52 protein-coding genes and 1 tRNA gene (1 of these 53 running past the window's edge) are annotated in these 57671 nt (G+C 63.3%); 12 read left to right on the top strand and 41 right to left on the bottom strand.

The window, feature by feature from the left end; all coding sequences use genetic code 11:
* Positions 1–463: 463 nt before the first annotated feature.
* Positions 464–3550 (top strand): TonB-dependent receptor, encoded by a 3087-nt coding sequence (locus IAE41_RS01420; protein WP_200731756.1) that lies wholly within the window; start codon positions 464–466, stop codon positions 3548–3550.
* Positions 3551–3715: 165 nt separating this feature from the next.
* On the opposite strand, the gene IAE41_RS01425 is transcribed toward IAE41_RS01420, so the two are convergent.
* The 15 genes from IAE41_RS01425 to hisS form a co-directional block, all read right to left on the bottom strand.
* Entirely contained in the window at positions 3716–4453 is a 738-nt protein-coding gene (locus IAE41_RS01425; protein ID WP_200731757.1) for a copper homeostasis protein CutC, read from the bottom strand.
* Positions 4450–5448, bottom strand: a complete 999-nt coding sequence (locus IAE41_RS01430; RefSeq protein WP_200731758.1) for a N(4)-(beta-N-acetylglucosaminyl)-L-asparaginase — start codon at positions 5446–5448, stop codon at positions 4450–4452. Before IAE41_RS01430 ends, IAE41_RS01425 begins: the two co-directional genes overlap by 4 nt.
* Positions 5449–5504: 56 nt before the next feature.
* Positions 5505–6521 carry a glucokinase gene (locus tag IAE41_RS01435; protein ID WP_200731895.1) on the bottom strand — a complete coding sequence of 339 codons (1017 nt, stop codon included), beginning with the start codon at positions 6519–6521 and terminating at the stop codon, positions 5505–5507.
* Positions 6522–6656: 135 nt separating this feature from the next.
* Complete coding sequence (locus tag IAE41_RS01440; RefSeq protein ID WP_200731759.1) at positions 6657–8246, bottom strand: calcineurin-like phosphoesterase family protein; 1590 nt, start codon at positions 8244–8246, stop codon at positions 6657–6659.
* 121 nt (positions 8247–8367) lie between these two features.
* Positions 8368–8988: a bifunctional phosphoribosyl-AMP cyclohydrolase/phosphoribosyl-ATP diphosphatase HisIE gene (hisIE, locus tag IAE41_RS01445; RefSeq protein ID WP_079221709.1), complete on the bottom strand. Its 621-nt coding sequence runs from the start codon at positions 8986–8988 to the stop codon at positions 8368–8370.
* Complete coding sequence (hisF, locus tag IAE41_RS01450) at positions 8978–9754, bottom strand: imidazole glycerol phosphate synthase subunit HisF (RefSeq protein ID WP_200731760.1); 777 nt, start codon at positions 9752–9754, stop codon at positions 8978–8980. Before hisF ends, hisIE begins: the two co-directional genes overlap by 11 nt.
* A complete protein-coding gene (gene hisA, locus IAE41_RS01455) occupies positions 9748–10482 on the bottom strand; it encodes a 1-(5-phosphoribosyl)-5-[(5-phosphoribosylamino)methylideneamino]imidazole-4-carboxamide isomerase (RefSeq protein ID WP_200731761.1) in 735 nt (244 codons plus the stop codon). Before hisA ends, hisF begins: the two co-directional genes overlap by 7 nt.
* The gene (gene hisH, locus IAE41_RS01460; protein WP_200731762.1) at positions 10479–11081 is read right to left on the bottom strand and encodes an imidazole glycerol phosphate synthase subunit HisH; all 603 of its coding nucleotides are present in this window, start codon (positions 11079–11081) and stop codon (positions 10479–10481) included. The genes hisA and hisH overlap by 4 nt, the downstream gene beginning before the upstream one ends.
* Positions 11078–12151, bottom strand: coding sequence for a bifunctional histidinol-phosphatase/imidazoleglycerol-phosphate dehydratase HisB (hisB, locus tag IAE41_RS01465; RefSeq protein ID WP_200731763.1), 1074 nt, complete (start codon positions 12149–12151; stop codon positions 11078–11080). Before hisB ends, hisH begins: the two co-directional genes overlap by 4 nt.
* Positions 12148–13242, bottom strand: a complete 1095-nt coding sequence (gene hisC / locus IAE41_RS01470; protein WP_200731764.1) for a histidinol-phosphate transaminase — start codon at positions 13240–13242, stop codon at positions 12148–12150. The genes hisB and hisC overlap by 4 nt, the downstream gene beginning before the upstream one ends.
* Complete coding sequence (hisD, locus tag IAE41_RS01475; protein ID WP_200731765.1) at positions 13239–14534, bottom strand: histidinol dehydrogenase; 1296 nt, start codon at positions 14532–14534, stop codon at positions 13239–13241. Before hisD ends, hisC begins: the two co-directional genes overlap by 4 nt.
* Positions 14531–15442, bottom strand: a complete 912-nt coding sequence (hisG, locus tag IAE41_RS01480) for an ATP phosphoribosyltransferase (protein WP_200731766.1) — start codon at positions 15440–15442, stop codon at positions 14531–14533. Before hisG ends, hisD begins: the two co-directional genes overlap by 4 nt.
* 34 nt (positions 15443–15476) lie before the next feature.
* Positions 15477–15785, bottom strand: a complete 309-nt coding sequence (locus IAE41_RS01485; protein WP_079221701.1) for a YerC/YecD family TrpR-related protein — start codon at positions 15783–15785, stop codon at positions 15477–15479.
* A 260-nt stretch (positions 15786–16045) separates the two neighbouring features.
* Complete coding sequence (locus tag IAE41_RS01490; RefSeq protein ID WP_325166968.1) at positions 16046–16312, bottom strand: hypothetical protein; 267 nt, start codon at positions 16310–16312, stop codon at positions 16046–16048.
* A 26-nt stretch (positions 16313–16338) separates the two neighbouring features.
* Positions 16339–17736 carry a histidine--tRNA ligase gene (gene hisS / locus IAE41_RS01495; RefSeq protein ID WP_200731768.1) on the bottom strand — a complete coding sequence of 466 codons (1398 nt, stop codon included), beginning with the start codon at positions 17734–17736 and terminating at the stop codon, positions 16339–16341.
* Positions 17737–17875: 139 nt separating this feature from the next.
* On the opposite strand from hisS, the gene IAE41_RS01500 reads away from it, so the two are divergent.
* Positions 17876–18628: a helix-turn-helix domain-containing protein gene (locus IAE41_RS01500; protein ID WP_200731769.1), complete on the top strand. Its 753-nt coding sequence runs from the start codon at positions 17876–17878 to the stop codon at positions 18626–18628.
* Between the two features lie 64 nt (positions 18629–18692).
* On the opposite strand, the gene thrC is transcribed toward IAE41_RS01500, so the two are convergent.
* From thrC to IAE41_RS01525, 6 genes are all read right to left on the bottom strand, one after another.
* Positions 18693–19985 (bottom strand): threonine synthase, encoded by a 1293-nt coding sequence (thrC, locus tag IAE41_RS01505; RefSeq protein WP_200731770.1) that lies wholly within the window; start codon positions 19983–19985, stop codon positions 18693–18695.
* Positions 19986–20014: 29 nt separating this feature from the next.
* On the bottom strand, positions 20015–20929 hold the full coding sequence (locus tag IAE41_RS01510; RefSeq protein WP_200731771.1) for a homoserine kinase: 915 nt from the start codon (positions 20927–20929) through the stop codon (positions 20015–20017).
* Positions 20926–23430: a bifunctional aspartate kinase/homoserine dehydrogenase I gene (gene thrA, locus IAE41_RS01515; RefSeq protein ID WP_200731772.1), complete on the bottom strand. Its 2505-nt coding sequence runs from the start codon at positions 23428–23430 to the stop codon at positions 20926–20928. Before thrA ends, IAE41_RS01510 begins: the two co-directional genes overlap by 4 nt.
* A gap of 84 nt (positions 23431–23514) precedes the next feature.
* On the bottom strand, positions 23515–23649 hold the full coding sequence (locus IAE41_RS22610) for a hypothetical protein (protein WP_267911363.1): 135 nt from the start codon (positions 23647–23649) through the stop codon (positions 23515–23517).
* Between the two features lie 138 nt (positions 23650–23787).
* Positions 23788–24738, bottom strand: a complete 951-nt coding sequence (locus IAE41_RS01520) for a DMT family transporter (RefSeq protein ID WP_200731773.1) — start codon at positions 24736–24738, stop codon at positions 23788–23790.
* Between the two features lie 146 nt (positions 24739–24884).
* Positions 24885–25586 (bottom strand): AraC family transcriptional regulator, encoded by a 702-nt coding sequence (locus IAE41_RS01525; RefSeq protein ID WP_200731774.1) that lies wholly within the window; start codon positions 25584–25586, stop codon positions 24885–24887.
* Between the two features lie 81 nt (positions 25587–25667).
* Here IAE41_RS01525 and IAE41_RS01530 point away from each other — a divergent pair, with 81 nt between their 5' ends.
* The gene (locus tag IAE41_RS01530; RefSeq protein ID WP_200731775.1) at positions 25668–26447 is read left to right on the top strand and encodes a DUF6491 family protein; all 780 of its coding nucleotides are present in this window, start codon (positions 25668–25670) and stop codon (positions 26445–26447) included.
* Here the strand turns inward: IAE41_RS01530 and IAE41_RS01535 are convergent.
* The 6 genes from IAE41_RS01535 to IAE41_RS01560 form a co-directional block, all read right to left on the bottom strand.
* The gene (locus tag IAE41_RS01535; RefSeq protein WP_200731776.1) at positions 26444–27496 is read right to left on the bottom strand and encodes a linear amide C-N hydrolase; all 1053 of its coding nucleotides are present in this window, start codon (positions 27494–27496) and stop codon (positions 26444–26446) included. The two genes, IAE41_RS01530 and IAE41_RS01535, sit on opposite strands and share 4 nt — an antisense overlap.
* 68 nt (positions 27497–27564) lie before the next feature.
* Complete coding sequence (locus tag IAE41_RS01540; RefSeq protein ID WP_200731777.1) at positions 27565–27993, bottom strand: BLUF domain-containing protein; 429 nt, start codon at positions 27991–27993, stop codon at positions 27565–27567.
* Positions 27994–28080: 87 nt separating this feature from the next.
* Positions 28081–29214 (bottom strand): hybrid sensor histidine kinase/response regulator, encoded by a 1134-nt coding sequence (locus IAE41_RS01545; protein ID WP_200731778.1) that lies wholly within the window; start codon positions 29212–29214, stop codon positions 28081–28083.
* Positions 29211–29783, bottom strand: coding sequence for a chemotaxis protein CheB (locus tag IAE41_RS01550; protein WP_200731779.1), 573 nt, complete (start codon positions 29781–29783; stop codon positions 29211–29213). Before IAE41_RS01550 ends, IAE41_RS01545 begins: the two co-directional genes overlap by 4 nt.
* Complete coding sequence (locus tag IAE41_RS01555; RefSeq protein ID WP_108759365.1) at positions 29783–30607, bottom strand: CheR family methyltransferase; 825 nt, start codon at positions 30605–30607, stop codon at positions 29783–29785. The genes IAE41_RS01550 and IAE41_RS01555 overlap by 1 nt, the downstream gene beginning before the upstream one ends.
* Positions 30604–33714: a response regulator gene (locus tag IAE41_RS01560; RefSeq protein WP_200731780.1), complete on the bottom strand. Its 3111-nt coding sequence runs from the start codon at positions 33712–33714 to the stop codon at positions 30604–30606. Before IAE41_RS01560 ends, IAE41_RS01555 begins: the two co-directional genes overlap by 4 nt.
* A 178-nt stretch (positions 33715–33892) precedes the next feature.
* On the opposite strand from IAE41_RS01560, the gene IAE41_RS01565 reads away from it, so the two are divergent.
* Both IAE41_RS01565 and IAE41_RS01570 read left to right on the top strand, forming a co-directional pair.
* Positions 33893–35023: a PAS domain-containing sensor histidine kinase gene (locus IAE41_RS01565; protein ID WP_200731896.1), complete on the top strand. Its 1131-nt coding sequence runs from the start codon at positions 33893–33895 to the stop codon at positions 35021–35023.
* Complete coding sequence (locus IAE41_RS01570) at positions 35016–35375, top strand: response regulator (RefSeq protein ID WP_108746572.1); 360 nt, start codon at positions 35016–35018, stop codon at positions 35373–35375. The genes IAE41_RS01565 and IAE41_RS01570 overlap by 8 nt, the downstream gene beginning before the upstream one ends.
* Positions 35376–35453: 78 nt before the next feature.
* On the opposite strand, the gene IAE41_RS01575 is transcribed toward IAE41_RS01570, so the two are convergent.
* Both IAE41_RS01575 and IAE41_RS22615 read right to left on the bottom strand, forming a co-directional pair.
* Positions 35454–36137: a MarC family protein gene (locus IAE41_RS01575; protein ID WP_079225204.1), complete on the bottom strand. Its 684-nt coding sequence runs from the start codon at positions 36135–36137 to the stop codon at positions 35454–35456.
* Between the two features lie 268 nt (positions 36138–36405).
* Positions 36406–36528, bottom strand: coding sequence for a hypothetical protein (locus IAE41_RS22615; protein ID WP_267911364.1), 123 nt, complete (start codon positions 36526–36528; stop codon positions 36406–36408).
* 628 nt (positions 36529–37156) lie between these two features.
* On the opposite strand from IAE41_RS22615, the gene IAE41_RS01580 reads away from it, so the two are divergent.
* Positions 37157–38830: a PAS domain-containing sensor histidine kinase gene (locus IAE41_RS01580; protein WP_200731782.1), complete on the top strand. Its 1674-nt coding sequence runs from the start codon at positions 37157–37159 to the stop codon at positions 38828–38830.
* A 556-nt stretch (positions 38831–39386) separates the two neighbouring features.
* On the opposite strand, the gene IAE41_RS01585 is transcribed toward IAE41_RS01580, so the two are convergent.
* The 4 genes from IAE41_RS01585 to IAE41_RS01600 all read right to left on the bottom strand — a co-directional run bounded on the left by IAE41_RS01585 (position 39387) and on the right by IAE41_RS01600 (position 41139).
* Positions 39387–39614, bottom strand: a complete 228-nt coding sequence (locus IAE41_RS01585) for a hypothetical protein (protein ID WP_200731783.1) — start codon at positions 39612–39614, stop codon at positions 39387–39389.
* 348 nt (positions 39615–39962) lie between these two features.
* The gene (locus IAE41_RS01590) at positions 39963–40214 is read right to left on the bottom strand and encodes a hypothetical protein (RefSeq protein WP_200731785.1); all 252 of its coding nucleotides are present in this window, start codon (positions 40212–40214) and stop codon (positions 39963–39965) included.
* Between the two features lie 145 nt (positions 40215–40359).
* Positions 40360–40596, bottom strand: a complete 237-nt coding sequence (locus IAE41_RS01595; protein ID WP_200731787.1) for a hypothetical protein — start codon at positions 40594–40596, stop codon at positions 40360–40362.
* Positions 40597–41062: 466 nt separating this feature from the next.
* Positions 41063–41139: transfer RNA gene (locus tag IAE41_RS01600), tRNA-Arg, on the bottom strand.
* Positions 41140–41165: 26 nt separating this feature from the next.
* On the opposite strand from IAE41_RS01600, the gene IAE41_RS01605 reads away from it, so the two are divergent.
* Together IAE41_RS01605 and IAE41_RS01610 are read left to right on the top strand one after the other, a co-directional pair.
* Positions 41166–42590, top strand: coding sequence for a site-specific integrase (locus IAE41_RS01605; protein WP_200731789.1), 1425 nt, complete (start codon positions 41166–41168; stop codon positions 42588–42590).
* 154 nt (positions 42591–42744) lie between these two features.
* Positions 42745–44811 carry a type II secretion system protein gene (locus IAE41_RS01610; RefSeq protein ID WP_200731790.1) on the top strand — a complete coding sequence of 689 codons (2067 nt, stop codon included), beginning with the start codon at positions 42745–42747 and terminating at the stop codon, positions 44809–44811.
* On the opposite strand, the gene IAE41_RS01615 is transcribed toward IAE41_RS01610, so the two are convergent.
* Positions 44792–45565, bottom strand: coding sequence for a hypothetical protein (locus IAE41_RS01615; protein WP_200731792.1), 774 nt, complete (start codon positions 45563–45565; stop codon positions 44792–44794). The genes IAE41_RS01610 and IAE41_RS01615 overlap by 20 nt on opposite strands.
* 340 nt (positions 45566–45905) lie before the next feature.
* Here IAE41_RS01615 and IAE41_RS01620 point away from each other — a divergent pair, with 340 nt between their 5' ends.
* From IAE41_RS01620 to IAE41_RS01635, 4 genes are all read left to right on the top strand, one after another.
* Positions 45906–47552 (top strand): YadA-like family protein, encoded by a 1647-nt coding sequence (locus IAE41_RS01620; RefSeq protein ID WP_200731793.1) that lies wholly within the window; start codon positions 45906–45908, stop codon positions 47550–47552.
* Positions 47553–47639: 87 nt separating this feature from the next.
* Positions 47640–48047 carry a carboxypeptidase-like regulatory domain-containing protein gene (locus IAE41_RS01625; RefSeq protein WP_200731794.1) on the top strand — a complete coding sequence of 136 codons (408 nt, stop codon included), beginning with the start codon at positions 47640–47642 and terminating at the stop codon, positions 48045–48047.
* Positions 48044–48715 (top strand): DUF5710 domain-containing protein, encoded by a 672-nt coding sequence (locus IAE41_RS01630; protein ID WP_200731795.1) that lies wholly within the window; start codon positions 48044–48046, stop codon positions 48713–48715. The genes IAE41_RS01625 and IAE41_RS01630 overlap by 4 nt, the downstream gene beginning before the upstream one ends.
* Complete coding sequence (locus tag IAE41_RS01635; protein WP_200731796.1) at positions 48712–49158, top strand: GIY-YIG nuclease family protein; 447 nt, start codon at positions 48712–48714, stop codon at positions 49156–49158. Before IAE41_RS01630 ends, IAE41_RS01635 begins: the two co-directional genes overlap by 4 nt.
* 26 nt (positions 49159–49184) lie before the next feature.
* Here IAE41_RS01635 and IAE41_RS01640 read toward each other — a convergent pair whose 3' ends face one another.
* From IAE41_RS01640 to IAE41_RS01670, 7 genes are all read right to left on the bottom strand, one after another.
* Complete coding sequence (locus IAE41_RS01640; protein ID WP_200731797.1) at positions 49185–49337, bottom strand: hypothetical protein; 153 nt, start codon at positions 49335–49337, stop codon at positions 49185–49187.
* Complete coding sequence (mobF, locus tag IAE41_RS01645) at positions 49334–52312, bottom strand: MobF family relaxase (protein WP_200731798.1); 2979 nt, start codon at positions 52310–52312, stop codon at positions 49334–49336. Before mobF ends, IAE41_RS01640 begins: the two co-directional genes overlap by 4 nt.
* 61 nt (positions 52313–52373) lie before the next feature.
* A complete protein-coding gene (locus IAE41_RS01650) occupies positions 52374–53240 on the bottom strand; it encodes an ankyrin repeat domain-containing protein (RefSeq protein WP_200731799.1) in 867 nt (288 codons plus the stop codon).
* Positions 53241–53328: 88 nt separating this feature from the next.
* Positions 53329–54747 carry an ankyrin repeat domain-containing protein gene (locus IAE41_RS01655; protein ID WP_200731800.1) on the bottom strand — a complete coding sequence of 473 codons (1419 nt, stop codon included), beginning with the start codon at positions 54745–54747 and terminating at the stop codon, positions 53329–53331.
* A gap of 58 nt (positions 54748–54805) precedes the next feature.
* On the bottom strand, positions 54806–56728 hold the full coding sequence (locus tag IAE41_RS01660) for a type IV secretion system DNA-binding domain-containing protein (RefSeq protein ID WP_200731801.1): 1923 nt from the start codon (positions 56726–56728) through the stop codon (positions 54806–54808).
* A gap of 9 nt (positions 56729–56737) precedes the next feature.
* Positions 56738–57442 carry a M15 family metallopeptidase gene (locus IAE41_RS01665; RefSeq protein WP_200731802.1) on the bottom strand — a complete coding sequence of 235 codons (705 nt, stop codon included), beginning with the start codon at positions 57440–57442 and terminating at the stop codon, positions 56738–56740.
* 208 nt (positions 57443–57650) lie between these two features.
* A protein-coding gene (locus tag IAE41_RS01670) for a hypothetical protein (protein ID WP_200731803.1) crosses the window boundary here: on the bottom strand, positions 57651–57671 show its final stretch. 405 nt of this gene lie beyond the right edge of the window; 21 of the gene's 426 nt are visible here — the last part of the coding sequence; the start codon falls outside the window, past its right edge; it ends in the stop codon at positions 57651–57653.

Genomic DNA, 57671 nt, shown 5'->3' on the forward strand with positions numbered 1-57671 from the left:
TTTCCCACCCCGGGCCCCCCCACGGGGGGCCACCCACCAACAGCCGCGTGAACCTGTCGGAGGCGGGGCGGTGTGGGCTGGCAGCAACCCAGAGCCGCTTTTGATGTTGACGTTGTTTGAAGCTGGTGCAGGGCTTCAAGCCCTGCCGAACCACCCGCCCCTTTTGCGCATGTAAACGATTCCAGTGCATTTCAGCGAATCATCATTCGGCAGACACGTCACTGCAATATTGCGCAGCAGCATGCGCAACCCCTCCAGCCATGCTAAAAATCGCCCCGCCATCGCTTAGATCGATCCAAGCGGATTCAGGGGATGGCCCGGCGTTGGGGACCGGAACAAGTACGTACCCGAGCACCAGCGCGCCGCACCAGGCAGCCGCGCGGCTCAAGCAAAATCGGCATCACACATTAGATCGATTCAAGTTCCGTGTCAGTCACCGGATCAATCCAGGAGAGAGGGAGAGATGGCTATCAAGCATTCAAATCGTACACACGGCCGCGACACGTTGTCGCTCGCCGTCGCGCTGGCACTGGCCGCAGCCGTCGCGCCCCTCGGCGCCGCTGCCCAGCAGGCCACCGCACAGCCGACCACCGGCAGCAGTGATGCCACCACCCTGGACAGCGTCCAGGTCACCGGCTACCGCTACGCCATCGAGAAGAGCCTGCAGCAGAAGCGCGACGCCAATGCCGTGGTTGAAGTGATCACCGCCGAAGACGTTGGCAAGTTCCCTGACAAGAACGTCGCCGATTCGCTGCAGCGCGTGCCAGGCGTGGTCATCACCCGCGACGGCGGCGAAGGCAAGAGCGTCAGCGTGCGTGGCCTCGACCCGGATCTCACCCTGACCCAGTTGAACGGCAACTACATCGCCACCTCCGAAACCAATGACGAGGCCAGCCGTTCGTTCAACTACACCCTGCTGCCGTCGAACATGCTGTCCAGCGCAGAGCTGTTCAAGTCGCCGGAAGCACGCATCGACGAAGGCGGCATCGGCGGCACGGTCATCCTGCACACCCGCCGCCCGCTGGAGATGGAATCCAACTCCGGCTACGTCACCCTGGAAGGCGTCTCGTCCGATACCCACCAGGACGTCGACCCGCAGGCGTCGGCGCTGTACTCCTGGCACAGCAAGGACGAGCGCTTCGGCGTGCTGGTCGGCGTGACCCAGCAGAAGCGCACCAGCCGCACCATGGAAGTGAGCACCGAGAACTACCAGTGGTACGGCACCGACGTCGACGCGCGTGATGTCAACGGCAACGCCCTCACCCAGGGCGGCATCAACTACTGGTGGGGCAACTCCGGCTTCAACGACCAGTTCGGCCACAACTACAGCGACTTCTTCATGCCCACCTCGGTGAACTTCGCCGTGAAGGAAGAGAAGCGCGAGCGCAAGGGCGGCCAGCTGACGTTCCAGTTCAAGCCGATCGACAACCTGACCCTGACCGCCAACTACTTCCGCTTCCAGCTGGACGGCGATTATTCGCAGAACATGCTGAAGGTTCCCGAATGGAACATGGCGCGCTACAACGGTGACGGCAACTGGGCCGGCGGGCGCCTGCTCAACGGCCTGACCTTCGATCCCAGCGGCACGGTGGTCACCGGTGCGCAGTTCGAGAAGCTGCCGGGCAAGGCCTACTACTGCAGCGAAGACGAAGCCGCCGCCGCCGGCCTGGCCCCGGGTGGCTGGGGACCGGACGACTGCACCATTCCGACCCCGCAGCTGACCGGTGGCTACAGCCGCGAAAAGGCGTTGTCGCAGACGGCCGACCTGACCATCGACTGGGACATCAGCCCGCTGTGGAAGGCCTCCTTCAGCGGTGGCCGCACCTGGTCCGAGGGTGGCCCGTCGATGAACTTCCGCATGTCGGCCAAGCCGCGCCGCCGCGTCAACGGCGTATGGGAGTCCGGCAACCAGTACACCGCATGGGACCTGACCGGCACGCCGACGCTGACCGTCTCGCCGAACCTGCAGGAGGTGCTGATGAATGGCATCGCCGAGGTCGACACCGGCTCGACCGATTCGTCGTGGATGCAGACCGAAGTCAAGCAGAACCACTTCCAGGCCGACGTCACCAAAATGTTCGAAAGCGGCTGGCTGGACTCGATCCAGTTCGGCGCCAAGTACCGTGACGGCAAGGTCCACCGCAACACCGGCAACACCTACTGGGTGTGCCAGGGCGCCGACCCGACCGACTACGACAGCCGCTACCAGGCGGGCTGCGACAACACGGCCGGCATCGCCCAGCCGGGCTTCTTCCTGTCCAACCCGATCAGCGGCATCGCCGGTGGCTTCAACGCGAACGTGTTCCCGGGCATCAACTTCCCGGCCTACATCGACCACCTGAACAATACCTACGGCCAGTCGTACAACCGCGTCGAGGACGACTTCGTCTACAACGTCAACGAGAAGATCTACTCGGGCTACTTCCAGGCCAACTTCCGTACCGAACGCCTGCGCGGCAACGTCGGCGTGCGCGTGGTGCGTACCGAGCAGTTCGCCCAGTCCAGCGATTCCATCGAACGCTTCAACGACTACTTCCTGGACAACGCCTCCGGCGCACCGATGTCCTGCGATGATCCGGCGGCAGCGGCCTACCCCACCTACGGCTGCGAAAGTGGTTTCGTGCGCCTGCCCGACAACCTGGCCCGCGAGAAGAGCTTCGAGCTGATCGGCTCGGACCGCACCTATACCGACGTACTGCCCAGCTTCAACATCGCCTGGGACATCACCGACAACCTGGTCCTGCGTGGCGCAGCGTCGAAGGTCGTGGCTCGCCCGAGCTACACCAGCATCGCCGCTCCAGGCAGCCTGAGCTACTACAGCCCGGAGTACGTCAATGACCGCCGCGTTGCGGGCGGTGCACCGACCGAGGGCTGGGCAGGCAGCGGCAGCAACAAGAATCTCGAAGCCTTCAAGGCCACCCAGTACGACCTCGGCGTGGAGTGGTACTTCATGCCGGGCGCGGTCGCCGGCGTCGGCCTGTTCCGCAAGGACATCAGCAACTTCACCGTGCCGATCGTGCGTGACGTGCAGATGGAAGTCGGCGGCGAGATGGTGACGGTGCAGAACTACAGCACCCAGGCCAACGGCCGTGACGCAGTGTCGCAGGGCGTGGAAGTGTACGGCCAGTACACCTTCGATTTCGGCCTGGGCGTGCAGGCCAACTACACCTACAACGACACCAACCTGGCCTCGATCGAGCTCAATGGCGAGAACCTCGGCGCATCGCCGCTGGTGGGCAGCGCCAAGAACCAGGCCAACCTGACGGTGTTCTACGAAACCGACCGGTTCCTGGCCCGTGCGTCGTACAACCGTCGTGGTGAGGTGGTCGGCGGCCTGGTCAATGGCATGACCCAGTACACCGAGCCGTATGACCAGCTGGACCTGAACGTGGCCTACAACTTCACCGAAGCGCTGACCTTCACCGCCTCGGTGCTCAACGCCACGAAGTCCGAGCAGCGCATCTACCTGGGCAACGACACCCAGTCCCGCCTGATCTCCAACCTGTACTCGGGCCGACAGATCTACTTCGGCGCCACCTACAAGTTCTAAGGTTCCGCACAACGGTCCTCCACGGCAGCCACGCTTTTACAGGTGGCTGCCGTTTTTCGTTGTGCTCGACCGCGCGCATCCCGTGTAGAGCCGAGCCCATGCTCGGCTGCTGTTGTTCTGCGCATAAAGCAGCCGAGCATGGGCTCGGCTCTACAGAAGAGCGGGTTACCGCGCGGCGTCCAGCGCCTTGCGCAATGCCGCCACCGTCGCGGTGCTGGTCTGGCTCCAATCCGGGTCAAGCCCGCGTAGCACTGGGTTCTGGAACTGCATGTCCGAGCGACGCAGGCCCTTGGCCGAGGCGTGCAGTTCGGTGCAGCCGGTCTGCCGGGCCACGGTAGCCACGTTGGACGGGACCAGGCCCGCGCCCGCCATCACACTGATGCGGCCCGCGGCCTGGTCCACCAGCGAGGCCAGCACCTTGCTGCCCGCCTCGGCGCTGACCTGCCCGCCCGACGTCAGCAGCCGCTGGCAACCCAGGCCGACCACCTGCTCCAGCGCCGCGGACAGATCACGGGTGGCATCGAACGCGCGGTGGAAAGTGACCTGCAGCGGCCCGGCGGCCTGCACCAGCTCAAGGCACAACGGCAGGTCGATATCGCCCTGCGCATCCAGTGCGCCGACCACCACGCCATCGCAGCCGAGCGCGCGGCACTGGGCGATGTCACGCAGCATCAGCTCGGTTTCCAGTGCGTCGTAATGGAAATCGCCGGCACGCGGGCGCACCAGCACGAACAGCGGAATGGTCAGCCGCTCGCGGGCCATGGCGATGCTGGCAAACGACGGCGTGGTGCCGCCCTCGGCCAGGTTGTCGAACAGTTCAATACGGTCTGCACCGCCGGCCTGCGCGGCAAGCGCCGAGGCCACCGAGTTGCTGGCGATTTCCAGCGTGCGACGCGCGCTCACGTCTGCACGCTCGTGTAGATCGACGGCGAATCGCGCAGGTCATCCTGGCGCTGCGCATCGCACACCGCGTAGACGAAGCCGCGATGCAGCGCGTACGCGCCCACCTCGCCCTGCTTGTTCATTGCCAGGAAGCAGACCTGCAGCGTTTTGCTTGCCTCAGGGCGCTTGCGCACCACCCGGTCGATCGCCTCGCGGCAGGCCTGCGCAGGCGTGCGCCCCTGGCGCATCAGCTCGACCACCAGGAACGAGGCGGCATTGCGGATCATCTCTTCACCCACGCCCGAGGCCGTGGCTGCGCCCACCTCGTTGTCCACGTACAGGCCGGCACCGATGATCGGGCTGTCGCCGACCCGGCCGTGCAGCTTCCACGCCATGCCGCTGGTGGTGCAGGCACCGGCGAGGTTGCCCCTGGCGTCCAGCGCCAGCATGCCGATGGTGTCGTGGTTGTCGCTGTTGCCAGGGAGGCCGCGGCGTTCGGCGTTGATCTGCGGCTGGTACTTCTCGGTCTTCAGCCACTCGCGCCAGGCCGCCTCCGCCTGCGGGGTGAGCAGGTTCTGGCGCTCGAAACCCTGCTGCACCGCGAACTGCTGCGCGCCCTCGCCCACCAGCAGCACGTGCGGGCTGTTCTCCATCACTTTGCGGGCCACCGACACCGGGTGCAGGATATCCACCAACGCGGCAACCGCACCGCAGCGGCCGTCACCGTCCATGATGCTGGCATCCAGGCTCAGCACGCCGTCGCGATCCGGGTTGCCGCAATGGCCGACGGTGGGGTTGCACAGCTCGCTCTCGGCCCAGCGTGCGCCGGCTTCCACCGCATCCAGCGCGCTGCCGCCGCTGCCCAGCACTTTCCACGCCGCCTGGTTGGCGGGGACGCCGAAATCCCAGGTTGAAACGACCTTCGCTCCGCCCTGCGTGCGTGCCTGTACGCCCGGCATTGCCGCCATGCCTGCGGCCAGTGCTCCGGCCTGCAGGAACTGCCTGCGATCCACCATGTTCGCCTCCGTCGTCCGATCCGCCGCCGGCAGGCTGCCAGCCGCCTTCTTGGTTGCTATGCCGGCCTGCGCGCCGCGTGCCAGACGGCTGCGCCCAGCACGCCCAGCTGGCCGTGCTCGACGCGCCACACCGGCACCTGCCGCAGCACGTCGGTCAATACACCCTTGTTGAGGAAGCGCTCGCGGAAGCGGCCATCGGCAAGGAAATCCTGCACGTGGGCAGAGATGCCACCGGCCAGGTACACCGAGCGCGCACCCACGGCGATGGCCGCATCACCGGCCAGGCTGCCCAGCCACGCGCAGAAGACCTGCAGGGTTTCCACCGCCAGTGCATCCTCGCCGCTGCGGGCCGCACCGATCAGGGCCTCGGTGCTGGTCCACTGCGGCGTCACGCCCCGCAGCTCGCACAGGCACGGGTAAAGGTTCATCAGGCCACTGCCGGACAGCACGCGCTCGTTGTCCACATGCGGCCAGCGCTGCAGCAGCTTGCCCAGCACCTGCAGTTCCAGCGCATTGCCGGCGCCCAGTGCGGCGTGGCCGATCTCGCTGGCCAGCACCGGGCGCTCGCCATCGGCAAAGCGCAGCGCAGCGCCCAGGCCAGTGCCTGCGCCCAGCACCAGCGCGGGGAACGCCTGCGCCGGGTCGGCATCACCGTTCAACGGCACCAGCGTGTCGGCCTGCAGGTAGGGAATGGCCAGCGCCACTGCCTCGAAATCGTTGATCAGCTGCAGTTCCTGCAGGCCGGACTGCACCCGCGTGGTGGACAGCGAGACCGTCCACGGCAGGTTCGCGTTGATCAGCACATCGCCATCGAGCAGCCCGGCGATGGCCACCACGGCCGTACCGACCGGCTGCGCCAGGCTGGCGGTGAAATCGGCCAGGATCGCGGCCAGGCTCGGATGATCGGCACAGGCGTAGGTGCGGTAGCTGCCAAGCCGCGGGGTCTGCCCCGGCATGGTCTCGGCCAGCGCCAGGCGGGCAAAGGTGCCGCCGACATCGGCCACCACCAGGCTGCGCGAGTCACCACCGCGGATGGCACTGCTGCCAGCGGTGTTGCTGGCCAGATCGGGAATAAGCGGGGACGCTGCTGCAACGTTCACACTGGCCTGCTTGAATCGATTGAATCGTGTCGATTCTCAGGCATTGACCGCGCTTTGCCAACGCTGTGGGACCGGGTGCAGTCGATCCTGCACCCGGCCCGAGCCCCATCAGGGCTGCGCCGCCTGCAGGCTGTAACGGGTGGTGGCGGTGAACACCGCACCGTCAGGCTGGGTCGAGCGTACCTCCACCTTATGGCTGCCCACCTCGAGGTTGGTCGGCAGGGCACCACGCCACAGGTGCGGCGATGCGGTGGCCTCCGGCGAACGATCATAGCCCCGCAGCGCATCGGCCGTGTCATCGGCCACGTTCTCGACCAGCAGGCGCGGATCCGGCTGGCTGACCTGCTTCATCGGCTGCCATGCGCCGCCGTCGACACGGAATTCGACCACGCTGGTGTCCTCGCCCATGTAGACGTTGGCGTACACGCCCCACGCCGGGTAGGCGCCCTGGCGCAGCACTTTCGGCGCATGCAGGCCGATCTGGTCGCTGGCCGGGGCACCGGCCACGCGGTACTGCAGGCGGTAGCTGCCGTTGCCGGCCACGTCCAGCAGCGCGTAGCCCTTCGGCGTGCCATCGCTCATGGTGCTGTCCGGCACGCCCGCCGCGTTCTTCACGCCCGACCAGAACGCGCCGCAGTTGGCACCGACGTTGTACTCGTGCAGCGGCTTCTCACCCTGCCAGCCATCGGCCTTGCCGTGGTAGACGTGCTGCTGGGTGTGGCTGTGGCCGCTCAGCACCAGCACGTTGCGGAAATCCTTCAGCAGGTCGAACAGGCGCTGGCGATCGGCGTGGCGGAACGTCTCGCGACCGGGTGCGGCATCGAACAACGGGATGTGCATGCCCAGCACCAGCAGGCGGTCCTTGTGCAGGCCCTTCAGGTAGCTGGCGAGAAAGGCGAACTGGTCTTCGCGCAGGCCACCGACGTACTTCGGCTTGGCGTTGGGGTCGTACACCACGTCATCCAGGAACACGAAGCTGGCGCCGCCCTCCTCCACCGCATAGGTGTCCGGGCCGTAGATGTTGCGCCAGCTGTCCAGCGAGTGGTCGTCGTTGGCGGCGTCGAAATCCAGGTCATGGTTGCCCGGCACATGGAACCACGGCACGCCCAGCTGGGTGGTGACCTTGTTGATGGCCGGGTACAGGGCCAGATCGTCGTTGACGATGTCGCCCAGGGTGGTGCCCAGGCGCGCCTTGGTCTGGCCCACCAGCGGTGCCACGATGGACTGCTGGTAGTAACCGATGTCCTTCAGGGTGGCCGTCTGCGAATCGGTGAACACCAGCATCTGGAAGCCGCGGCGGCTGTCATGGCGGTCGGACTGCAGGGCGAAATCCCAGCCGCGGTCCGCTGCCCCGGTGGCGGCGATGCCACCGTACTTCAGCGCCGGCGATCCATCCGGACGGTAGTGGCGCCAGAACGTGGGCAGGCCATCGGCGGCCTTCGGGAACGAGTACGCATCCGGCTTGATCACGAACACGGTCTGCCCGTCGCGCACCGGCAGGCTGTAGCTGCCATCGGCGGCGGTCTTGACGATGGTTTCGCCATTGGAGACCTGCACCCCGGCCAGGCCCGGGTCGGTCGCGCCGCGGCCGGGCTTGCCGTCGCGTTCAAGATAGACCTTGCCGCTGACCACCGTGTCGGCGGCCCAGGCCGGCGAAGTCAGCAACAGGCAGCACAGCCAGGCGGCGGGCAGTTTCATGGGGGCGGTCCGGGAAAGAAAGACCGCCCATTGTAGATTCCGTTGATGACATCGCGCACGCGGTGTCGCCCGGTTGGTGGGGGCCCGGGGGGCCCCCCCCCCCCCCCCCCCACGCCCCCCCTCAACGATGGCGCATTTCCAGTACCGCCCGCGCATCATCCAGCGACAGCCCCCGCGCGCGCAGCAGCACCAGCAGGTGGTACAGCAGGTCGGCCGACTCGCCCAGCAGGGCCTCGTCATCCTGGGCGACGGCAGCCAGCGCGGTTTCCACGCCCTCCTCGCCCACCTTCTGCGCGATCCGGCGGATACCACCTTCGAACAACGACGTGGTGTAGCTGCCTTGCGGGCGCTGTGCTTCGCGCACTGCCACCAGCTGGCCCAGGCCGCCCAGGAAGTCCTTCGGCGCGCCATCGAAGCAGCTTTCGGCACCGGTGTGGCAGGTCGGGCCAGCCGGGCGGGCCAGCACCAGCACGGTGTCGGCATCGCAGTCCACGCTGATCGACTGCACCGCCAGCACGTGGCCGGACTGCTCGCCCTTGGTCCACAGGCGCTGCTTGCTGCGGCTGTAGAAGGTCATGTGCCCGGTCACCTGGGTGATGTGCAGCGACTCGGCGTTGACATAGCCCAGCATCAGCACCTGCAGGGTGTCGGCATCCTGCACCACGGCTGGCAGCAGGCCATCGCCCTTGGCCCAGTCCAGCGATTCCAGCGCCTGCGGCGATGGGCGTACTTCAATAGACATCTCGAACCTCGATCTGCTGGTCGCGCAGGTAGCGCTTCAAATCCGCAATGGCAATGGCACCGCTGTGGAACACGCTGGCGGCCAGCGCACCGTCCACGTCGGCCTGGTCGAAGGCCTGCGCGAAGTGCTCCATCGCACCGGCACCGCCGGAGGCGATGAGCGGGACGTTGCACACGGCCCGCGCTTGGCGCAGCTGTTCAACATCGTAGCCACGGCGCACGCCATCGCTGTCCATGCAGTTCAGTACGATCTCGCCGGCGCCGCGGCGCTGCGCCTCGGCAATCCAGTCCAGGGTGCGCAGCGGCACGGCCTGGGTCTTGCTCGGGTCACCGGTGAAGCGGCGCACGCGCCACTGGCCATCGGCCTCGCGCACCGAGTCGACGCCGACCACCACGCACTGCACGCCGAATTCACCGGCCAGCTCGCTGATCAGCTCGGGGCGCCCCAGTGCGGGCGAATTGATCGATACCTTGTCCGCACCGGCGAACAGCACCCGGCGCGCGGTTTCAACGCTGTCGATGCCGCCGGCCACGCAGAACGGGATGTCGATCAGGCGCGCGATGCGCTCGATCCAGGCCACGTCCACCGAGCGTGCCTCTGGGCTGGCGCCGATGTCATAGAACACCAGCTCGTCGGCCCCCTGGTCGCGGTAGCGCTGGGCCAGCTCGACGATGTCGCCCATGTCGACGTGGTCGCGGAACCGCACGCCCTTGACCACGCGGCCATCGCGCACGTCCAGGCAGGGAATGATGCGACGGCTCAACATGCCAGTGCCTCGCCCAGGTCCATGCGCTGTTCCAGCAGCGCCTTGCCGAGGATGGCACCGCCGCAGCCGGCGGCCCGTGCTTCGGCCACGTCGGCCACATCGCGGATGCCACCGGAGGCCTGCACCGCCACGCCCGGCAGCAGCGCCGAGAGGTGCGCGTAGAGGCTGATGTTGGGGCCGGCCAGCATGCCGTCGCGGGCGATGTCGGTACACAGCAGGTGGCGCATGCCAGCACGCGCGTAGCGCTGGGCCAGGTCATCGAGGGTCACCCCGGCGTTCTCGGTCCAGCCGTGTACCGGCAACTGCCACTGGCCCTGCGCGTCCTGGCGGGCATCCAGGGCAACGGTGATGCGTTCGGCGCCGAACTCGTCCAGCCAGCCCAGCACTTCATCGGGGCGACGCACGGCCAGCGAGCCGACCACCACGCGGTTGGCGCCGGCATCGAGAATGCGTGCCACGTCGTCACGGCCACGCACGCCGCCACCGGTCTGCACCTGCAGGGGCGTGTGCTGGCGGATCGCCGCCAGCAGCGGCGCCAGGGTGTAGCCACCGGCACGCGCAGCGTCCAGGTCGACCAGGTGCATCCACTGCGCGCCCTGCGCGGCAAAGGCCTGCGCACGCGGCAGCGGGTCGTCGCCGTAGGAGGTTTCCTGCGCGTAGTCGCCCTGGCGCAGCCGCACCACGCGGCTTTCGCGGATATCCAGTGCGGGGTAGACGGTGAAACTCATGCAGCAGTGCCCTCGAGGAAATTGCGCAGCATCAGCGAACCGGTATCGCCGGAACGCTCGGGGTGGAACTGGGCGCCGAAGTAGCGGCCCTGCTCGATCACGGCAGTGAACAGGCCACCATGGTCACAGGCGGCCACGGTATGGGCGTTCAGCGGCGCGGCGTAGCTGTGCACGAAATAGGCACTGGATCGGTCCGGCACGCCCCGCAGCAGCAGCGAGGGGCGCAGCGCCAGCAGCCGGTTCCAGCCCATGTGCGGCACGCGGATGCCACAGGCCGGCACCAGCTTGCGGACCACGCCGGGAATCAACCCCAGGGTGTCCACGCCGGCTTCCTCTGAACGTTCAAACAGCAGCTGCATGCCCAGGCAGATACCCATCAGCGGCACCTCCAGGCGGCGCAGCGGCTCGACCAGTCCCTGTGCATGCAGGCGCTGCATGCCCGGTGCGGCCGCACCGACGCCGGGCAGGATCACCCGCTGTGCGCCGGCCAAGCCATCGGCATCGCGCACCAGGCGCACGCTCGCGCCCAGCCGCTCGAGTGCGTAACGCACCGAACCGAGGTTGGCACCGCCGGCATCGATCAGAGCGACTTCAGTCACAGCGCCCCCTTGGTGGTCGGCAGCGCGGTGCCCTGCCGGGCCAGGGCCGGGCGCAGTGCGCGCGCCAGCGCCTTGAAGCAGGCTTCCACCTTGTGGTGATCGTTGTCCCCACGCACCTGCAGGTTGAGATTCAGCCCGCTTGCGTCGCACAGCGAACGGAAGAAGTGCGGCACCAGCTCGGTCGGCATGTCGCCCACCCGCTCGCGCTTGAACTCGCCTTCGAACACGAAGTACGGCCGGCCGCTGAAATCCAGCGCGGCGCTGGCCAGCGTCTCGTCCATCGGCAGGGTGAAGCCGTAGCGGCCGATGCCACGCTTGTCACCGAGCGCCTCGCGCAGCGCCTGGCCCAGCGCCAACCCGGTGTCTTCAATGGTGTGGTGCTCATCGATGTGCAGATCGCCTTCGGCATGGATGTCCAGGGCGAAGCCGCCGTGCTTGCCGATCTGTTCCAGCATGTGGTCGAAGAACGGCAGGCCGGTGGAGATGTGGGCATCGCCAGCACGATCCAGGTCCAGTTCGACGCGGATCTTCGTTTCCTTCGTGTTGCGCTGGACCACGGCGGTACGCGGTGCGTCGGCCAGCGCATGGGCGATGCCCGCCCAGTCCCACTCGCCGCCGAACTGCTCGGTGCGCAGCTGGAAGCCGCGGATGTTGAGGTTGTCGGCGAACTGCAGGTCGGTGATGCGGTCGCCGACCATGCCCGAACGCGCCCAGTCGATGCTGCGGTCCTGCAGGTAGGCGGTCATCAGGCCGATGCCCGGCTTGCGGGTGGGCGCGTTGTCCTGCGGCCAGCTGCAGTCCACCAGCACGTCACGGAAGCGGATGCCCTGGCTTTCGAAGATCTGCAGCATCAGGTCATTGGGGCCGTCGAAACTGGCGCGCGGATAGCTTTCGCTGCCCAGGCCGTCCTGGTTGGTGACGATCACGAACTGGTAACCGGCGTCGCGCAGCTTCAGCAGCGCCGGGATCACGTGCGGCACGAAGCGCAGCTTCTCGTAGGCGTCGATCTGGAAGTCGGCCGGCTCTTCGATGAGGGTACCGTCGCGGTCGATGAACAGGATGGGGGTCATGCAGCAGCCCTCCGGGCCGACAGGGCCGCGAGCACGCGGTCGTTCTCTTCGGGGCTGCCGATGCTGATGCGCAGCGCATCGCCCAGCTGAGGCGCGGCGCGCTGGTCACGCACCACCACTCCGGCAGCCAGCAGCGCATCGAAGGCGGCCTGCGCATCGGCGAAGCGGACCAGCAGGTAGTTGCCGGACGAGCGGTACACGCGGCGCACGCCGGGCAGACCCGGCAGGGCGGCGGACAGGCGCTCGCGCTCGGCGATGACCGTGGCCACGCGTTCGGCGGTACGCACAAGGGCAGCCGGTTGCAGCGCCTGCACGGCCACCTCGGCGCACGGCGTCGGCACCGGGTACGGCGCCTGGCAACGGCGCAGCACGGCAATCAGCTCCGGCGCGGCAATGAGGGTACCGATGCGCGCCGCTGCCAGTGCGTGCGCCTTGGACAGGGTGCGCAGCACCGCCAGGTTGGCATGCACGTCCAGCAGCGTGGTCGCCGAGGCACGCTGCGCATACTCGACATAGGCCTCGTCAACCACCACCAGGGCCTGCCCACGGAGTGCAGTCGCCACGCGTTCGATCTCGGCCAGGCTGATATCGCTGCCCGCCGGGTTGGAGGGCGCGCACAGGAAGACCAGCCTCGCACTATGCTCCCGTGCCGTGCGGATGACCGCGTCGAGATCGGCGCACAGGCCGTCCTCGCCATCGACCAGCGGCACGTCGATCAACGGCGCACCCTGCAGGCGCGCGCAGACGGCATACATGCCGAACACCGGCGAGGTCACCAGCACGCCATCGCGACCCGGCACGCACAGGGCGCGCACCAGCAGATCGATGGCCTCGTCGCTGCCACGGCCGACCAGCAACTGCTGCGGCTGCACGCCATACAGCGCCGCCAGGCCTTCGCGCAGCGCCAGCGGCTGCGGCTCGGGGTAGCGCCGGCTGCTGCCGGCAGCATCAGCCGGGTTGGCCCAGGCCGATTCATTGGCGTTCAACCAGACCTCGCCCTGCACGGCGGCGCTGCGTGCCGAACTGTAGCCGGCAAACGCCTGCAGGTCCTGGCGCACCAGCGCCAGCACGTCATCGATGCCGGCGCTCATGCCGCGGCCTCCATGCGCAGGGCCACCGCACGTTCATGTGCGTCGAGGCCTTCGGCGCTGGCGATGATGCGCGCGCAACCACCGATCGCGGCCAGGCCAGCGGCGCTGGCGCTCTGCACGCTGATCAGGTTCTGGAAGCTGGCGACGCTGACGCCGCTGTAGGCGCGTGCGGCACCGGCAGTGGGCAGCACGTGGTTGGTGCCGCTGCAGTAGTCGCCCAGTGCCTCGGGGGTGTAATCGCCAAGGAACACCGAGCCAGCGGCCTGCACCTGGCCCAGCCAGTCGCGCGGCTCGCGCAGGGCCAGGATCAGGTGCTCGGGGGCGTAGCGGTTGCTGATCGCGAAGGCATCTGCCAGCGCATCCACCTGGATCAGCCGCGAGGCCGACAAGGCTTGGCGTGCGATGTCCTGGCGCGGCAGCAGCGCGACCTGGCGCTCCACTTCGGCCTCGACCGCAGCGACCATCGCGACATCGTCGGTCAGCAGCAGCACCTGCGAATCCGGGCCGTGCTCGGCCTGTGACAGCAGGTCAGCCGCTACGAACGCCGGGTTGGCACCGGCATCGGCGATGACCAGCACCTCCGAAGGACCGGCCGGCATGTCGATGGCGGCGGCGCCGTCCTGTGCGACCTGCTGCTTGGCTTCGGTGACGAAGCTGTTGCCCGGCCCGAACAGCTTGTCGCAGGCCGGGATGCTGGCCGTACCGTAGGCCATCGCAGCGATGGCCTGGGCACCGCCCAGCTTGAACACGCGCTGCACGCCGGTCAGGCGCGCAGCCACCAGCACCGCCGGATCGGCCGTGCCATCGGTGCGCGGCGGCGTGCACAGCACCACCTGCGGGCAGCCGGCCAGTTGCGCCGGCACGCCCAGCATCAGCGCGGTGGACGGCAGCGGCGCACTGCCGGCCGGCACGTACAGACCGACGCGGCCGATCGGCCGCAGCATGCGTTCGCAGACGACGCCGGGCGCGGTTTCCACCGAGTAGCCCTTGCCCATGCCCGCTTCGTGGAAGCGCGTGATGCGCTCGGCGGCTTCGACCATGGCCTGGCGCAGCTCGGCCGGAACGGCGGCCTCGGCGGCGGCAAATTCGGCATCGCTGACTTCAAACGATGTCAGTTCGACCCGATCAAAACGGGCGGTGATGGCGCGCAGCGCCTCGTCCCCCTGCGCGCGCACCTGTGCGATCAGCGCAGCCACGGCATCGCGGGTCTGCTGTGCCACGGTCTGCACCGGGCGGGTCAGCGCCGCGCTGCGCGCGGCTTCATCAAGTTGCGACCAGATCAGACGATTCATGCCAGCGACCGCTCCACGCTCAATACCATCAGGCCCTGTGCGCCGGCGCGCTCCAGTTCTTCCATGCGCTGCCAGGTCAGCGGACCCGGGCACATGGTCTGCAGGCGCAGTGCACCGCCATCTGCAGGCAAACGCACCAACGGTTCGGCATCGGCCAGCAGCTGCGCCAACGCATCCACGCGGTCTTCGCTGGCACGGAACATCAGCAGCTTGCGGTCCTGCTTCTGCACCACGCCGTCCAGGCGCCGCAGCAGCATGCTGCGCAGCCCGGCACGTGCGTCGTCGGGCACGCGCACCGCACCGGCCAGCACGGCTTCACTGTCCAGCAGGTTGTGCACCGGGGTGAGCTGGTTGGCACGCAGGGTGGCGCCGCTGGACACGAGGTCGCAGATCAGCTCGGCGGTGCCCAGGCGCGGGGCGATTTCCACCGAACCGGAGAGCTCGACCACCTGTGCGTCCACGCCCTGATCGGCCAGCCACTGCTTGAGGATGGCCGGATAGCTGGTGGCGATGCGGGTGCCGGCCAGCTGCGCCGGGCCTTCCCACTGCCATTCCTCGGGCACGGCCAGCATCAGCCGGCACTGGCCGAAGCCGAGCCCGCGCAGGGCCTGGTAGGCGTCGGGCAGGCCGATCTGGCGGCGCGCGGCGGCCTGTTCGTCCAGTTCGTTGCGGCCGACGATGCCAAGGTCGCAGACGCCATCGGCGATCAGGCCGGGGATGTCGTCGTCGCGCACCAGCAGCAGGTCCACCGGCAGCGATTCGCCGTAGCAGAACAGCTTGTCGCGGCTTTCGCGCCAGCTCAGGCCGCAGGCGCTGAGCAGGTTGCGGGCGGGTTCGGCCAGACGGCCACTCTTCTGGATGGCGATACGCAGCCGGTCTCGCGCCGGCGCTGCCTGGGTTGCACTCATGGGGGAGGTCTCGAAGTTCGGTACGGGGCGCGGGTCAGCGCGAAGCAAGGCGGTCGATGGCAGCGGCATAGCCTCGATGGCCATGCTCAAGCGTGCGTGCGACCCGTCCGGTGGTGGTCACGCTGACGCCGGTGCGTTCGTGGATCTCGCGGTAAGGCACGCCCTGCTGCAGCAGCGGCACCACTTTCCAGCGGTCGGCCATGGCTTCCAGCTCGGCCGGGGTGCAGAGGTCACGCAGGAAGGCCTCGACCTGGGCCGGTTCGCGCAGGGCAGCGAAGGCCTGGGCCAAGGCTTCCAGGTCGGCCTGCGGGTCTTTGGCGGTGATGTCGGGGCGGGCTTTCACGGGCGGATTTCTTGCATCAATGTAATAGCGTGTTAGTACATTAGCGCATTCTTGCGCAGTGCGTCAAATCGAGGGATCCCTCTACCCACGGTAGTGCCGGCCGCTGGCCGGCAGCCTCAAAGGCAAAAGCTGGGCTACTGAGGGTTAGCGGGCCGGATCCGGCTTTTGTAGAGTCGAGCCATGCTCGACTGCCTTCCCGGAAACGAAAACGCCCACCGGGTGGTGGGCGTTCTACGTTGAAATCACGCCGCTGGCGGCACTCAGGGCTGGCAGCGGACCTCCGCCTGCAGCGCGCCGCGCCGCAGGCACTCCCCGAACAGGCTGCCCTGCCGGCTCGGCAGGGGCTGGATGTTCTCCAATGCCCCTGCGCCTGCAGGACACGCCCCCGAGGCCAGGGCCTGCAAATCCGCCTCAAGCTGCGCGCGGTCGATCACATGGCAACGATCGACCTGCAACCGGTACTGCGCCTTCCCGATCCGGGCGCTGTGCAGCGCGGGATCACTCTGGCAACCCGCCAGCAGGAGCACGCTCAGCGCCCCTGCGGCGGCCCGTATCACGCCATGACCTTCGACTGCTCCAGCTCGACCTGCAGGGTGCTGGCCAGTTCATCGCGGGAAACTTCGAACTGCTGCTCGCGCACCAGGTCCTTCACCGCCACCACCCCACGGGCGAGTTCGTCTTCGCCAGCCAGGACCACGAAGCGGATGCCGGCCTTGGCCGCGTACTGGAACTGCTTGCCGATCTTCTTCGGCTCCATCTGCACTTCGGTGTTGATGCCACCACTGCGCAGGCGGCGGGCAATGTCCAGCGACTGCGCCATGCCCTGCTCGTCCATCAATGCCACCAGTGCCTGCACGCTGCTGGCTTCGATGCCATCGATCAGGCCGGCTTCGCGCAGCTGCCAGAACAGGCGCGACAGGCCGATGGAAATGCCCACGCCCGGCAGCTTGGACTTGCTGTAGTGGCTGGCCAGGTCTTCATAACGGCCGCCCGAACAGATCGAGCCGATCTGCGGGTGGTCGGTCAGCGTGGTCTCGTAGACGGTGCCGGTGTAGTAATCCAGGCCACGGGCGATGGAGAAGTTCAGGCAGTACGCGGTTTCCGGCACGCCCAGCGCCTGCACCAGCTGCAGCACTTCGCGCAGCTCGGCAACGCCATTGCGCAGGGTTTCCGACGAGGCGCCACCGGCTTCCAGCGCAGCCAGCTGCGCCAGCGCATCCTCATGGCCCTTCGAACGCACAGCAACGAACGCCAGGATCTTCTCGACCTGCTCGGCCGGAATCTCGAAGCCCTCGCCCACCAGCGTCTCGCGCACGTAATCGGCGCCGCGCTTGTCCAGCTTGTCCACCTCGCGCAGCACGGCCAGCTGGCGCTCGCCTTCGGCCACGCCCAGGCTTTCGAAGAAACCACGCATCAGCTTGCGGTTGTTCAACTGGATGCTGAAATCACCGATGCGCAGCTCGGAGAACACGGCGTGGATGACGGCCAGCACTTCAGCGTCATAGCGCACGCTCAGGCTGTCCTTGCCGATCACGTCGATGTCGCACTGGTAGAACTCGCGGAAACGGCCGCGCTGGGCACGCTCGCCACGGTACACGCGCTGCATCTGGTAGCGGCGGAACGGGAAGGTCAGCTCGTGCTCGTGCTCGGCCACGTAACGCGCCAACGGCACGGTCAGGTCGAAGCGCAGCGCCATCTCCGGCAGCGAACGGTCGCCCGATTCGGCAGCATTGGCCAGCGCGCCGGTGGACTGCACGAAGTACACCTGGCGCTCGGTTTCGCCACCGGACTTGGTCAGCAGCACGTCGGACAGCTCGAACACCGGCGTTTCCACCGGCAGGAACCCGAAGCGCTCGTAGTTTCGGCGGATGACGTCCAGCATGCGCTGGAACGCAATCTGCTCGCGCGGCAACAGTTCAAGGGTGCCGGGCGGGGTACGGGGCTTGATCACGGGCGGAACTCCTGCAGGAACGGGGACGTGGGAGGGGGCGACATTCTACCGCCCCGCATGGCTCAGCCGCCGATCAGGGGCCATAAGGCCGCATGAAGTATCATAAAGCCCTCTCCCGCCCGTGATACGCCCCCGCACCATGTCCCGGCCTTCCGGCGCCCCGTCCGCCGCCCACGACTCCGCCGCGCCGTCCTGCTCCACGCTGGACTGCCTGCACTGCTCGGTCCGCCACCTGGCGGTCTGCTCGGCGCTGTCGCCCGATGAGGTGCAGGCGCTGGAACAGGTGACGGTGTCGCAGCAGGTGGCCATCGGCGCAACCCTGGCCCGCACCGGCGAAGAGCGCCAGCATGTCTATACATTGACGGCCGGCGCGCTGCGGCTGGTGCGCACGCTGGCCGATGGCCGCCGCCAGATCAACGGTTTCGTGCTGCCCGGCGACTACCTGGGCCTGAGCGGCAGCGACCACCACCGCCACGATATCGAGGCCATCGCCGACAGCCGCGTCTGCCGCGTGGCCCTGCCGCAGATGAAGGCGCTGCGCGGCCGCTACCCGCACCTGGAGCGCAAGCTGCTGCAGCGCGCCTGCCAGGAACTGGATGCCGCGCAGGACGCCGCGCTGGCACTGGCCCGCCTGCAGCCGGCGGAAAAGCTGGCCGACTTCCTGCTGCGCCTGGCTGCACGCGAGGCCAAGCTGGGTGGCGATGGCCTGCGCGTGTCGCTGCCGATGGGCCGCGGCGATATCGCCGACCACCTGGGCCTGACCATGGAAACGGTCAGCCGCACTTTCACCAAGCTGCGCCAGCAGGGCCTGATCGCCCTGCCCCATCTGAGCGTGGTGGAGATCCTCGACGAGGACGGGCTGCGCGAGCTGGCGGGCGAAGGCCTGGCCTGACCGTTTCGCAGTTGACGGCGTTGCCGGCCAGCGGCCGGCACTACCCGCCGGGCGTGGCCCGGCGCTACCGACGCAACAACACCTCGCGCAGGGCGTCGTAATCGGCCGCCAACGGTTCGGCATGCGCCGGCCGCTGCAGCAGCGCCGCCAGCGCCGGCGGCACCGCCACGGCTTCGCCGATCAGCGGCTCCACCACTGCCTCGAACTTGGCCGGGTGCGCGGTGGACACCACCGCCCAGTCCCCCTTGGCACCGCGCGCCCGCAGATCCTGCAGCACCTTCACCGCAGTGGCGGTGTGTGGGCAGAACAGTTCGCCGCTGCTGGCATGCGCACTGGCAATGGTCGCGCGGATGGTCACATCGTCCACCGCGAATGCCCGGAACGCGGCACGCAGTTCGGCATCGTCATCGGCATACAGCCAGCGCAGGCGCTCGAAGTTGCTCGGCGCCCCCACATCCATCGCGTTGGCGACGGTGGCGACGCTGGCCTGCGGCTGGTACGCGCCGCCATTGAAGTACGCCGGCAGCACCGCATTGGCATTGGTGGCCAGCACGATCTGCCCGATCGGCACGCCCAGCGCACGCGCCAGCACGGCCGCCATCGCATTGCCCAGGTTGCCGGTCGGCACCACCAGGTTGAGGCGACGCCGCGTGCGCGCGTGATGGGTCAGCGCAGCATGCGCGTAGTAACTCATCTGCGGCAGCAACCGGCCCAGGCTGATGCTGTTGGCCGAACTCAGCGGCACCTGTGCCTGCAGGTCCGTATCGGCCAGCGCCTGCTTGACCATCGCCTGGCAGTCGTCGAACGAACCGGCCACGCGCAGCGCCTGGATGTTGTCGCCGAAACAGCCCAGCTGGTGCGCCTGCCGCGGTGAAACACGGCCATCGGGATACAGCACCACCACGCGCACGCCCGGCTGTCGATGGAACGCCGCCGCCACGGCAGCACCGGTATCGCCCGACGTCGCCACGACGACGGTCAGGTCACGGGCCTTGCCCGCCTGCAGGCGCGACAGCGTGCCGGCCAGGAAGCGCGCCCCGATGTCCTTGAAGGCGGCGGTCGGGCCATGGAACAGCTCCAGAACATGGTCGCCGTCGCGCCCCAGCGGACGCAGCGGCACCGGAAAATCGAAGGCGTCGCGGCAGATCTCCGGCAATGCCGCCTGCAGCGGGTCGCCTTCGAAGAACGGCGCCAGCAACTCGGTCGCGGTGTCGGCCAGGCTCGCACCGGCATGCAGGTCGCGCGGCGCGGGCAGTACGTCAGGCACGTACAAGCCGCCATCCGGCGCCAGGCCGGCGGCAATGGCGGCGCTCAGCCCAACAGCGGGCGCGTGACCACGGGTCGAAACGAATTGCATGAGCTCGGTATCCAGCAAGGGGGAAGGATTCAGCACAGTCGCGCTCCAGCAGCGTCCAGCGGGGAAACCCAGGCATCGCTGTCGAAGCCGGCGGCGGCGAAGGCCGCACGAACGGGCGCCACTGCGGCATGGGCCTGGTCAGCCTCTTCAAACCACGCAAACACACTCGGGCCGGCACCGGAGATGCCCGCGCCCATCGCATTGGCTGCCAGCGCAGCATCGCGCGCGGCCTCGAAGCCAGCGATCAGCGCGGCCCTGCGCGGCTCCACCAGCACATCGCGCAGGCCGGCACGCACCAGGGCTGCATCGCCGCGATGGCAGCCACTGAGCACCAGCGCCAGGTTGGCGCTCTGCGCCACGAACTCGCCCAGCGCATAACTGCCCTGCAGCGCCGCCCGCGCACGCCGCGTCTCGAGCACGGCATGCGGATGCACCAGCAGGCTGTGCCAGCGGGCCGGCACCGGAATCGGCACCAGGCGATCGGCCGTACACAGCGCCAGCCCGCCCAGCAGCAGCGGCCCGACGTTGTCGCCGTGGCGGCCGCCGCTGGCCACCGCCTCGCCATCCAGTGCGTGCGGATACAGCGCCTCGCGTGGCAGCGGCGCGTCCAGCAACGCGTTGGCGGCCACCAGTGCGGCCACGCACGAGGCCGCCGAACCGCCCATGCCGGAGCCGAACGGGATGCCCTTGTCGATCTCGATGGCAAAGCCATGGGAAAGACCGAGCCCTTCGCGCAGGGAGATCAGCGCCGCGCCGGCCGTATTGCCCGGCGCGTCCAGCGGCAGGTCCACAACGCTGCCGCGGATGGCGTCGATGCGCACGGCCGGTTCATCAATGCGGCGCACCGTCACGGTATCGCCGATACCGGCGATCGCATGGCCGAGGATGTCGAAGCCCACCGCCACGTTGGCCACCGACGCGGGGGCGAATGCGCGAGCAATCACAGCCGCGCCCCCTCGCCGGCCGCCACGCGCAGCAGGTCGGCGAACACACCGGCGGCAGTGACTTCCGGCCCGGCGCCCGGTCCCTGCACCACCAGCGGGTTGTCGCAGTAACGGCGCGTGCGGAACTGCACGACGTTGTCGGTCAGGCGCAGGTTGGCGAAGGTGTGATCCGCCGGCAGCTCCTGCAGCCCCACCGACGCACCGTCTGCGCCGAGCCGGGCGACATAGCGCAGCACCGCACCACGCGCCCTCGCCTCGTCCAGCCGCTGCAGCAGGCTGGCATCGGATTCGCCCAGGCGGGCCATGAAGTCATCCACGCTGCCATCGCGCAGCAGCGCCGGCACCAGGCTTTCCACCTGCACCTGCTCCAGGCTGAGCGCATGGCCGGCCTCGCGGGCAAGGATCACCAGCTTGCGGGCCACGTCCACGCCGGACAGGTCGTCGCGCGGGTCCGGCTCGGTGTAGCCCATCGAACGTGCCTGCGCCACCAGCTCGGAGAACGGCTGGCTGCCATCGAAGCGGTTGAACAGCCAGGCCAGCGTGCCGGAGAAGATGCCTTCCACGGCGAGCACTTCATCGCCGGTGTCGACCAGGTCGCGCAGCGTGGTGATCACCGGCAGCCCGGCACCGACGGTGGCCTCGTAGCGGAAGCGCGCGCCACTGGCGGCGGCAGCGGCATGGATGCGCTGGTAGCGCGACAGCGGACCCGAGCCGGCCTGTTTGTTGGGAGTGACCACATGGATGCCGGCCGCCAGCCAGCCTTCGTAGCGCTCGGCCACTTCGGCGCTGCCACTGCAGTCGATCACCACCGCGTGCGGCAGGTGCGCGGCCAGCAGGTGTTCGGTGAAGGCGTCCAGATTGCTGGCCTGGCCATCGCCGTGCAGCGCCTGCCGCCAGTCGGCGTGCAGGACATCGGCTTCCAGGCGCATGCGCGAGCGCGAGGCCAGCGCACGCAGGCGCAGATCGACGTTGGCCTTGGCCAGCAGCTGCGGGCGCGCGGCCAGCAACTGGTCCAGCAGCGCGGCGCCGACATTGCCCGGCCCGATCACCCCCACCGCGAACGTCTGCGGCGACAGCCAGAAGCCGGCATGCGCGGCACGCAGGGCACGCGTTGCATCGACACTGGCCACGGCCACCGAGATGTTGCGCTCGGACGAGCCCTGGGCGATCGCCAGGATGTTCACCTGGGCACGGCCGAGGGCCTCGAACAGGCGCGCGGCCACGCCGGGCTGACCGGCCATGCCATCACCGACGGCAGCCAGCACGCTGACGCCCTCGCCGACCTGCACGCGCTGCACCTGGCCCACCGCCAGTTCGTGGGCAAAGGCCTGCAGCAGCGCCTCACGGCCACGTGCAGCTTCACCGGCCCGCACCACGCAGCAGATCGAATGTTCGGACGAACCCTGCGAGATCATCACCACCGACACCTGCGCCTGGCGCAGTGCCGAGAACACCCGCTCGGCCGTGCCGGGCACGCCCATCAGGCCGGTGCCTTCCAGATTCAGCAGGGCCAGATCGGGGCTCAGGGTCAGGCCCTTCACCGGCCCGCGCGGCGAGCGCTGGGCGCTGATGCGCGTGCCCGGGTGCGCCGGGTGGAAGGTGTTGCGGATGAAGATCGGCAGGCCGAGGCGGATGGCGGGCGACATCGTCTGCGGGTGCACGACCTTGGCCCCGAAGTAGGCCAGCTCGCAGGCCTCGTCGTAGCTCAGCGCCTCCAGCTGGACCGCCTCGGGTACCAGCCGCGGATCGGCAGAGAGGACGCCGTCGACGTCGGTCCAGATATGCAGCTCATCGGCGTTGAACAGCGCGGCGAAGATCGCGCCGGAGTAGTCGCTGCCATTGCGGCCCAGCGTAGTGATGCGATCCTCGCGGTCACGGGCGACGAAGCCGGTGGCGACCACGCGCGACTGCGGGTGCTGCAGGCGCCATTTCGCCAGGCGGTCGGCACTGGCCTCCCAGTCCACGTCCACGCCCAGCTCGCCGTGCCCGACCACCAGCACATCGCGCGCGTCCAGCACTGCACAGTCCTCGCCGAGCGCCTGCAGGTGCGTGCCCAGCAACTGCGCGGAAAACACTTCGCCCAAGCCCTGCACGCGGTCCAGCACCTCGCACGGCAGTTCGCCGATCACCGCCAGCGCACCCAGCACTTCGGCCAGCTGGTCGAACCGCACGTCGATCCATTCAACGGTCTCGCCCACCTGCTCACCGAGCAGGGCCACGGCGGCACCACGGTGGCGCGCGCGCAGCGCATGCCAGGCTTCGCGCCAGCCGGCGTCACCACGCGCCGCCAGCTGGGCCAGCTCGATCAGCGCATCGGTGACACCCTTCATCGCCGAAACGACGGTGACCTGCAGCGGCTCGGCCCGCGCCAGCAGCAGGCCGGCCACATGGCGGTAGCGTTCGACGCTGGCCACCGAGGTGCCACCGAACTTGTGCACGACAGTGGACGGTGCGGCCAGGTCGGCCGGGGCAGCGGGATGGGCGGGGGCGTGGGAAGACATGCAGACCTCGGTAGGAGGCCCCGTCGCATGCAGGTGTTGGGTCTCCCCGTCACCTGGATGGTGCGGGGCCGTTGTTTTCGGGAGTTACACGAAGACGACGGGCCGCACCAGGGCAGTGGTGGCGGTGGTGGTAATAATGGTGGTGATGGTGACCAGCGCAGTCGAACCGCCCGCGGTGGCGGGGGCAATCAGGCTGGCGAGGGCGGCATCGAAGACCATGGCGCACAGAAAACACCGTGCGCCGGGGGCCTGTCAAGTGCTGCGATGCAAAAATCGTTTGTTTCGATCATCGCTCAACGTGCAGCCATTTGGTTGCAATTGAGACAAAGCGCGCATCAGAGCGCTTGACGCTGGCAATCAGCCGGCATGTTCGGCGATTGCACGTGGTGCGCGGTGGGCGTGCGCGCACAGCAGGACACCGGCAACCAGGAACACGATCGCCAGCGCCTCCAGCAGGCTCGGCCACCGCCACTGCCACGCAAAGGCATAGAGCAGCGCGAACAAGGTTTCGAACACTATCATCTGGCCGGTCAGGGTCAGCGGCAGCAGGCGGCTGGCGCGGTTCCAGAACGCGTTGCCGATGATCGAAGCGATGACCGCAACACCGGCACTGATTACCCAGAACAGGGTCCACTGCGCAGGCGTGCGGCCCGCGGTCTGGCCGATGAACGCCATCGGCACCAGCAGCAGCGACAGGCCACCGGTGGTGACGCCGGTCAGCAGCGACCAGTCATGGCTGGACAGATCAGCCCGGCGGGCCAGCCAGCGGCTGTTGCCGACCGAGTACAGCGCCCAGGAGAACAGCGCACCGAAGGCGCACAGCAGGCCGATCAGGCGCTGCCGCCAGGGCGTGGCCAGATGCTCGGACATCAGCGACTCCCAGCCCACCAGGGCCACGCCCAGCACACACAAGCCCAACGCGGGCAGCAATTGACTGAGCGGCACGGCGCCCTTTTCGCGCACGCCCACCAGGGTCACCACCACCGGAATCAGGCCGACGATGAGCGAGGCCGCCGCGCCACCGGCCCACTGCACGGCCGTTGCCAGCAGCAGGAAGTAGACCAGGTTACCGGCCAGGCTGAGCCAGAGCAGGCCGATACATTCGGCGCGCCCCAGTTGCGGCGCCAGCCGCTTCCAGCGCGGCAGCAGCAGGATCACCGCGATCAGTCCGTAGACCAGGTAGCGGCCGGCGGACAGCTGCAGCGCGTTGAAGGAGTGGAGCACAGCGGGGGCGAGGAAGACCACGCCCCACAGCGCGCCAGCGGCAACGCCATTGGCGATGCCCAGGGCCATCGGGTTGTTGCGCATGTCAGTTGCTTCGGGGGAGGGAACTGGCCGCGCAGTGTAGGCGGCGACCGGCACGGCGTCTTGACCGAGGCTACTGCCCAATCTGTTCGTAGAGTCGAGCTTGCTCGACTGGCTCATCCGCGAAGCGCAGTCGAGCAAGCTCGACTCTACAAAAGTGCGTCACCGCGCCGCCAGGCGCTTGGGGTCAGGCCGGTCTCGCGGCGCAGCGCACGGGTCAGTGCACTCTGCTCGGAATAGCCCGCTGCCAGCGCGATATCGCTGATCGTCGCCGCGCTGGTCAGCAACGCATGCTTGGCCCAGCGCAGCCGGCCCGCGCTGAGCCAGGCCTGCGGGCTGACCCCGAATTCGCGCTGGAACAGTGCATGCAGCCGGCTTTCGCTGACGCCGACAAAGGCCGCCATGCGCGCCACCGGCCACCCCTGCCCGGGCTCGGCATGCACGGCCGCGCACAGCCCCTGCAGCCGCGCACCACTGCCGGCCGGGGCAAACACGCGCAGCAATTCGGGCAGCATTCCCGGCATGGCACCACCGCCGTTCACCTGGGCCAGGCGCTGGCGCAGCGACAGCGGCAGGTGCAGCCAGCGCTGGCGCCACAGGTGCTCCTGGGTCAGGTCATCGAGCACGCCCGGGCAACAATCGACGATCACGAAACCGTTCGGCCCGTGCGCCATCTGGTCGTGCGCCTCGCCGGCGGCCACGAACGCGCCCTGCAGCAGATCCAGCCGGCCGCCTCGACCTTCCAGCTCGAACTGCAGCTCGCCCTGCAGCGGCAGGACCCACTGTGCGTAGTCGTGGCGGTCCAGGCCCGTTGACTGGCCGTAGTGCCGCAGGTGGAAGATGGCGCCCATGGCGCTAGTGTGCGCGTGTAACACTCGGCGTGCAAAGCGCTGCTATAGTCGGCCTGTCATCCAAAGCAGGGAATGCAGGACATGACCCATTCATACGCACCCGCAGTGCTCGCCGCCACTCTCGGCCTGGCGTTTGCAGCCTCGGCCCAGGCCCAGGAACGCGTGCCACCCGCTCCGCACTGCATGGATGCCGTTGGCGTCCAGGAAGTCGAGCAGGCCTCCCCCCGCTCCATCGCGTTGCGCGCGGCCTCCGGCCAGGCCTATCGCATCGACTTCAGTGAAGATTGCCCGGGGGTCCGCTCTGCCACGACACTGAAGCTGGACGCACCTGCAGGCTGGGCCTGCGGTCGCCCCAGCGAGCGCGTGGTGGTCGACGGCCGCAGCTGCGCCGTCAGCGCGGTCACTCCGGTAGAGGATCGTGACTATGCCAGCGTTGCCCGCGAAAGCGACCGCCTGCTCACCGCCACCCTGCCCGCACTGACCATCAGCGAGCGCAAGGAAGTCCGGCGCGGTTTCGGCGGCTCTCCGTCCTACTGCTTCGCCATCCGCAACGTGCGCTCCTGGTCGTCCGATCAGCAGGGCCTTCTGGTCGAAACCAATCCCCGCCGCAACGGCGGCAACCGGTACTACCGCGTCGACCTTGGCAGCCACTGCCGCCAGCTCGACCGCACGCCGGAAGTGAGCTTCACCTCCGGCATGCAGAATGGACTGATCTGTGGCAACCCCGGTGACCGCATCGTCGCCGCCGAGTTCGTGCAGGGCGACCTGCGCCGGGATGAGTTGGCGCCCCTTCCGCAGTACACCCGCCAGAGCTGCACGATCCAGGCGGTTTACCCGGCCTCCAGCCAGGCGTCCAACTAACCTCCCGTACCGAGGAAGTCAAACGGCTTGCTCGGTACGAACCGGGACAGCGCATCACCGGCGAAGGTGTTGCGCTGGTCCGGGCCGAGGTCGAGCTTGAGGACCTGGCCGCCAAAATCGACCTTGTTCAGATCCACCCAGAACGTATTGGGCGTCAGCGCCGATTCGAAGAAATACAGGCGGCGTTTGTGGTCGGCCACCGTGCGCCAGCGGGTGGACGAGATGTTCGGCTGATCCGGCGTGGTGATGCCGAAGGGAACCGACACGTTGCGGATCACACTGAACACACTGGCCAGCGCCTCCACCGGGTCTTCGGCCTTGGGAATGGCGTTGATGTAGAACGACGCGCGCGCGAAGCGATCTGCCGAGCGATTGGTGCCCGGCAGCATCACCGTACCGCCGATCTCCTTCCAGTACGCATTGAGCGCCAGCTGCTGGTCGAAGATCGGCGAGTTGGTCATGACCTGGTAGCGGCGGTCATGGTGGATGACCTGGCGGCCACCGATGTATTCGACGATGGCACTGTCGCCGCTCGCATCGGACAGCGACAGATGCAGGGTGGCTTGGCGGTCCTCGCCCGGCACCTTGTCGGTGACGATGGCGAACGGCTCGCGCTCCAGTGCAGCCACCGCCTCGGCCACGCTGCCGAAGTTGTCCAGCACGTACTGCGCCCACAGCGAGATGGCCAGCCCCGGCTTGTTGCCGCGCTGCTGCGGGTACTCCGATTCGACCAGCCACAGCAGGTTGGCGACCAGGCCCTTCTCGTTCATGCCGTCGGTGGTGGACACGTCGTAGCCGGTGGCGACCACGCTGCCGTAGCGCGCGGTCCATTTCGCCGATTTCGGCCCGGCCTGGCCGGTGCGTTCAATACCACGCGGCAGGACATAGAGGTTGGTGGCCACGTCCACCTTCCAGTCCATCGAGCGGGCGGTGATCACATCGCCGTTGTCGCCCAGATAGACCGCGCGCGTGCAGGCCCACGCCGGCACCGTTGCTGCCGCCAGCACCATGGCCAGCGCCGCCCTGCCCTGCCACTTCATCCGCTTCATGACGTGCTCCCTTCCCCAGGAAGCCCGATGGGAACCCGCTACGGGTGACAGCGAAGTGAAGCTCGACGCTACCCGGCGCTGAGCACCGGCCGCACGATGGCGCTCAACAGATCCACCGCGGTCGGCACGGCAGGATCGCCCTCCACGGTGCGCGAGAACCCGGACCAGTCACTGGTGGCCAGTTGGCGCAGCTTCAACGCATCGACCGGCAACGCACGCATCGACCAGTACGGGAACTGGCGCTGGCCCAGTCGCCCGCGTGCCAGTTCGACGATGTCCACATGGCTGCCGGCCTGCAGGATGCGCTCGTACACCGAGTCGATGCCATCGGGCGGGCCTTCGATGTACTGCAGGAAACGCTGTCCATCGTGCAGCAACACGCCCGTCACCCCGGCCATCCGGTTGAACCGGGTGGCATCGTTCACCAACGTCTGCAGGCGTTCGGCGGAAAGATCCGGCCGGGCCTGGCTGACGTAGGCAATGGCGCGTAGTGGCATGAAGCATCCTTGGCAACGTGAGTCGCCACGGTAGCAGCTACGGACGAGCCCGTCTCAGTTCGTTCCGGCACTCCCTGAAGAATTCAGTTAACGGCCAATGCGGGTGTCGGCGCGGCGTGGCAGCACCGCTTCGAACACCACCTGGCCCTGCTCGTTGCGCGCACTCAGGCGTCCGCCATGAGCAGCAACGAACTGGTCGACGATGTACAGGCCAAGGCCGAGGCCCTTGCTCTGGTGGAAGCTGGCCTTGAACGGCTCGAACAAGCGCGGCAGCAGCGCTTCCTCGATATGCCCGGCATTGCGCACGCGCAGCGTCACCACGCGCGTATCGCTGCCATCGACGGCAACGCGCACCACGTCATTGCCACCATGGGTGATGGCATTGCCCACCAGGTTGGCCACCACCTGCCCAAGGCGATCCATGTCGCCGTGCAGCGTGGCATCACCGCTTGCATCGAAGGCGATGCGATCGCTGCCGTGCGCGCTGCCGGCCTCGGCGATCACGGCACGGGCCAGTTCCTCCATGTCGCAGGCACTGGCTTCCAGGCGCAGGCCACCACTGCGGATGCGCGAGAAATCCAGCAGCTGCTCGACCATGCGTGCCATGCGCACGGTGCTGGCCTCCAGGTGCTGCAGGGTCTGCTGCGCGCTGGTGTTGCCCGGCGGCAGCTCCAGCGACAGCTTGTCGGCACACAACAGGATGGCCGACAGCGGCGTGCGCAGGTCATGGGTCAGCACCGCCGCCATCGTCTCGTTCAACTTCAATGCGCGCTCCAGCGCGTCGTTGCGCGACTTCAGCAGCTGGCGCTGCTGGTAGAGCTCGATGAAGACATTGACCTTGCTCAGGATCACCTGCGGCGCCACCGGCTTGTGCAGGAAATCAACCGCACCGCTTTCGTAGCCCTTGAACGCGCGCACCGGGTCATCCGGCGAAGCGGTCAGGAAGATGATCGGCACATCGCGGCTGCGCTGCGAGCCACGCATCAGCTCGGCAAGGGTGAAGCCGTCGATCTCCGGCATGTGCACGTCCAGCAGCGCCAGCGCCACCTCGTGTTCCAGCAGCAGTTCCAGCGCCTGCGCGCCCGAACCAGCCAGCAGCAGGTTGACGCCCTCGCGGCGCAGCAGCGCCTGCATGGCCACCAGGTTCTGCGGCACGTCATCGACGATCAGCAGGTTGACCGGGGTCTGCGACTGCGCAGGGTCCGGTGGCAGCAGGTTCATGCAAACAACTCCTTCAAGCGACGGCACATCAATTCAAGAGGCAGCACGGCGTCAGCGCCGGCGTGCTGCAGGGCGGAGGCCGGCATCATCGATGCCTCAGCCTCCTCGGGGCATTGCAGCCAGGCGCGGCCACCGGCGGATCGCACCGCAGCCACGCCTTCACTGCCATCGCTGCTGGCACCGGTCAGCAGCACCGCCAGCAGCTGCGGACCGAAAATGGCCGCGGCAGACTCAAACAGCGGATCGATGGCCGGGCGCGAAAACAGCACCGGTTCATCCATCGACAGCGCGATGGTCTGCGCGTCTTCCACCAGCAGGTGGTAGTCAGGTGCGGCGAAGGTCACCGTCGCGGGCTGCAACGGCTGCTTGTCCTCCGCCTCGCGCACGTCCAGCGCGCAGTACGGCGCCAGCACCTCGGCGATGCGGCTGCTGCGGTCGCGCGGCAGGTGCAGCACCACCAGCACCGGTATCGGCAGGCCGGCCGGCAACGCGCCCAGCAACGCCTGCAGTGCCGCCACACCGCCGGCAGAAGCACCGACCACCAGCAGGTGCGGGCGCGGGGCGGCCATCACACCACCTTCCGGTACAGCCGGTGCTCGCGCGAGCAGGCTTCGAACGCATCATGGTGGCGACCGAACTGCAGCGACTCCTTGCTGCCCAGGCCGAGGAAGCCGCGATGCACCAGCGCCTCGCGGAACAGGCCCACCGCGCGGTCCTGCAGGTCGCGGTTGAAATAGATCAGCACGTTGCGGCAGGACACCAGGTGCACTTCGGAAAACACCGTGTCGGTGGCCAGGCTGTGGTCGGCAAATACCACGTTGCGGCGCAGCTGGCGGTCGAACACCGCACCGTCGTAGGCGGTCGCGTAATAGTCCGACAGCGAGCCGGTGCCACCGGCGGCCAGGTAGTTGCGGCTGAACTGCGCCAGGCGGTCGATGCTGTAGGCACCGGCTTCGGCCGTGGCCAGCGCCGCCGGATTGATGTCGGTGGCGTAGACGATGCTGCGCTCCAGCAGTCCTTCCTCGTGCAGCAGGATGGCCAGCGACCAGACCTCTTCACCGGTACTGCAGCCGGCCACCCACAGCTTCACCGACGGGTAGGTGCGCAATACCGGCACCACCTGCTCGCGCAGCTGCTTGAAGTAGGCCGGGTCGCGGAACATCTCCGAAACCTGCACGGTAAAGAACTGCATCGCCTGGGCGAACAGGTCCGGTTCGTGCAGCAGGCGGTGCTGCAGGTCGACCAGGCGCTCGCAATCGTATCGCTGCATCGCCTGGCGGATGCGCCGCCGCAGCGAAGACACCGCATAGCTGCGGAAATCGTAGTGGTAGCGCTGGTACAGCGCCTCCAGCAGGACCTTCAGCTCCAGGTCGAACAGCGCCTGTTCGTTCATTGGCGCGAGCACCAGACCCGGCACAGCGACACCAGCTTGTCCACGTCGATGGGCTTGGCGATGTAATCGTTGGCACCGGCCTGCAGGCAGCGCTCGCGGTCATCGGGCATGGCCTTGGCGGTCAGCGCGATGATCGGCAGGTCCTGCAGGTGGCGCTGTGCCCGGATCTCGCGCATGGCGGTCAGGCCATCCTTCTCCGGCATCATGATGTCCATCAGCACCAGGTCGACCTCGCGCTGGGCCAGGCGGTCGACCGCCTCCTGCCCGTTGCGCGCGATCTCCAGCGTCACGCCCAGCGGTTCGAGCACGCTGGACAGGGCGAAGATGTTGCGCACGTCGTCCTCGGCCAACAGCACGGTGCGGCCATCGAGCACGGTGTCGCGGCGGCGGGCCTCGCGCAGCAGGCGCTGCTGGTCGCTCGGCAGGCTGGCCTCGACGCTGTGCAGGAACAGCGTCACCTCGTCGAGCAGGCGTTCGGGCGAGCGCGCGCCCTTGATGATGATGCTCTTGGAATAGCGGCGCAGGCGCTGCTCTTCCTCACGGCTGAGCGCGCGGCCGGTGTAGACGATCACCGGCGGGAAGCCGACCTCATCGTTGCCGGCCATGTGTTCCAGCAGGTCGTAACCGCTGCCATCGGGCAGCGACAGGTCCATCACCATGCAGTCGAACGTGACCGTGCTCAGCTGCTCCACTGCGGCGGCCAGGGTACCTACCGCGACGATCTGCAGCTGGTCGCGGCCCAGCAGCAGCTCCAGGTTGCGGCGCAGGTCGCTGTCATCCTCGACGATCAGCAGGCGGCGCACATCGCGCTGGCTGGTCTGTTCCAGCTGCTCGATGGCTGCGGCCAGCCGCTCGCGGGTCGCCGGCTTCACCGCATAACCAATCGCGCCGAGCTCGCGTGCAACCTGGCTGCGGTCCATGGCCGATACCACATGCACCGGAATATGGCGGGTTTCCGGGTTGCGCTTGAGGCGTTCAAGCACGCTCAGCCCGGATACGTCCGGCAGGCCGATATCCAGCAGGATGCCGTTCGGCCGCAGTTCGCTGGCCAGCGTCAACGCCTCTTCCGCCGTCGTTGCCACCACGCAGTCGAAATCAAGTTCGTGCGCCAGCGACACCAGCGCCTCGGCGAAGCTGGCATCGTCTTCCACCGCCAGGATCAGGCGCCCGGCGCGCTGGCGACGGCCGCGGTCATCGGCGACGCTGCTGCTGGCACTGGCCATCGCCGGTGCGGCGGCCATGGCCAGAGGCGCGGCAGCGGCCACGTTCTGCACCGACGCCATCGGCACCGGCACCCTCTCGCCCGGCTCTGCCGGCACTTCGCTGGCCGGTGCGCCCTGCAGCGGCAGTTCCAGGATGAAGCAGCTGCCGCGGCCCGGCTCGCTGTCCACCTGGATGTCGCCCCCCATGCGCACGGCCAGGTCGCGCGAGATCGACAGGCCCAGCCCGGTGCCACCGTAGCGGCGACGGGTGCTGCCGTCGGCCTGGCGGAATGCTTCGAAGATCACCTGCAGCTGGTCACGGGCGATGCCGATACCCGAATCACAGACTTCAAAGCGGATGCGTCCATTGCCGGCGGCGCGCACGTGCAGGCTGACCTTGCCGTGTTCGGTGAACTTCAGCGCGTTGGCCAGCAGGTTCTTCAGGATCTGCTGCATGCGCTGGTTGTCGGCCACCAGCTGCGTGGGCGCCAGCGCATCGGCTTCGATCTGCAGGGCCAGGCCCTTCTGCCGGGCCATCGGCTCGAACGTCTCGCGCAGGCGCTGCAGCACGCTGTCGACTACCACCACTTCGTCGGCCAGTTCGACATGGCCGGCTTCGATGCGCGACAGGTCGAGGATGTCGTTGATCAGCGCCAGCAGGTCGTTGTTGGACGACAGGATCGCGCGGGCGTATTTGACCTGCTCCTCGGTCAGCGTGCCGTCCTTGTTGTCGGCCAGCAGCTTGGCCAGGATCAGCGAACTGTTCAGCGGCGTGCGCAGTTCGTGCGACATGTTGGCCAGGAACTCGGACTTGTAGCGCGAGGTCGCGGCCAGCTCGTTGCTGTTGCGTACCAGCTGGCCCTGCGCCACCAGCAGCGCCTGCTTCTGCGCCTCCAGCTCGTGGGTGCGCTCTTCCAGCTGCACGTTGCTCTGTTCCAGCTCGGCCTGCTGTTGCTCCAGGTGGCCCTGCGACTGCATCAGACTGCGGCTCTGCTCTTCCAGCTCCTCGTTGGCCACGCGCAGCTCTTCCTGCTGCGCCTGCAGTTCCTCGCCCTGCCGCTGCGATTCTTCCAGCAGCACCACCAGCTGCGCGCGCAGCAACGAGGCGCGCAATGCCATGCCGAGCGTCTCGCCACAACGTTCCAGCAGCTCCGCATCCAGGGTGCGCTGGCCCGCTGCCTGCGAACGGCCCAGCTCGACCACGCCCACCACTGTGCCGTCGCTGCTGATCGGCGCCAGGATGCGCTCGCGCACCGTTACCTGGCCCAGGCTGGATTGCAGCTGCAACGCATGCTGGTCGTCGCCCTGCACGTGGCGGATCTGCTGGTCGCGTGCGGTCTGGCCAAGCAGGCCTTCCTGCAGCGTGACCGAGGACGGCAGCCCGCTGGGCAGGGAGACGCCGCCGGTCAACTGCAGCCGGCCACCCTCGATGCGATACATCACGCCCACGTCGGCCTGCAGCTGGCCGGCCAGGCTGGTCATCGCCGCATCGGCAATCTGCTCCGGGCCCAGGTCGCCGCGCAGGCTCATCGACACGGCGTTTTCCGCTTCCTGCAGCCACAGCGCCCGCATGGCCTCGCGCCGCGCGGTAATGGCGCGCGAGACGATCAGCGCGATCATCAGGAAACCGACGCCACCAATGGTGCGGTTGACGAAGGAGAACGATGAGTTGGTGCTGGCCGGGGCGACGTTGTAGCCGATCGCCAACAGGCCGCAGGCGATCACCGCCACCACGAACGGTGCCCGCGCACTGCGCTGGAACACGGTGACGCCAATAGCCATGAAGTACAGCAGCCACACCGCATAGCCCAGCGGAACCACCAGCTCCATTCCGATGGTCGCAGCCAGCAGCACGGCGGCAGCCACCCAGATCCAGCGGTCACGCGTTGTTGCACCAGGACGCATGCGAGTCGGTTCCAGAGCACGAAAGGTCGATGATGTTACTCCTTGTCGCATTCAGCCGCATACGACCAATGGCACACGCACCGCGTGCACAAATCCTTCACGCTCGCCTGCCTACGGTCGCATCCCTTACAGGGGTATAACTGATTTCTACGTGGACGCTCTTGCTTCTACGCCTTCCGTGCTGACGGACACGTCCCGCCAACTGCGATTGCTGATCGACAGCGTTCGTGACCATGCCCTGTACCTGCTTGACCCCCAGGGCATCGTCTGCAGCTGGAACCCGGGCGCCGAACGGATCAAGGGCTACCGTGCCGACGAAGTCATCGGCACCCACTTCAGCCGCTTCTACCTGGCCGATGAACGCGATGCCGGCGAACCGCAGCGGCTGCTGCACCTGGCTGCACAGAACGGCCACGTGGCCAGCGAGGGCTGGCGGGTACGCCGCGACGGCTCATCGTTCAGGGCCAGCATCGTCATTGAAGCGGTGCGCGAGAACGGCGAGCTGCTGGGCTTCGTCAAGATCACCCGCGACATCACCGAGCACTGGCAGGCCCAGCGCCTGCTGCGCGACGCCCAGCGGGCCCTGCGCCAGACCCAGCAGTTCGAGACCGTGGGCCGGCTCAGCCGCGGCCTCTCCCACGAGTTCAACAACCTGCTGACCACGGTTGGCAACGCACTGGACCTGTTGTCGCTGCGGCTTGGCAGCGATGCCCGCGCCGCCGAGCTGCTGGCCACCGCACAGGCCGCGACCGACCGTGGCTCGCTGCTGACCCGGCAGCTGCTGGCCTTCAGCACCGGCCAGACGCTGATCCGCGAGCCGCTGGACATCAACCAGCAGATCCGCGAATGGCTGCCCGGCCTGCGCAGCGCCTGCCCAACCGGCGTAACCGTGGAAGCCGACCTGGCCCCGGGCCTGCCCCTGCTCAGCACCGACCCGCTGCAGCTGCAGACCGCGCTTGCCAACCTTGTGGCCAACGCCGCCGACGCCACCCTGGACGGCGGCCGCGTCCTGGTGGCCACCGCGCTGGAGCACCGTCTGGATCCGGACGCGGACACCGCGCTTCAGCGTCGATATGTGACACTAAGCGTCTGCGACGAGGGCCATGGCATGGCCCCGGACATCGCTGAACGGGCCACCGAGCCCTTCTTTACGACCAAGGACATCGGCAAGGGCAGCGGTCTGGGCCTGAGCCAGGTGTTCGGTTTTACTACCCAGAGCGGCGGCTTCGTTGATGTGTCCACCACGCCCGGTGTCGGCACCACGGTCAGCCTGCTGCTACCCGCAATGGAGGACCCTGCCCATGACTGATGACACGCTCCGCGTATTGATGGTGGAGGACCAGTCCGATCTGCGCGAGATGATCGGCCTGGCGTTGCGCGATTTCGGCATCGATGTGGCAACCACGTCCGACGGCCACGAAGCGGTCGCCCTGATGCAGGGCGGGGAGCGCTTCGACGTGGTGTTCAGCGACGTCAGCATGCCCAATGGCATGTCTGGCATCGAGCTGAGCGAACACGTGGCGCGCGACCAGCCGCACGCGCGGATGATCCTGTCGTCCGGCTATGCACGCTCGCAGCTGCCGCCGCTGCCCGACCAGGTGGAGTTCCTGCCCAAGCCTTACCGGCTGCGCCAGCTGGTGGAATTGCTGCAACAGAGCTGAAGCATCCACGCATGGCGTGGATCTACTGGGCGATCACGCATGGCGTGGATCTACTGGGCGACCACGCATGGCCCGGGATCACCCCCCGAAGGTCTGCTGGTTCAGGTCCACCCAGCCGGTCCACATCAGCTGGATGCCGATGCACAGCAGCACGAACGCCACCAGCTGCTGCATGACCACCGCACCGGTCGGCCCCAGCCGGGCAACCAGCACGATCGAATTGCGCAGGATCAGGTAGATCACCGACACCACCAGCAGCGCCCCGCCCACGGCAACAACCACGCCGGACAGCAGGTGCAGCGGCGTCACCGATTCGACATGGGTGCCCAAGGTGATACAGGCGGCAATCGTGCCCGGCCCGGTGGTGAGCGGGAACGTGAGTGGAAAGAAGCTCTTGCGCTGCAACTCGTGGTCGGCCATCGCCGAGGCCTGCTCTTCCGCCGCGCTGGGCGGATCGTCCACGCGCGCCCCCAGCATGCGCCACCCCGCAGCCGCCACCAGCAGTCCGCCACCGATGCGCACCACTGGCAGCGAAATGCCGAACAGCGACAGCACGTAAGTGCCTACCAGCATCGCCACCACGATCACGATGAAACTGTTGAAGGCAATCTGCCGGGCCAGGCGCTTGGCCACCTGCCGCCGGCCGCCCACGGTCGACACGAAGATCGACGCCGTGCTGAGCGGATTGATGATCGGCAACAGGGTGACCGGCACCAGGATCAGCTCACCGGCCACCGTAGCAAGCACATCGGGCAAAGGCATCATGCGCTCCGCTGGAATCTTGCCCTGCAGGGTCGAGCATGCTCGACTCTACAAAGGCCGGCCAAGCGTTACCAGTACTGGGTGACCAGGATCAGGGCGATGACCGCCGCGACCCCCGCCACGATCCACAGACCGTGCCGCTGGCGAAAACTGGGCTTGGGAGTGCCTGGGGTATTCATTGCACGCATCCAGAGTGGGGAATGTGCATCCACCCTGCTGCAGCGCTCGTGCAATGCACGTGCATGCAGCGCAGCCGCGACGTGAGGCCTCAGCCGACTTCGTCGCGCTCGCGGTCCACCCGCAGGCGACTGACCCGCCAGCCCCCGTGCGAATTGAAGCGCCCGGTGTCACCGGTCAAGCCGTAGCGCAGGGCCAGCCAACCGGCCCGCACCGCCCCTACATGCCACTCGCGGACTTTCCTGTACGCATACCGAAAACGACGTGCTTGCATGGGCACACCCCAAGTGTGATGTTCATCACGATTTTAGGACGATAGCGCGATTTCATTTCCGCCGGAAGACAGCCCCGCCCTGCCGCCCTCAGCGCTTCCGGCGGCGCCAGACCCGGTCGGCGACATGCACCAGGCCGAGCAGGCAGGCGAACACCAGCGCTACCTCACCGATGGCGAGCAACAGGTCCACGGGAATACTCCGGATCAGGGATTGAGACTAGGCCGATGGCCTGCAAATAGCCGCCAACCTGTGCTGCAGGACCACCGTAAGCGCAAATGACCCCACTGTTCTGCAAGGTGATACGCATTTCCGGAACTCCAATCCGCATGAATGCGCGGCCAGAGGCGGCATCGCGCGTCAGGCGCTACATCCGCGACCGCTTGTCTGCCCCGCCACAGACAGCACCGGCCCTCCCCCTCCGCTCAGCCGGGAGCGATGGAAGTCCCGGGCACTCGCTCAACTCACCGGTCGAAGCCGCTATTTCCAGTAAGGGCCCGTCGGTCTGTGTCGAACATCTACACACCCGATCCCACATACTCCACCACCGCTCTTCCGCCAGGACCACTGATGCTTCCCACCGTCTCAAATCCCGACTCCCTGGCCTTCCGGCTGTTCAGGGACTGCGACTGGGTTCAGGGCAAGGGGATGCGTGGCGCAAGTTGCGAGTTCTGCTCAGCTCTCAGCATGATCTTTGATTCCCCCGAGCCGCTCTGGATCGCATGGGGACCTGCTGAAAAGCGTTTCTTCTTCAACGACGCTTACCTGCCCCTTCTGCGCGGGAAGCTCCACGGCGCCATGGGAAATCGCATGGAAGTTGTCTGGAATGATGTCTGGGACGACGTCAAGGACCTGCTTCAGGCAACGTTTGACGGCGAAGCGCAGAGCTTGAAAAACATGAAACTCCGTATGGACCGCGACGGCTTCCTCGAGGATACGGTCTGGACGTTCTCGTATTCGCCGCTGAGGATTCGATCAGGAGAGGTCAAAGGGCTGCTATGCGTCGTGAGCGAGCAGACTGAAATCGTGGCGGAGAGGAGCACGCATAGCCGCCAGGTCGCGCACTTCACGCAGGAAGCCAAAGAAGCAAATCTTGAGCTGGTGGCCGCCAGAGAGCAGCTGCGCCAGAGTCAGAAACTGGAGGCCATGGGCCAGCTCACCGGTGGGGTGGCACACGATTTCAACAATCTGCTTCAGGTCATTGGTGGTTCCGCGGACATGCTCAGGCACGTAGGGGCGCTGACGGCCCAGCAGTCCCGCTATGTCAATGGCATATCCACCGCTTCGGATCGCGCCACCAAACTGACAGCCCAACTGTTGGCATTCGCGCGCCGGCAAAGTCTCACTCCGGAGGTCTTCGATCTGGTCGAAAGCATTCGATCGATTTCAGACATCATTTCGACGCTTGTTGGTGCGCGCATAAAGATCGAACTCGATATGCCGCAACCTCCGATACCCGTGATCATTGACCGCAACCAGCTTGATACGGCAGTGATCAACATTGCGGTCAACGCCAGGGATGCGATCACTGGCAATGGCGTGCTGACGATCCGGGCTGAGGCCTGCGACGCAATCCCTGCCATACGATCTGGCACCCGGGTGTCAGGCAACTACGTAGCGCTCAGCTTCACGGACAACGGCGCTGGCATTGCCGCTGGCGATCTGGAGAGAATTTTCGAGCCGTTCTACACCACCAAAGACGTGGGTGCAGGGACGGGACTCGGATTGAGCCAGGTTTTCGGATTTGTGAAGCAGTCCGAGGGCGACATTGATGTCAAGAGCGTACTTGGCGAAGGCACAACCTTCACCCTTTACCTTCCCCGTAGCGAATTTTCGGGACAACTGGAGAGGGACAGGGAAGGCCTTCAAGATCTGTCCGGCGCAGGCATCTGCGTGCTGCTGGTGGAGGACAATCCAGATGTTGCGGATTTCGCATACAGCGCACTGAAAGGCCTGGACTATGGCGTGGTCCACGCCTACAACGTCGACGAGGCGGTTGCGGAACTGGAAAAGGATCACCGGCGATTCAGCGTCGTGTTTTCCGATGTGGTCATGCCTGGCCGAAGCGGCGTGGAACTGGGCCATATCGTTCGGGAGCGCTATCCGGATTTGCCAGTGATCTTGACCAGTGGGTACAGCGAACTACTCGCTCAGGACCCCAGCCATGGATTCATTCTGCTGAGGAAGCCTTACTCGCTATCGCAACTGGCAAAAGTGCTTGCAGATGTGTGCAGAGAGAGCTGATGGACGAAAAACCGGAGGGGTCACACCACTCCGGATGCGCAGCGCGCAGGTCCGGCTGCAGACCAATCAAATCGTTCATAAATCGCCAATAGCATCAGAGGATGCCCTGGGTCAGTGGCGCTCGCTAGGCATCAGGGGCGGCATCACGCATCACGCCGCGTTGACCGGGCGATAAATAAGACCGTGAATGGCGCCGAGGCGCTGCGCCTTGAGTAAAAGCCTCAACGAAGCACATCCTGTGCTTCGTCGGTGCACGCCTGTTTGTTGCCTGGCGAAGGATCGGACTGCCGGCGGCCGAGGGAGCCAACTACTGACGAGGGGGTGGCGCGCCGCAATCAGCCGCTTGTCGGTGGAGCCCGGGGGTGACCCAAACGACACCTGGCATCCGGCAGACCGAAACTGTCTCTCTCGTCCTTGAAGAGGTGCGTCCGGTGCCTGTTCATAATCGCAAGGAGCAGGTGTAGCTGGCGTGAAAACGGTTACAAGGCTACGGTTTTCGGCAGTTCGAAAGCCAGGTTGCTCCGACCGTGCTGGCGACTATCTGTCCAGTCGCACCTCAGCGCTTCCGGGCCAGCTCCATTACGTGCCTCTCGACCGCAATCATCGCCAGCTGCATGGCGTCGCCCTTGTTGCGGATCAGACCCTGTTCCCGCACCTGCACCGCGACGCCCTCCACGGTGGCCGTGAACTGAAAGACGTCATCCACCTGACTGGTAATGGTGATCAAAAAGCGCTGTCCCTCCACCACACCCCGTACCGTCCGGCGAAACCCCACCGTATTCATGTTCACTCCCCTATCGATCGCGGCTGCCAATCTACGCCACCGCATATCGGACTGAACAGGGCCGGATCTGGCGGTTCAGTACCAGTGGCCACCCAACCTGGATAGAAGCGCCTCAGTCTTGGCCGCTGCGTCCTGCTGCGATTCACCAGGCATCGACAGTCCAACCTGGCCAGGTCCGTCCAGCACATGGAACGAGGTCAACCGCCCTCGCTTCGCCAGGCCAGTTCCGTCGAGACAAACCCGCACCGTAACCGTGCGCCCCCTAATCGTGAAGGTCCAGTCTTCCTGCATGGGCATTCAATTGCCTCCACACCTCCCCCTGCGGGGGTGCGCCTGCAATCGAGCTTATCACCAGAACCGGGCGGCTCGATTGGCCCTGCAGTCGCCGGGAGCCAGCGTCCCTGCAATCGCGCGGGCAGCTTCAATTCCGCCGGCCATCGCAGCCTCTCGCGTTTCAAATGCCGCGCCAGCGTGGACCTGTTCCAGAAATACAGCCTCCCCGGCTGCATAGACCAGGCCCATCGACTTCCACAGGTTCGGCGAGCAGACGTCCTGCCCCGCCACTGCCACCAACTTGAACACACCCTCGTGCACGTCCATGCAGCCCCTCCCTGAGTATGGCGGCCGACATTACTCCGCCTGCCGGGCTCCGCCGTGAAGACGCGACAAGTCGAGTGCATCGCGCGTGCACCTGCACCTCAACGGCAGAGCCAGCCGACGCTCGCTTCGGAACCCCAAGACGAGGTCAATCAGCTGCGGCCACAAGTTCAAGAGCGATTCGCTCACTCACTTGGAGGGCCTCCAGGCACGACCTGGCCTCGATACCCTCCACCTGCCTCTCACCCTTTCCGCGGACCGACACCAGCAGCACATGCCAGCGCTCCGCGTTCTCTCTCAACAGCTCTGTCGTGAACGTGTCGGCTCCAACTGCGAGCGTCACGCGCCGGATGGGATCAACAATATTGTCTGCCACTCTCTTCATGCCCCCTGCTATCACTCATCAAACCAACTAGCCGCCACTCGCAGAGGGATGTACTGCCACCGAGCGCGCTTACCGGCGCTGAGTATCCATCCGCGCAGGAACGGTCCGCAAGGTCCTCGGGGGGGGGGGCTGCATGGGTGCCGCTGAAAACGTGGGCCTCCCGGGCGAAGACAGGCTGAGCGTCGAGTACGTACCGGGAAAGAGGCAGAGCGGACTGATGGCGTCGGGATCCTGAGGCCAGGAGCGCCCAGGTGCTGGCGGGCACCTACAGGGCCCGCGCCACCTGGCCAGCCGACACGCTGAATTCCGGTGAGCGACTGATTCATGGTGACCCCGGCCCGATTCGAACGGGCGACCTTCCCCTTAGGAGGGGTAAGATACACAATCAACACGCTTTGTGCGGCAAGGGTTTCGACGCGATCTTGAGGATCTGGGGCAAATGATTGAGGCAAAACCACCAAAAGCATGGTGACCCCGGCGCGATTCGAACGCGCGACCTGCCGCTTAGGAGGCGACCGCTCTATCCAGCTGAGCTACGGGGTCCAAGTACCGCGTTAAGGATACAGGCAATGGCAAAAATGACCAAGATGAAGAAGCCCACAAGCAGCGTTCCAGGCGTTGCGTTCCGCAGCGACGGATCCCCCCGTTGGGAGGTTCGAATCCGCTGGATGGTCAACGGCGAGAAGCGACACCTTCCGACCGTCCGCTACCCGGTGGACCTGGACGCGCCCAAGGGGGCCGACACCCACATCGATCGGGCGCGCACGGATGCCGAGGTGTACGCCAAGCAGCAACGGCAAAAAATCAAAAGTGACTCATTGGAGTGGTCCAGCGCCGCCCACCACTACACCCTTCGCGGCATTTTGGAACGCTACCGGCAGGAGGTGGAGCAAGGCCTCATCACCACCCAGGAGGACCGCGAGAACAAGCAAATGGCCGGTGAACACGTGCCCATGAAGGCCCACGTGCGCAAGAGCGTAACCAAAGAATTGTCGGCCATTGCCGTGATGCTCGGAACGGCCGCCACTGGGCACAACCGCGACGGCTTTCCCGACATCGTGGACCGGCGGATGGATCAACTGTCCTATGACCTGTTTCACTCCCCCAATACTACGGAGGCATTGAACTGGCGGTTGAAGGGGCAGGACGGCAAGCAGGCCCCAACCAACAGCGTGAAGCGCCTGCTTTCGTCGCTGCGCACCATCATCAACCACGCAATTAAGGTGTGGAAGTTGGCGCTGGACAACCCACTGGCAACTCTCAAAGACATCAAAATCAATGATAAGCGTGAGCGGACAATTGACGCTGAGGAATGGGAATTGCTGTGCCAATGGATGGAGCGCAGCCGCACCGATGCCACCACCTACGCCGCTATTCGTTTCGCCCGCTACTCTGCGGCCCGACGGTCGGAGGTGTGCAAATTGGATTGGTCGGATATCGACCATCGCAAGAAATTGGCGTTGCTGCGCGACACCAAGGCCAACGGAGGTGAAAGCCGGCACCGCTCCATTCCTTTGAACGGCGACACCATGGCCATCTTGGACACCTTGCGCGCCAACCGCATGCCCAAGGACCTCGTGGGCCCGGTGTTTCGCACAAGCCGAGGTAAGCGCCTGCGTCCCGACACCATCACCCAGGCTTGGTCCAGAGCACGAGAAGCGGTGGCCGACGATACGGGGCGCGAGGATATCCGCACCGCCCGGCTGCACGATTTGCGCCACACCCGTGTGACGGAGTTGGGAACCCTGCTTTCAGCGGCGGAAGCAGCCATGGTGTCCGGGCACCGCGATATGGGCACATTCATGCGCTACTTCAATCCCAAGCCCGAAGATATTGGACGGCGAATTGACGCGCTGGAAGCCCAGCAAGGCGACAACAAGGAATTGCAGGGGTTGATCGAAAAGCTTGCTCTGCATTCCGTTGAAGACATCACGGCGGTATTTATGTCGGCCATTCAACGAAAAACACTCGCCGAGTCCAACAAAGGGCGGTGAACTCCACGCCTCAGCAATGAGGCTTTTTGAAGTCCATCCGCTTTAGTCAAGAGACTTAATTGCAGCAGGCGGACAATTGACACACCCGAAAAGCTTGCCAAATTCGATTTCCCCCGTAGTGTAAAACGATATACACGTTTTACAGGGGGGACTAATGCGCAACAATGGATTTAGCTTAATTGAACTGACATTGTGCTTGACGTTGATTGTTGGCCTTGGCGCATTGACATACAAATTGTTTTCGCCCTCTGCCTCACTGGCGGCAATTCGCCACGAACAACAGCAAGCCGGTCAAATTGTACAATCGCTAACGGACTTGTACGTGCTGCAACCGTCGTACGCGGGATTGTCCACGGACACACTCAACAGCACGTACAACTCAAAGTTCAGAATTGAGAATGGATCGGTGGCCACACCATCATCCATTGCACAAATGGCGGTCGTGCAAGCAGGGACGGCCTTTGGAGCCAATGACTCCATTGATCTGATCTATATGGCGGCTCCAACAGGTTCGTGCATCAAACTTGGAACAGCGCTGGCAAAATCGGCCGACTTTGTGCGCATCAATGGGTTCCAAGTGCAAAAGCCATACAGCTCTTTGCACGAAGCCAACTTGGCAACGCAATGCGCAACACGCGACCGCAATGAAGTTCTGTTCCGCTACACCAATAAAAATGTTTCGACTCAAGCCACAGACATGTTGGCTTGTGAGTGTTCGCCCACGATTGAAACCCAAACTTTGGCGTGTCCAGCCAACGCCAGCGGCTCTATTACACAACGCCGCAACGCCACGTGCAGTGCATCCACATGCCCCACGCGGCAATGGACATCGTGGGTGACCACCAGCAACACATGCGGGGCAAATGGCGCGCCCATTCCAACAGTTCCGGTTGTGGCTCTTGGAAGAACATGCTTCCCAAACGTGGAGCAACGCGTCACCAACTGCCCAGCCGGTCAAATTGGCTTCGTCATTGAACGTCGATCAATGGCATGTCCAAGCGAACAATGGGGCAACTGGACCACTGCAACAACAACCTGCGCCGCGCCCCTCCCCGCAACCCCACAATGCAAATACGATCCGGTGACGGACAAAGAGACCCGAACCACATCATGTGAACCCGGCCAAGGGGGAAATATTACCCAAGAACGGTTCCGCAATTGCAACAGTTCAGGCACAAAAGATTGGAGCGAATGGAAAACACTGAACACTACTTGCTCTGCAAGCTGCGTCACCACCGGCACATGCTGCTCACCCGGACGCATGCAACGCGCCGCATCAGTTGGGTGTCCCATCAACACCTACGGCCAGCGCGATGGAATTGAAGAACAGTTCTCCCGCTGCGCGTCGGCAACAACAACACCCATATGGAGCGGCACATGGAGCCTAAAAGGCTCATCTGTTGTTGGAAGTTGCAACGCTTGCCCGCCCAACACCTCGGAAGTGTTGAGCCGAACCGAACCACGATCCGGCTCTTGTCCCGCAGGAACCTACGGAAATCAATCGTGGGAAGCCGTGTTCAATCAAACGGTAAATATTTCATACGCATGCAACGCGTCGGCAAACCAGACATCGCCAGGACGCAGTGAGAGCTATAGCAATTGGGTGGAAAGCGGCACACGCAACCACAATTCAAATTGCACGGCGTGCCCTGGTGCTTACAACGAAACAGAAGAACAGTGGGTTCGTGTGGACAACGGCTGCCCCAATGGCTACTCCGGTCAAAACGGCTTTGAGAAGCAACAACACAGACAACGCACGATCAGTTTCAGCTGTCCAAGTAGTCAGACAACGCCACCGTCGCCCAATGTCGGCGCCTGGGGTGGATGGTACGACACGGGCGCGCAACGCAATCATGTGAATTCGTGTGCGGCCAGTTGCACGGTTGAGAACCGCTCTTACCGCGTTGCGTGGCAGAATTCATCGGCACTGAACGGTTTAAAAGACTGCAACGCGTCGAACATCGGTCAGCGGTCGTGGTCGAACTACACCAGTTGCAGCGGGATGGGGCCGTGTGGCGGAACGTTCCGCGCAGCAATCTGCACGGCAAGTGGATGGCAGATTGTAGCCGGCGCAGGATCCTCGCCATATGTGGGATGGGCCAGCGGTCGGCCGGCCGAATGGGACGCCGTGTACATGCAAGGCTACAACGATGCGCCCGCGATTGGGGCGCAACAGGGCTCGGCGGGGCAGTCCAACTGGATCACCTATCAATGCTTATAGTCCGGACCTTTCCGGGGCCGTCTTGATGCATCAAGCGGCCCTTGTCGGTGACCATGTAGCCGGGGCCGGCCTTATAGTCTTCTGCCGAGAAGACCTCTGTATGCCCACGAGTCTCTTTAGCTCCTAGGCGGTAAAAAGGTCCGGACAAGAGAACAGCTTTGTCAGCGGCGTTGATTTTATAAGTTGAACCGGTGGGGTGCGAATGAATCCCCTGGCCTGTCGCTGTCATGCCGTCCGGGCAGACGTTGGTGATTGGACACATCACGTGGGAGCCCACAGTTGTGACGACCGCCCCCCAGTCCCCTTGGGGTGACTTGCAGATCTGTGAACAAACTTCGTGCTGCGAGGTTTTGGTGTACTGGGCCATGGGTTGAGATATGGACACAGCAAATTCATCCATAGTCATTTCCGCCGCTCCGGTCAATTCCCCCAAGACTTTGCCATCAACGTGTACGCCGCCCACCCTTATCGAAGCAATCACTTCCTCAAATGCGATCCGACTCCACCCTTGAACACCATACACAACAAAGTCTCCATCCGAGACTGTCAAAGAGCAATCCACGAGTTCTATTTGATACGCGTTGGGAGCTTTGGAAATGTATCCGCAATTCGATGTTCGTTCGACCAGTGAAACACGCTCAATAAAGCTATGCAGTGGCTCGCCAGCATTGCTAACGAACGCACCTCCTCCAAACGCGCTAGCGGATGTAACAATTAAAGAAAGGCCGAAAGCAACCAAAACACATTTATTCATAGACAACCCCATAAACATTGATTTAATTCAAGTTATGAGGCAATCGGATATTGTCAATTAGCTTGACTTGCTCATATCGCCTGCTACTTTAATTGTGCCGAACGCGTACGACCCCCTTGCGCTTCCTCGGCAAGCCCCCGTAATGGGGGCTTTTTTGTTTGTAAGAAAAAAACTCTCATCGGCGCTTATGGACGGCGCCTGTCAATTGCAAACAAAGAGAGTCACTTTTGAGGTTACTGTCGAATATGACATCCACCATCTGTGACGCCAGGTATTGACAAAAATGCAATGTCTGATTTCCTGAATTAGTGAATTCGCTCACTATCAAAAAGGAGGTCAAATGAAACACCACAAACATTCAGCAATTTTGCTAGCCCTTTCTATTGGCACGGCTTTAAGCGGTCATGCTGCTGCTCAATCAACACCCATGCAAAACTATGGCGACGCAACTCGTCAGCAATACTGGAACGGCATCGGAAACTCGGCAACGCACGCGGATCCCGCGTGGGAACGCAATTTGATAAATTTGTATTTCACAGGCGTCAACAACAGACTCAACATCACCAACCCACTCACTCACAATGTGAGCGACGTAGTTTTCAATGGCAGGAACAACCAAAGCGACACGGGCTTTGTCACCGTGACTGGATATGACAACATCCTTCACTCGGACTGGGTGTATGCAAATGATCCAGCCATTTCACCCTCAACTGGACAAATTTATTTGAACGGCGGCTCCAATGAATTGAATGGTCGCAATCTCAATATCTATGGCAGCTTCAATAAAGTGAACGGCGAATTCACCAATTCGTTAGGGGACAGCAACGATTTGGGCTCGCATGTGCAGAACCTTGGAGGCGTAAACACTGTTGCGGACGGCGGAATAAGTGTCGGTTTCGGCAACCGAGTGACATACGCAAGCGATGCTGGAAGTGCAGGCGGCATTGCCCTCGGCAACTACACCGTTGTTGAAGCCGCGTGCGTCTCGATTGGATATGGGTCAGCTTGCAATGAGAACCGCACTGTGTCGTTTGGACAAACCGGAACAAGCCTTCTGTCACGCCTCATCGGGGTTGCCGCAGGTCAGGCCGACGACGACGCCGTAAATCTTGGACAGTTGAAGTCTGTTACCCAATCGCTGGGCGGCACTGCCGGCTTCACCAACGGCGTTTACAACGGGTGGAGCGTGAACCTCGGCGGGTCAACCTACGGCAACGTTCACGACGCCTTGGTGGGCTTGGATGGTCGCTTGACGGCCGTGGAAAACAACCCCGGTGGTGGAACTGGAACACCCGGACCGAAAGGTGACAAAGGCGATCCCGGATCACCTGGAATACCTGGTCGCGATGGAAACGACGGAGTTGCGGGTACACCTGGCCGGGACGGTAGCGATGGGTTGAACGGCACCAATGGGGCAGACGGTCGAAGCGCCTATCAGGTTGCAGTTGACGGCGGCTTCAAAGGATCCGAACAGGACTGGCTTGCTTCACTTCACGGACGCGATGGCAAGGACGGGATTGACGGTGCAACGGATCCTCTGGCTGTGAAATACGATGACGAAAGCAAATCCACAGCCACGCTGCAAAGCTCTTCCGGTGGATCCACTCGCGTGAGTGGCGTTGCTTCGGGGCGTATTTCACAAGGATCCACGGACGCGGTGAACGGTGGGCAGTTGTGGGATATGGAGAACCGTTGGAACGACCGTTGGGAAGACACCAACAGACGCATTTCGCAGCAGGACAAGCGGATTAACGGCTTGGGCGCGCAATCGATGGCGATGAGTCAAATGGCAATGTCCAGTCAATATCTGCCTGTTGGAAAAGTCTCGTTCAACATGGGCGTGGGCTTCTACGGGCCAGCCGCTGCGGTTGCACTTGGAGGATCCGCACAGCTCACTGAGCGCATTCGGGTAGTCGGCGGCATTACTGGTGGGTCTGGTGGATCCAGTGTCGGCGGCGGCTTCGGCGCATCGTTCTCCTTCGACTGATTGAACGGCAACACCTACAACTCGGCAGTACCAAAGGGGGCGCCGGCAGGCGCCCCCTTTTTTCTTAGAACAATAAAGGAGTTATTTATGCATAGAAAAATAATACTTTCACTGGCGCTCATGCTGTCTGCAGCTTCGGCGCAAGCCGCACACGTTCTTGCGTCCGATATCACGGGTGTGGTTGTCGATGCTCAGGGCAAACCAATGGCCGGCGAGGTTGTGCGTGCGTACCACCACGACACCAACAGACTGATTGAACGTCGAACCAACAACAAAGGACGCTACCACTTCAACAATCTGCGTCCGGACGGTGAGTACACCGTATCGCACGCTGCTACGTCGTACACAGGCCGTGTCCTGCTGGGACAGACACACCGCCAAAACTTTGTTGGCGATGTCGTGCGGTACGACTCACCGTCCATCTTGTTCTCCTGGGTGTGGTCTGGACCCAACCAGCGTGTGTACGGCTTAGCACGCAATGAAAAGGGGGAATGATGGCTCAATACTTCCACGTCCCCTTTAGTGACAAAGACACAGCCCGTGAACTTGGCGCCCGCTTCGATGGCGACACCAAGCATTGGTACGCCGACACAGTGGAATGCATCGAACAGATGCGGTTGCACTTTGATCCAATCACCAACCCCAACCCCATCACCACATTGATGGGTGAAGACCGCACGTTTGGCGGAAACCATCTTCATATTTCCATGGTGCCTATGAGTTGCTGGATGCGTTCGGTGAAGGCATGCCTGGATCCACACGATTGGAAACGCTTGTCCGCAGGACTGCGCCAACGCAGCAACCACACTTGCGAGTTGTGCGGCGCAAAAGAGGATCCCAAGCGCGAGGAATACTTGGATGTCATCGCGCGGTGGGAGTACAGCGAGACGGGAAATGTTCAAACCCTCAAGCGCCTTGTGAGCGCGTGCCAACTGTGCGTGAAAGCAACGAACTACGGCTACTCAAAGCTCACCGGTTCGGAGACAGAGGTTCGCCACCACTTCAAAGCAACCACTGGATGTGATGATGATTTTTTGGATCAACACATCTGCGACGCATTTGGGCTTTGGACCCAACGCTCATCGAACAATCAAAAGTGGACCATGGATCTTTCGTTGCTATCCAACAACGGGATCCGGCTGGCCAATAAAGGGGGCGTTTGAGTGGCGATGGAGCGGCACGGTTTGGCCGCTCTGAAAAATACCAAGCCCGCCCCCGCCACATCTACGCGTTGTTGTTCGACAACGGGTGCTGCTATGTCGGTCAAACCACAGACCTGCGCAGGCGCGAAGGCCAGCACAGAAGCCACGCGGGTGGCTGGCAAGGCCAGTCCTTCACCTTCATCCCACTTGCGACCATGACCGGCACCAAAGCCGAAGCCGAGAACCATGAGTATGCGTGGCGGTTTGCGGCGCAACGGGCCGGTTGGCGCGTCTATGGTAAGCCGCCGAACATCCGGGTTAACACCGCCTTGAGGATGACGCCTCTGCGCCGATCGATCGCCAATCAGTGCGTCTGGCCTGGTCAAAAGCGCGGCATGTGGGGATGGCTCAAGTGGATCTTGGGTTTTGGTGCCGCTGTCGGACTGGTGGCTCTGTTCCAATAAAAATGGCCCCTCGGGGCCATTTCTATTCAGTAGTACCCGCGCTCATTGGCGTCCCTCAAGCGCTCTTGTTCCTCTTCGGAACCAAAGGCCGAACGCGAGCGAGTCAAACGCCACGCGACACAGCACGCGGCGATCAGCAAAATGATGGCAATGACGTACACCATGGCCGCGTTGCTCATAAGTTCTGTCGCCTGAAATTATCACGCTGAGTATTGGGGGTCAACGCACGGCCCAACGCCTTTTGAATTTCGGACACATGTTGGCCCACCCAATCCTGAATTTGTTTACTTTCGATGTTCTTCTTGAATTCCTTTTGCCGATCCTCAGTTCCACGTTTCTTCACACCCGCGCCCATTTCTGTTTTCTTAATTTTGAAATTCTCAAACAGCTTGGCAATCTCCGCCCCCTCATCGCCCCGCACGCCCGCGTGCAAGGTGTTCTCCTTGTTGCGGTCCAACGCCGCGCGTTGGCGCAGGGTGTCTGCTTCGTGGGTTGTTGCGTACAACGTGAACTTGCCCTTCGTCACCCGAGAAATTGCCACCATCAAACTGCTGCTATCGGTCATGCCCGCGTTGCCCAGCAAGAACACATCGGTCTTGCCTTGCCCCTGGGCACCGTGGACCGTACGGGCGTAGTTGTGCTGGATGGCGTTCCACTCTTCGGTGTTGAACTTGAGCTTGCGACGCTCCGCTCCCTCATCGATGTCCACGGATACGTCGTACCCACCACGCTTGCGGTTGGGAACGATCGTTGTGATTGTTGCTTCGGTCCCGTTGACAACATTCATCACGCTGTCGGCTGTCGTGAAGCGGATCCGATCGCCGACGGACAGCGACAAATCCTCAAAAAACTTTTTCCCCATCGCTCGGATATGCACCTCGTCCTTTGCCACTTCACCGCGCTTTTGATAGCCCTTACGAATGGCTTGATTGAGTGTCTTAAGATCCGCATTGGAGTGCGCTAGGACCAAACGTTCGTCGGTGGTTGCATGTGAAGCAAAGTAGTCGGACACCAACGAGTCAACCGCCTCGGCGTGGGTGTTGTACTCGTCAATGCATCCTGCGGCTTCCAACGCGCTCCAAATGGCGGAGGACTGCTCCAACACTTCGTTGCGGGACTTGGGTGTGCGTGCTTTCACCGGCAACCCGTTTTCATCGTACTTGTAGAACATCTTTACGATATCGCGCATCTGTTGATCTTTCTGCCGGCGAATCTCGGTGATGGTGCTTTCGCCCAGGACATCACTCATCAATGCCATACCCTGCCCCGCGCCCACGGGCTTCAACTGCTCTTCATCGCCCTGCAAAATCAGCTTGGCGCCAGCGTTTTTACAGTGCGCGGACAACGCGCGGATCTGCGGAACGTCGATCATGCCGGCTTCGTCCAACACAACAACATCGTCACTGGTCAACGTAAGGCGGTTGCGCGACAAGTCGGCAAGGATCTTAGTCACCGACCGGCATTCCATGCGACTTTCTTCCTGCAGCTTTTTGGCCGCTTGGTTGGACACAGCACAACCAAGCATCCGTTTGCCTCTGGCACGGAACACCTCGGAGTAGAAGTCCGACACGGTTGTTTTTCCCGTACCCGCAAAGCCTGACGCCACACACACGCCGGCTGTCTCGCTGAGGATGTGATCAACCGCCACACGCTGCTCTTTGGACAACTTGAAGCCTTTAAGCTTCTCCAATTTTTCAATGATCGGTGTGGACAGTTCCTTTCCCACCTTCCACCATTCCTCCCCTTTACGGGCGTTGGACATCGTGACCAAATCCAACTCACACTCCACCATCCAACGCGCCGCGTAGCGTGACTCAGTGTGTTTTCGGGCCAAGGTCATTCCCTTGTCGTCGTCGTGCAACGCCACGGGGTTGATTTCCATCAGGTCGCTGGTGTCGGACACGGCTGCATCGGCCAAGGCGAAGAGTTCGCTTGCGGTGACAAAGCCCAGGTTTTCAGTGCCGATCTGACGCAGCAATGTTGGGTAGTCGAACGCCGCATCGTTCTCGTGCAGCAGTTCAAGAAGTTCCTCACGCGTCCGCGCGGGGCAACGCACATCTTGTTGCTCCTTGAGTTCCGCGATAGTGGGAATTTTCAATTTTTGGCTGACGTTCTCGATGAGCTTGGAGAAGTGGTCCATCAGCTCGGGGTAGGACGGCTCATCTTTGTGCTTGCGCGTCTTCGCCCAGGCTGCGGCGTCGGCCGTCCCTTTGGACCGCTCAGCCATGATTTCCAAGTGGCGCGTCGAGAATTCGTTGATCAGTTCTCTGTCGTGTAAGCCCGCAACTTCCCACGACCGGACACCCGTTTTTTTACCGTGGGCGTCAACCTCTTCACTTTGGACAATTTTGAAGCCGGCCTTAGATAGTTCTGTAGCCAGGACGTTTTGGTACACCATATCGGCTGCGTGGCGAAAGCGAAAAATCTCAGACGCATCAAAAGTGCTGTGCTTGCCGTCTGTTCCCTTGCAGACGTTGTACACAAGAACGTGGGTGTGCAGGTGAGGCTCCAATTCGCGGCTTCCAAACTGCATGTGCATTGAGTAGGCCAAACCCTCCACGTCAATCACATCTTTCCCGCCCTTGTTGCGTCGGCACTGAGTGAAGGCCTCAAACATCTGAGCCATGGATGCTTCCACGGCCACGCGCTGGGCCTCCATCACAGCGAGCTTTGTGTCGTCATCGCCCAGGGCATGCAACAGGGAAACGGACTTAGGTGGGGAGTGGGTAAGGTCGTAGCCCGCGCGTCGGCCCCCTTTGTCCACCATCATCACGTTGCCGTCTTTGTCCAATCGCGGCTTACCGGTGCGCTGGTCGATCTTGACTTCGGCGGTGGGTCTGGCGCCTGCGTTTTGACACAGTGCCTCTCCCGTAGGCGAGAAGCCATCGAACAGCGCCATCATGTCGTCTTTGTTGACCGGCTTTCCGATCAATCCCAACTCGGCTGCAAGCTTCCCACCCCAGTGGGACGTGACATAGGTGGATGATGCGCTCTCAAGATCCGGTGTGCCGTCCAAGTAATAATCAGTGGTCGGCCCGTCTTGTTTCACGGTCTTTTGTTGCAGTTCAATATCGGGAACCGCCAACAAATAGTCGATGACATCATCGCCCTTTGGATTGCTTGATCTGTGCTGCAAAAGTTGTCGTTGGATCACGGGCACCCCCATATTGAATGAATGATTTCATCCAAACAAAGAACGGGGTTTTGTCAAGGGATCACATGTGCTGAAAGCGCATACGGGGAGGTGTGTCACCGCGCCCCACTTCGTATTGTGTGGAAGCGGCAGCCAGCAACCGGCGCTTATAGGCTTCGCCCTCTTCAACGCTCATATTTTGCAGCTTGATTTCTGGGGCATTTTTCCCACCCTGCTGCACCAACCAACGGCTTGCGTCTTGATGTCCATTGGATTGTGCGATATCCAACGCCGTCTGTTTCAGAATATTAAGGGCGTTTGGGTCACATCGATCGACCAACAGAGCCAGGCACTCCACGCTGCCGCTGCTCGCCGCTGTGTGTATCGCCGTGCGGTGCAAAGGATCCACAACGGTGGGATCCGCGCCGCTGTTGAGTAAGACTGCAAGGGTGTCAACCGATCCGCTTTGTGCGGCCAAGTGCACCGCTGGGGTCGTGGAGCGGTGTGTGTGATTGATGTCGGCGCCGGCCGCAATTAGCTCTTGCACAACGTCCGCATGACCGTTGCGCGCCGCTTGCTGTAGCACGGTGTTGTTGGCGTGATCCAACTGGTGCAGATCACCACCCAGGGCAATGAACGCGCGCGTCTGCTCAAGGTTGCCCATGCTTGCGGCTTGGTGCGCTGTGAGACGGTGTTGTTCGCGGTTGTTGAGGACCGGCTTGCGCAGATCAAAGGGACGCTGCCCATGCATGTCGGCCGCTTCCACATTGGCGCCGTTGTCCAACAGCAACGCGGTGATTTCGACCCGGTGGCCGAGAACGGCGAAGTGCAGCGGAGTGATACCGTTTTCGTCGGCAACGTTGGCGCCATACTCGGTAATGCAATCCAAGACAGTGCGACTGTCGTTGTCGATGATTGCGCCTTTAAAGCGCTCGTTGAAATAGGTCATGCGGTCCCCCGAAAAATGAATGTTGCATTCACTCAAACAAAGAACCGCCCAATGTCAAGCTTAATGCCCGCCAATTGGCGGGCACTACTCACATTCTTCGCCGCATTCGTGGTTGCTCGTCCTTAAGCTCAGCCGTATTTGTAAGCTGAGTTAGCAGTTCCTGTTTTTGAACAAAACTGTCAATTGCATCGGCAATATCCTCGCGCCCAGATATCCTATGTGACAGCGAAGGATTTTGGTGAATCTCATTCATCGTTGAGGGCACAATTGCATTGCTGTTCGCCCCAGCATTAAGTAGCTCCAAGGCAACCTCAGGGGAATTGGCTGAATGCAACGGAGTGATTCCTTTGGGGTGAAAATGTATCAACTCATCGTCTTCCTTGCGCACAATCCGGGCACCCATGGCTTCGGAATGAATATCGGCCCCGTGCTGTATCAACAATCGGACTTGTTCGGCGGATCCTGCGCAATGGAGTGGAGTGAACCCCTCAGCAATAGGCGTCAAGAAATAGCGATTTTTGGGATCGTCGGTTAGGACATCCAATTTCCGATGAACGTCCGCACCCAAGGAAAGCATTTTTTCGCTCAACGTGGTGTCGGCCTGAGATACGGCCAAATGGAATTCCTGTGAAAGTGAATGCATATTTGCACCTTGCTCCAAAAGCTCAATAGTTACGCCTGTGTCACCCATTTCCATTGCACAACGCAGTGCCGAGTTATGCTCTTGCGAGTCGTTTAAAAAATAGTCATTCGGGCCAACACGATCAATTAAGGCCATGAACACATCTACGTGCCCACTGTCCAAAGCTATTTTCCACGCTGGTTCAATATCGTCTGCGGGTCGTTCACGATACAGCGGACTGTCTGGAACACCATACTCAAAACTCCCGTAGTAATAGCCTTCACCACGGTATTCGTTGATGGCTGCTTGAGAGGGATATCCCTCATCAATCAGTTGATTGACCGTCTCAAGATCCCCACGGGCAGCGGCCTGGCACAGTTCTCTATCCATGGCAATATCGTAAGGCGTGCGGCCTTCGGCGTTTTTAAGCAATGGATCAATACCAAAGTCATTGATTAGTATTTTCGACAACTCATGATCACCCACACGCGCCGATGCGTGCAGTGCTGAATCTTTCATGTCGCCCTCGCCGCCAATGCTGCAACCACGGTGATAGAGCAATTTCATTACCGGAATATTGTGCGCTTCCGCTGCAACTTTGAACTCGGCGTCCAAATCAATACCACCATCAGATCCTACATCTCCATATTTCAAGAACAATTCAGCAAGCTCACGATTTGCAGTTCCAAACTGGGATCCACCCTCATTCTCAAGCGAGGAATAGCCCATCCCCATTTCCTTTAGAGCCTCCTCAACAATATCAGGATTACTCAAGCGCTCATCCAACGTCAGATCACTCATTAGAAAATCTGAATACTGAAAATCAATATCGAAATCCTCATCGAAGTTAGCTTTGAACTTCTCAAACTTTTCGCGCGCGTCCATAACACCCCCATTTGATTGACATTCTTTCAATCAAACAGAAACGTCATTAAAGTCAATACTATCGGAACAAATCCATTACCTCTTGCTGTGACAGGATTTGGGGCTGACGGTGCGTTCCCGCGCTTGACTCAGTGGGGGGTTGAATTACGGGTTCAGCTGGCTTGGCTGTTGCCGCCGGTTCGGTCATCCAACGCGCTGGCACTTGCCCAGGTCGCTGCACCTCTAACGATTGGCCGGGGAACGACAACAACAAGGGGTCATAACCGGCCGTTGCAACGATCGCCCGCACCTCAAACGAACCATTTTTGCCCCGGCGTGGACCCAGCTCGTTGGTCAATTGGTGTTCAAAGACAACCTGTCTCCCGTCTTGATGGACGTTGGCGTTCTCGTCGTGGGCCATGGTGGCGGTGACATTGGTTCCGAACATCTCGGCCACGTGTTTGCGTGTCTCGGACATCTGCAGCTGACAAATCACATGCGTCCCTACAATGGTGGGCAGGATTTTGGCCTCTTCTGGTGAGTACACTTTCGACAACTGGCCCAGCTCTTGGATGCCGGCAATCAGCGTGACGCCCTTGGACCGGCCTTTGTCGATCAAAGGCATGATGTTCAACCGCCCTGCCGATGTCAGCTCGTCTAAGATGATGTACAGCCCACGGTTCTTGTCCTCTTTCATCTTGGGGGAAATTACTTCACCCACTAAAATATTGATGAGGGAAGAAATGTATGCGCTGGTCAGAAGCTCCATTCCACCGCCCTGGACAATGACGCCTTTACGCCCCTTGTAGTCGTCCGAAGCCCACTCAGTGATTGAGAAGCGGCGCTTACCAACCACAGGCCAAGCTCTTGCAAAATACTCAACGGCTTGCATGTTCGACATGATGGTGGACATGATGTTCGATGTCGTTTGCGAGTCTGGGTTTTCAATCAAAGGGAACGCTTTTTTGTAGTGCGCCAAAATATCGGGCTGCATTTGCTCTGCGGTTTTATTCAACTGATCATTCAAATCCGTCCAATTCCACACCTTGGGTTTATTTGCAATCAGTGTCCTGACGGATCCCACAAAGATCATTCGGGCTGTGTTGGTGAAAAACGGATTGTTGTCCCCAGGTTTCTCCGGGATCATGCAGCGGGCGAACTCTTCAACTTGAATGCTGGTGTGGATATCGCATGCCGCATCCCACACATATCCCTGTTTGTCGTACGGGCTTAGAACGATGGGGCGTGGGTACACCGCATTGATTGCTTTTGCCTTCACGCGCTTCCAGCGCGATGTGGGGTCTGTGTACGTGCCGGCACTGAAATCCCCGTAACTGGTGAAATCCCCCTTAACGTCGTACAAGAACAATTTCTTTTTCTTGCGTATGACTTGCCGAATGAGCGGCAAGAGGATCTGTGTCTTCCCCGACCCAACCGACCCGTACAACAGCACATGCCGGTTCCATCGCTCCTGGGACAACCGCAACTCTGGGTGCAAGAGCAACGGCATTGTGTCCTTGCCCACCTCGGCCTTTGTGATCTGTCGCGCCACTTTAATTGCGTCTTTCCCTTTGCGCACCTGTGGCCCGTCTAAGACATACATGTTCCGCCGTGGGATCAAGCCGTATTTCAGTGCACCAATGGCGCAGGCGACAGAGACAACAAAGCTCCAAATTGTTGCGTAAGGCGAGCCCGTGAGTTGGAGTGTTTCGATGGCGTCGCGTGCGCTCCCCACCATCATCCCCAATGTTGCGTAGTTCATGCTGACCACAACACCCAATTTCAGATGCAAACCATAAGGCACAGCAATTGATGGCTCCCACAAGCGCACAGCGAAAACAAGAAAACTGTAGACCAAACCCAATACGCTAATTGCAATAAAAATGGCCGTGTCCCAGCGGCGCACCAATGTATGTGGTGGCACATGCTTTCCAACGCGCCCAAATGCCTCATATATCTGATCCATTAAAAACCCCTTTTGCTTTTCAACATAAAGGGGCATTTCGTTCCGTCAAGCCCACTTGAACTTCATGAGATATATGGGCTGGTACATAGCCCACAGTTGCGTTGTTGGCACTGGGCAGATTTGCGCGGCAAGATATATCTTTTCCTCACACGGGCTGTCGAACGGGCATATCTCGCCCATTGGCTGATAGGCGAATGCCGACAATATGACATCGGGGGAAATTTGTGATGAATCTGCAATCATTACAGGGGCCTTCCTACCACTGCGTTTGGCTCGGATCGCAACGTGGCATTGGGATTTCATCTCCACATGCGGGTAGTCTTTAAACGACACCCAGGAACCTCCCCAGTCCAAACCAACAGCCTCAACCATTTCACCAAACAACATATAGCCTTCCCGCACATGAGGATCGTTCATGTCCCAGGTCGGCTTGCCGTCCACATGCATCACACTGTCCACAGCGTAGCCGTGGTTGTGGCAACTCATGCCCGCACCAACGCTCGTCACTCCCGAATTGCTTGCCAGCAGCGCTGCTTGACGGGCGTCACTGCGCATGCCCTCCATGGGCCGCATGTCAAACCCTCGCTGGGCCATCATGTCGAAGACCGCTTCAAGTTTTGTGCGCAAGTCCGGATGCACTCCACTCCACATCTTCTCGTTGCGTTTTTTCTTGAAAACATTCCACCAGTGGGCTCCATTTGCATTTTTGACCGGTGTCACGCTGACTGACGATTTCAGCGAGTAGGACATGTTTGATTTCTCAACATGTGCAAAGCACGGATCTGCTGCCATAGCCAAAGCAGATAAGATGATGAAACGTAGACTCCATTGATGCATAAATTCCCCTTCTTAAATACGAATGTATTTATTGAAGAGGAACATCAAGCATTGTCAATACCTTTTATTGAACTGCATGCATAAAGAAGGCCGGATTTCTCCGGCCTTCTCATTGAAACGATCAACCCATTTTGTGACTGAA

The organism is Stenotrophomonas sp. S39 (assembly GCF_016624665.1).
Lineage (GTDB): Bacteria > Pseudomonadota > Gammaproteobacteria > Xanthomonadales > Xanthomonadaceae > Stenotrophomonas.

Bases quoted from the DNA above. Each gene is read 5' to 3' on its own strand.
- IAE41_RS01570 (WP_108746572.1), top strand. From the start codon at position 35,016: ATGACTGATGACACGCTCCGCGTATTGATGGTGGAGGACCAGTCCGAT.
- IAE41_RS01430 (WP_200731758.1), bottom strand. From the start codon at position 5,448: ATGGTGGATCGCAGGCAGTTCCTGCAGGCCGGAGCACTGGCCGCAGGC.
- IAE41_RS01520 (WP_200731773.1), bottom strand. From the start codon at position 24,738: ATGCGCAACAACCCGATGGCCCTGGGCATCGCCAATGGCGTTGCCGCT.
- IAE41_RS22610 (WP_267911363.1), bottom strand. From the start codon at position 23,649: ATGGTCTTCGATGCCGCCCTCGCCAGCCTGATTGCCCCCGCCACCGCG.
- IAE41_RS01625 (WP_200731794.1), top strand. From the start codon at position 47,640: ATGCATAGAAAAATAATACTTTCACTGGCGCTCATGCTGTCTGCAGCT.
- IAE41_RS01660 (WP_200731801.1), bottom strand. From the start codon at position 56,728: ATGCCCCTTTATGTTGAAAAGCAAAAGGGGTTTTTAATGGATCAGATA.
- hisD (WP_200731765.1), bottom strand. From the start codon at position 14,534: ATGAATCGTCTGATCTGGTCGCAACTTGATGAAGCCGCGCGCAGCGCG.
- IAE41_RS01610 (WP_200731790.1), top strand. From the start codon at position 42,745: ATGCGCAACAATGGATTTAGCTTAATTGAACTGACATTGTGCTTGACG.
- hisF (WP_200731760.1), bottom strand. From the start codon at position 9,754: ATGTTGAGCCGTCGCATCATTCCCTGCCTGGACGTGCGCGATGGCCGC.
- IAE41_RS01540 (WP_200731777.1), bottom strand. From the start codon at position 27,993: ATGCCACTACGCGCCATTGCCTACGTCAGCCAGGCCCGGCCGGATCTT.
- IAE41_RS01580 (WP_200731782.1), top strand. From the start codon at position 37,157: ATGCTTCCCACCGTCTCAAATCCCGACTCCCTGGCCTTCCGGCTGTTC.
- IAE41_RS01420 (WP_200731756.1), top strand. From the start codon at position 464: ATGGCTATCAAGCATTCAAATCGTACACACGGCCGCGACACGTTGTCG.
- hisA (WP_200731761.1), bottom strand. From the start codon at position 10,482: ATGAGTTTCACCGTCTACCCCGCACTGGATATCCGCGAAAGCCGCGTG.
- IAE41_RS01535 (WP_200731776.1), bottom strand. From the start codon at position 27,496: ATGAAGCGGATGAAGTGGCAGGGCAGGGCGGCGCTGGCCATGGTGCTG.
- IAE41_RS01665 (WP_200731802.1), bottom strand. From the start codon at position 57,442: ATGTCCTACTCGCTGAAATCGTCAGTCAGCGTGACACCGGTCAAAAAT.
- hisC (WP_200731764.1), bottom strand. From the start codon at position 13,242: ATGAGCGCCGGCATCGATGACGTGCTGGCGCTGGTGCGCCAGGACCTG.
- IAE41_RS01640 (WP_200731797.1), bottom strand. From the start codon at position 49,337: ATGAGCAACGCGGCCATGGTGTACGTCATTGCCATCATTTTGCTGATC.
- IAE41_RS01655 (WP_200731800.1), bottom strand. From the start codon at position 54,747: ATGGACGCGCGCGAAAAGTTTGAGAAGTTCAAAGCTAACTTCGATGAG.
- IAE41_RS01525 (WP_200731774.1), bottom strand. From the start codon at position 25,586: ATGGGCGCCATCTTCCACCTGCGGCACTACGGCCAGTCAACGGGCCTG.
- IAE41_RS01630 (WP_200731795.1), top strand. From the start codon at position 48,044: ATGATGGCTCAATACTTCCACGTCCCCTTTAGTGACAAAGACACAGCC.
- IAE41_RS01440 (WP_200731759.1), bottom strand. From the start codon at position 8,246: ATGAAACTGCCCGCCGCCTGGCTGTGCTGCCTGTTGCTGACTTCGCCG.
- IAE41_RS01595 (WP_200731787.1), bottom strand. From the start codon at position 40,596: ATGAAGAGAGTGGCAGACAATATTGTTGATCCCATCCGGCGCGTGACG.
- hisIE (WP_079221709.1), bottom strand. From the start codon at position 8,988: ATGTCTATTGAAGTACGCCCATCGCCGCAGGCGCTGGAATCGCTGGAC.
- IAE41_RS01530 (WP_200731775.1), top strand. From the start codon at position 25,668: ATGACCCATTCATACGCACCCGCAGTGCTCGCCGCCACTCTCGGCCTG.
- thrC (WP_200731770.1), bottom strand. From the start codon at position 19,985: ATGCAATTCGTTTCGACCCGTGGTCACGCGCCCGCTGTTGGGCTGAGC.
- IAE41_RS01590 (WP_200731785.1), bottom strand. From the start codon at position 40,214: ATGGACGTGCACGAGGGTGTGTTCAAGTTGGTGGCAGTGGCGGGGCAG.
- IAE41_RS01575 (WP_079225204.1), bottom strand. From the start codon at position 36,137: ATGCCTTTGCCCGATGTGCTTGCTACGGTGGCCGGTGAGCTGATCCTG.
- IAE41_RS01605 (WP_200731789.1), top strand. From the start codon at position 41,166: ATGGCAAAAATGACCAAGATGAAGAAGCCCACAAGCAGCGTTCCAGGC.
- thrA (WP_200731772.1), bottom strand. From the start codon at position 23,430: ATGTCTTCCCACGCCCCCGCCCATCCCGCTGCCCCGGCCGACCTGGCC.
- IAE41_RS01550 (WP_200731779.1), bottom strand. From the start codon at position 29,783: ATGGCCGCCCCGCGCCCGCACCTGCTGGTGGTCGGTGCTTCTGCCGGC.
- IAE41_RS01585 (WP_200731783.1), bottom strand. From the start codon at position 39,614: ATGAATACGGTGGGGTTTCGCCGGACGGTACGGGGTGTGGTGGAGGGA.
- IAE41_RS01555 (WP_108759365.1), bottom strand. From the start codon at position 30,607: ATGAACGAACAGGCGCTGTTCGACCTGGAGCTGAAGGTCCTGCTGGAG.
- IAE41_RS01650 (WP_200731799.1), bottom strand. From the start codon at position 53,240: ATGACCTATTTCAACGAGCGCTTTAAAGGCGCAATCATCGACAACGAC.
- hisG (WP_200731766.1), bottom strand. From the start codon at position 15,442: ATGAGTGCAACCCAGGCAGCGCCGGCGCGAGACCGGCTGCGTATCGCC.
- hisB (WP_200731763.1), bottom strand. From the start codon at position 12,151: ATGACCCCCATCCTGTTCATCGACCGCGACGGTACCCTCATCGAAGAG.
- IAE41_RS01615 (WP_200731792.1), bottom strand. From the start codon at position 45,565: ATGAATAAATGTGTTTTGGTTGCTTTCGGCCTTTCTTTAATTGTTACA.
- IAE41_RS01560 (WP_200731780.1), bottom strand. From the start codon at position 33,714: ATGCGTCCTGGTGCAACAACGCGTGACCGCTGGATCTGGGTGGCTGCC.
- IAE41_RS01620 (WP_200731793.1), top strand. From the start codon at position 45,906: ATGAAACACCACAAACATTCAGCAATTTTGCTAGCCCTTTCTATTGGC.
- IAE41_RS01500 (WP_200731769.1), top strand. From the start codon at position 17,876: ATGTCCCGGCCTTCCGGCGCCCCGTCCGCCGCCCACGACTCCGCCGCG.
- IAE41_RS01545 (WP_200731778.1), bottom strand. From the start codon at position 29,214: ATGAACCTGCTGCCACCGGACCCTGCGCAGTCGCAGACCCCGGTCAAC.